The 57,671-nt window shown below is 44.0% G+C and carries 57 protein-coding genes and 1 other annotated feature (2 of these 58 cut by a window edge); of the genes, 52 read left to right on the top strand and 5 right to left on the bottom strand.

What is annotated here, in order from left to right:
* From GKZ87_12365 to GKZ87_12305, 13 genes are all read left to right on the top strand, one after another.
* On the top strand, window positions 1–994 hold the 3' portion of the coding sequence (locus GKZ87_12365) for a CapA family protein (protein ID QSI26227.1). The gene continues 182 nt to the left of window position 1, outside the view; the window shows 994 of its 1,176 coding nt (coding positions 183–1,176); the start codon falls outside the window, past its left edge; it ends in the stop codon at window positions 992–994.
* Window positions 995–1,046: 52 nt separating this feature from the next.
* Window positions 1,047–1,466: an FMN-binding protein gene (locus tag GKZ87_12360; GenBank protein QSI26226.1), complete on the top strand. Its 420-nt coding sequence runs from the start codon at window positions 1,047–1,049 to the stop codon at window positions 1,464–1,466.
* A 438-nt stretch (window positions 1,467–1,904) separates the two neighbouring features.
* Entirely contained in the window at window positions 1,905–2,285 is a 381-nt protein-coding gene (locus GKZ87_12355) for a NusG domain II-containing protein (GenBank protein ID QSI26225.1), read from the top strand.
* Window positions 2,285–2,776, top strand: coding sequence for a heptaprenyl diphosphate synthase (locus GKZ87_12350; protein QSI27953.1), 492 nt, complete (start codon window positions 2,285–2,287; stop codon window positions 2,774–2,776). Before GKZ87_12355 ends, GKZ87_12350 begins: the two co-directional genes overlap by 1 nt.
* Before the next feature lie 29 nt (window positions 2,777–2,805).
* Window positions 2,806–3,063, top strand: coding sequence for a TIGR03905 family TSCPD domain-containing protein (locus GKZ87_12345; protein ID QSI26224.1), 258 nt, complete (start codon window positions 2,806–2,808; stop codon window positions 3,061–3,063).
* Between the two features lie 185 nt (window positions 3,064–3,248).
* Window positions 3,249–5,063: an ATP-binding cassette domain-containing protein gene (locus GKZ87_12340; protein QSI26223.1), complete on the top strand. Its 1,815-nt coding sequence runs from the start codon at window positions 3,249–3,251 to the stop codon at window positions 5,061–5,063.
* Window positions 5,029–6,864, top strand: coding sequence for an ATP-binding cassette domain-containing protein (locus tag GKZ87_12335; GenBank protein ID QSI26222.1), 1,836 nt, complete (start codon window positions 5,029–5,031; stop codon window positions 6,862–6,864). The genes GKZ87_12340 and GKZ87_12335 overlap by 35 nt, the downstream gene beginning before the upstream one ends.
* Window positions 6,865–7,195: 331 nt before the next feature.
* Window positions 7,196–7,708, top strand: coding sequence for a deoxyuridine 5'-triphosphate nucleotidohydrolase (locus GKZ87_12330; protein QSI26221.1), 513 nt, complete (start codon window positions 7,196–7,198; stop codon window positions 7,706–7,708).
* 217 nt (window positions 7,709–7,925) lie between these two features.
* On the top strand, window positions 7,926–9,494 hold the full coding sequence (locus tag GKZ87_12325; protein QSI26220.1) for a diguanylate cyclase: 1,569 nt from the start codon (window positions 7,926–7,928) through the stop codon (window positions 9,492–9,494).
* Between the two features lies 1 nt (window position 9,495).
* Window positions 9,496–10,836, top strand: a complete 1,341-nt coding sequence (locus GKZ87_12320) for a diguanylate cyclase (protein ID QSI26219.1) — start codon at window positions 9,496–9,498, stop codon at window positions 10,834–10,836.
* Between the two features lie 119 nt (window positions 10,837–10,955).
* Window positions 10,956–11,285, top strand: a complete 330-nt coding sequence (locus GKZ87_12315; protein QSI26218.1) for a PadR family transcriptional regulator — start codon at window positions 10,956–10,958, stop codon at window positions 11,283–11,285.
* Entirely contained in the window at window positions 11,272–12,321 is a 1,050-nt protein-coding gene (locus GKZ87_12310; protein ID QSI26217.1) for a DUF1700 domain-containing protein, read from the top strand. The genes GKZ87_12315 and GKZ87_12310 overlap by 14 nt, the downstream gene beginning before the upstream one ends.
* Before the next feature lie 4 nt (window positions 12,322–12,325).
* The gene (locus GKZ87_12305; protein ID QSI26216.1) at window positions 12,326–12,793 is read left to right on the top strand and encodes a hypothetical protein; all 468 of its coding nucleotides are present in this window, start codon (window positions 12,326–12,328) and stop codon (window positions 12,791–12,793) included.
* A gap of 173 nt (window positions 12,794–12,966) precedes the next feature.
* Here the strand turns inward: GKZ87_12305 and GKZ87_12300 are convergent, their stop codons facing one another.
* From GKZ87_12300 to GKZ87_12290, 3 genes are all read right to left on the bottom strand, one after another.
* Complete coding sequence (locus GKZ87_12300) at window positions 12,967–13,611, bottom strand: acetyltransferase (protein ID QSI26215.1); 645 nt, start codon at window positions 13,609–13,611, stop codon at window positions 12,967–12,969.
* Between the two features lie 112 nt (window positions 13,612–13,723).
* Complete coding sequence (locus tag GKZ87_12295; GenBank protein QSI26214.1) at window positions 13,724–13,984, bottom strand: hypothetical protein; 261 nt, start codon at window positions 13,982–13,984, stop codon at window positions 13,724–13,726.
* A 182-nt stretch (window positions 13,985–14,166) separates the two neighbouring features.
* Window positions 14,167–14,466: a hypothetical protein gene (locus GKZ87_12290; GenBank protein ID QSI26213.1), complete on the bottom strand. Its 300-nt coding sequence runs from the start codon at window positions 14,464–14,466 to the stop codon at window positions 14,167–14,169.
* Between the two features lie 310 nt (window positions 14,467–14,776).
* On the opposite strand from GKZ87_12290, the gene GKZ87_12285 reads away from it, so the two are divergent.
* The 8 genes from GKZ87_12285 to GKZ87_12250 all read left to right on the top strand — a co-directional run bounded on the left by GKZ87_12285 (window position 14,777) and on the right by GKZ87_12250 (window position 20,950).
* Window positions 14,777–15,109, top strand: coding sequence for a PadR family transcriptional regulator (locus GKZ87_12285; GenBank protein QSI26212.1), 333 nt, complete (start codon window positions 14,777–14,779; stop codon window positions 15,107–15,109).
* Window positions 15,106–16,356, top strand: a complete 1,251-nt coding sequence (locus tag GKZ87_12280; GenBank protein ID QSI26211.1) for a DUF2812 domain-containing protein — start codon at window positions 15,106–15,108, stop codon at window positions 16,354–16,356. Before GKZ87_12285 ends, GKZ87_12280 begins: the two co-directional genes overlap by 4 nt.
* 300 nt (window positions 16,357–16,656) lie before the next feature.
* Window positions 16,657–17,133, top strand: a complete 477-nt coding sequence (gene lspA / locus GKZ87_12275) for a signal peptidase II (GenBank protein ID QSI26210.1) — start codon at window positions 16,657–16,659, stop codon at window positions 17,131–17,133.
* The gene (locus GKZ87_12270) at window positions 17,121–18,035 is read left to right on the top strand and encodes an RluA family pseudouridine synthase (GenBank protein ID QSI26209.1); all 915 of its coding nucleotides are present in this window, start codon (window positions 17,121–17,123) and stop codon (window positions 18,033–18,035) included. Before lspA ends, GKZ87_12270 begins: the two co-directional genes overlap by 13 nt.
* Window positions 18,036–18,039: 4 nt before the next feature.
* Window positions 18,040–19,293, top strand: coding sequence for a rhomboid family intramembrane serine protease (locus tag GKZ87_12265; protein QSI26208.1), 1,254 nt, complete (start codon window positions 18,040–18,042; stop codon window positions 19,291–19,293).
* Entirely contained in the window at window positions 19,294–19,788 is a 495-nt protein-coding gene (locus GKZ87_12260; protein QSI26207.1) for a cytidine deaminase, read from the top strand.
* A 252-nt stretch (window positions 19,789–20,040) separates the two neighbouring features.
* Window positions 20,041–20,553, top strand: a complete 513-nt coding sequence (locus tag GKZ87_12255; GenBank protein ID QSI26206.1) for a hypothetical protein — start codon at window positions 20,041–20,043, stop codon at window positions 20,551–20,553.
* Between the two features lies 1 nt (window position 20,554).
* Entirely contained in the window at window positions 20,555–20,950 is a 396-nt protein-coding gene (locus GKZ87_12250) for a hypothetical protein (GenBank protein ID QSI26205.1), read from the top strand.
* Window positions 20,951–21,187: 237 nt separating this feature from the next.
* Here the strand turns inward: GKZ87_12250 and rnhC are convergent, their stop codons facing one another.
* A complete protein-coding gene (rnhC, locus tag GKZ87_12245) occupies window positions 21,188–22,087 on the bottom strand; it encodes a ribonuclease HIII (protein QSI26204.1) in 900 nt (299 codons plus the stop codon).
* Window positions 22,088–22,223: 136 nt separating this feature from the next.
* Between rnhC and GKZ87_12240 the strand changes: the two genes are divergently transcribed.
* From GKZ87_12240 to GKZ87_12200, 9 genes are all read left to right on the top strand, one after another.
* The gene (locus tag GKZ87_12240; protein QSI26203.1) at window positions 22,224–22,883 is read left to right on the top strand and encodes a CvpA family protein; all 660 of its coding nucleotides are present in this window, start codon (window positions 22,224–22,226) and stop codon (window positions 22,881–22,883) included.
* A gap of 10 nt (window positions 22,884–22,893) precedes the next feature.
* On the top strand, window positions 22,894–25,233 hold the full coding sequence (locus GKZ87_12235) for an endonuclease MutS2 (protein QSI26202.1): 2,340 nt from the start codon (window positions 22,894–22,896) through the stop codon (window positions 25,231–25,233).
* Window positions 25,233–27,011: an excinuclease ABC subunit UvrC gene (gene uvrC, locus GKZ87_12230; GenBank protein QSI26201.1), complete on the top strand. Its 1,779-nt coding sequence runs from the start codon at window positions 25,233–25,235 to the stop codon at window positions 27,009–27,011. The genes GKZ87_12235 and uvrC overlap by 1 nt, the downstream gene beginning before the upstream one ends.
* Window positions 27,012–27,059: 48 nt before the next feature.
* Window positions 27,060–27,254, top strand: coding sequence for a helix-turn-helix transcriptional regulator (locus GKZ87_12225; protein QSI27952.1), 195 nt, complete (start codon window positions 27,060–27,062; stop codon window positions 27,252–27,254).
* Window positions 27,255–27,851: 597 nt separating this feature from the next.
* Complete coding sequence (locus tag GKZ87_12220; GenBank protein ID QSI26200.1) at window positions 27,852–28,433, top strand: resolvase; 582 nt, start codon at window positions 27,852–27,854, stop codon at window positions 28,431–28,433.
* A 77-nt stretch (window positions 28,434–28,510) separates the two neighbouring features.
* Entirely contained in the window at window positions 28,511–29,632 is a 1,122-nt protein-coding gene (locus tag GKZ87_12215; GenBank protein QSI26199.1) for a D-alanyl-D-alanine carboxypeptidase, read from the top strand.
* A gap of 68 nt (window positions 29,633–29,700) precedes the next feature.
* On the top strand, window positions 29,701–30,681 hold the full coding sequence (locus tag GKZ87_12210) for a spore gernimation protein GerM (protein ID QSI26198.1): 981 nt from the start codon (window positions 29,701–29,703) through the stop codon (window positions 30,679–30,681).
* A gap of 63 nt (window positions 30,682–30,744) precedes the next feature.
* Window positions 30,745–31,236, top strand: coding sequence for a YfcE family phosphodiesterase (locus GKZ87_12205; protein ID QSI26197.1), 492 nt, complete (start codon window positions 30,745–30,747; stop codon window positions 31,234–31,236).
* Window positions 31,237–31,344: 108 nt separating this feature from the next.
* Window positions 31,345–32,535 (top strand): F420-0--gamma-glutamyl ligase, encoded by a 1,191-nt coding sequence (locus GKZ87_12200; protein ID QSI26196.1) that lies wholly within the window; start codon window positions 31,345–31,347, stop codon window positions 32,533–32,535.
* Between the two features lie 276 nt (window positions 32,536–32,811).
* On the opposite strand, the gene GKZ87_12195 is transcribed toward GKZ87_12200, so the two are convergent.
* Window positions 32,812–33,747, bottom strand: coding sequence for an Rpn family recombination-promoting nuclease/putative transposase (locus tag GKZ87_12195; GenBank protein ID QSI26195.1), 936 nt, complete (start codon window positions 33,745–33,747; stop codon window positions 32,812–32,814).
* Window positions 33,748–34,464: 717 nt separating this feature from the next.
* Between GKZ87_12195 and GKZ87_12190 the strand changes: the two genes are divergently transcribed.
* The 22 genes from GKZ87_12190 to pheT all read left to right on the top strand — a co-directional run.
* The gene (locus tag GKZ87_12190; protein QSI26194.1) at window positions 34,465–35,202 is read left to right on the top strand and encodes a hypothetical protein; all 738 of its coding nucleotides are present in this window, start codon (window positions 34,465–34,467) and stop codon (window positions 35,200–35,202) included.
* A 5-nt stretch (window positions 35,203–35,207) separates the two neighbouring features.
* A complete protein-coding gene (locus GKZ87_12185) occupies window positions 35,208–35,906 on the top strand; it encodes a sigma-70 family RNA polymerase sigma factor (protein QSI27951.1) in 699 nt (232 codons plus the stop codon).
* A 203-nt stretch (window positions 35,907–36,109) separates the two neighbouring features.
* The gene (locus tag GKZ87_12180; protein QSI26193.1) at window positions 36,110–36,889 is read left to right on the top strand and encodes a SigB/SigF/SigG family RNA polymerase sigma factor; all 780 of its coding nucleotides are present in this window, start codon (window positions 36,110–36,112) and stop codon (window positions 36,887–36,889) included.
* Between the two features lie 47 nt (window positions 36,890–36,936).
* Window positions 36,937–37,182, top strand: a complete 246-nt coding sequence (locus tag GKZ87_12175; GenBank protein QSI26192.1) for a sporulation protein — start codon at window positions 36,937–36,939, stop codon at window positions 37,180–37,182.
* Window positions 37,183–37,309: 127 nt separating this feature from the next.
* Window positions 37,310–37,711, top strand: coding sequence for a DUF552 domain-containing protein (locus tag GKZ87_12170; protein QSI26191.1), 402 nt, complete (start codon window positions 37,310–37,312; stop codon window positions 37,709–37,711).
* A gap of 3 nt (window positions 37,712–37,714) precedes the next feature.
* Entirely contained in the window at window positions 37,715–38,467 is a 753-nt protein-coding gene (locus GKZ87_12165) for a hypothetical protein (GenBank protein ID QSI26190.1), read from the top strand.
* A 14-nt stretch (window positions 38,468–38,481) separates the two neighbouring features.
* The gene (locus tag GKZ87_12160) at window positions 38,482–38,946 is read left to right on the top strand and encodes a cell division protein DivIVA (GenBank protein QSI26189.1); all 465 of its coding nucleotides are present in this window, start codon (window positions 38,482–38,484) and stop codon (window positions 38,944–38,946) included.
* Window positions 38,944–39,152 (top strand) — a binding site (T-box leader). (Overlaps the previous gene by 3 nt.)
* Window positions 39,153–39,190: 38 nt before the next feature.
* Window positions 39,191–41,917 (top strand): isoleucine--tRNA ligase, encoded by a 2,727-nt coding sequence (gene ileS, locus GKZ87_12155; protein QSI26188.1) that lies wholly within the window; start codon window positions 39,191–39,193, stop codon window positions 41,915–41,917.
* A gap of 200 nt (window positions 41,918–42,117) precedes the next feature.
* Window positions 42,118–42,852, top strand: coding sequence for an RNA methyltransferase (locus GKZ87_12150; GenBank protein QSI26187.1), 735 nt, complete (start codon window positions 42,118–42,120; stop codon window positions 42,850–42,852).
* A gap of 401 nt (window positions 42,853–43,253) precedes the next feature.
* Window positions 43,254–43,679 carry a prepilin-type N-terminal cleavage/methylation domain-containing protein gene (locus tag GKZ87_12145; GenBank protein ID QSI26186.1) on the top strand — a complete coding sequence of 142 codons (426 nt, stop codon included), beginning with the start codon at window positions 43,254–43,256 and terminating at the stop codon, window positions 43,677–43,679.
* Window positions 43,680–43,749: 70 nt separating this feature from the next.
* Window positions 43,750–44,517, top strand: a complete 768-nt coding sequence (locus GKZ87_12140) for a prepilin peptidase (GenBank protein ID QSI26185.1) — start codon at window positions 43,750–43,752, stop codon at window positions 44,515–44,517.
* 21 nt (window positions 44,518–44,538) lie between these two features.
* The gene (locus GKZ87_12135) at window positions 44,539–45,741 is read left to right on the top strand and encodes a type II secretion system F family protein (GenBank protein QSI26184.1); all 1,203 of its coding nucleotides are present in this window, start codon (window positions 44,539–44,541) and stop codon (window positions 45,739–45,741) included.
* 14 nt (window positions 45,742–45,755) lie between these two features.
* Window positions 45,756–46,667, top strand: coding sequence for a hypothetical protein (locus GKZ87_12130; protein ID QSI26183.1), 912 nt, complete (start codon window positions 45,756–45,758; stop codon window positions 46,665–46,667).
* A 10-nt stretch (window positions 46,668–46,677) separates the two neighbouring features.
* Window positions 46,678–47,415 (top strand): hypothetical protein, encoded by a 738-nt coding sequence (locus GKZ87_12125; GenBank protein ID QSI26182.1) that lies wholly within the window; start codon window positions 46,678–46,680, stop codon window positions 47,413–47,415.
* 8 nt (window positions 47,416–47,423) lie between these two features.
* The gene (locus tag GKZ87_12120) at window positions 47,424–48,008 is read left to right on the top strand and encodes a hypothetical protein (protein QSI26181.1); all 585 of its coding nucleotides are present in this window, start codon (window positions 47,424–47,426) and stop codon (window positions 48,006–48,008) included.
* Window positions 48,009–48,024: 16 nt separating this feature from the next.
* Window positions 48,025–49,068: a hypothetical protein gene (locus GKZ87_12115; GenBank protein QSI26180.1), complete on the top strand. Its 1,044-nt coding sequence runs from the start codon at window positions 48,025–48,027 to the stop codon at window positions 49,066–49,068.
* Between the two features lie 17 nt (window positions 49,069–49,085).
* A complete protein-coding gene (locus tag GKZ87_12110) occupies window positions 49,086–50,018 on the top strand; it encodes a prepilin-type N-terminal cleavage/methylation domain-containing protein (protein ID QSI26179.1) in 933 nt (310 codons plus the stop codon).
* Between the two features lie 23 nt (window positions 50,019–50,041).
* Window positions 50,042–51,532, top strand: coding sequence for a prepilin-type N-terminal cleavage/methylation domain-containing protein (locus tag GKZ87_12105; GenBank protein QSI26178.1), 1,491 nt, complete (start codon window positions 50,042–50,044; stop codon window positions 51,530–51,532).
* A gap of 20 nt (window positions 51,533–51,552) precedes the next feature.
* Window positions 51,553–53,226 carry a type II secretion system protein GspE gene (locus GKZ87_12100; GenBank protein QSI26177.1) on the top strand — a complete coding sequence of 558 codons (1,674 nt, stop codon included), beginning with the start codon at window positions 51,553–51,555 and terminating at the stop codon, window positions 53,224–53,226.
* Window positions 53,227–53,237: 11 nt separating this feature from the next.
* Window positions 53,238–54,293 carry a PilT/PilU family type 4a pilus ATPase gene (locus tag GKZ87_12095; GenBank protein ID QSI27950.1) on the top strand — a complete coding sequence of 352 codons (1,056 nt, stop codon included), beginning with the start codon at window positions 53,238–53,240 and terminating at the stop codon, window positions 54,291–54,293.
* Window positions 54,294–54,610: 317 nt separating this feature from the next.
* Window positions 54,611–55,651 (top strand): phenylalanine--tRNA ligase subunit alpha, encoded by a 1,041-nt coding sequence (pheS, locus tag GKZ87_12090; GenBank protein QSI26176.1) that lies wholly within the window; start codon window positions 54,611–54,613, stop codon window positions 55,649–55,651.
* Between the two features lie 12 nt (window positions 55,652–55,663).
* Window positions 55,664–57,671 carry the 5' portion of a phenylalanine--tRNA ligase subunit beta gene (gene pheT / locus GKZ87_12085; protein ID QSI26175.1) on the top strand. Its footprint extends 395 nt past the window's final position, so 2,008 of the gene's 2,403 nt are visible here — the first part of the coding sequence; its start codon is at window positions 55,664–55,666; its stop codon lies off the right edge, out of view.

The raw sequence follows: 57,671 nt of genomic DNA, 5'->3' as shown, positions 1-57,671 counted from the left end.
TGATGTAAGGGATTATTTTGATAAGGTGAAGCCCTATCTGGATGCTGATCTTGTCATTGGCAATCAGGAGGTGGTGCTGGGAGGAAAAGAGCTGGGGATCACAGGCAGTGATTATACCTTTAATGCACCCGAGGAAATTGCAGCACAGCTGCCTGAAATCGGCTTTGATGTATTGACGTTTGCGAACAATCACAGCTATGACCGTGGTATGCAGGGAATTGGTAATACCAGAAAAAATCTGGAGAAAAACGGTATCCGAACAACGGGAGCATATGATAATCAACAGCAGCGTGAGGATACGCTTGTAGTAGAGCGAAACGGTGTACGCTTTGCGATTCTTGCTTATACCTATGATACCAATCAGCCGGTGGAGGAGAAGTACAGCTATGCTGTGAATCATTTTCTGAATGAAAATCATGAATTTGATAAGGCGCATCAAAAGCAGCTGAAGGATGATATCCGGCAGGCAAAAAAGAAGGCGGATGTTGTCATTGCGGCTATGCACTGGGGCACGGAATTCACCTATGAGCTGGATGCACAGCAACGATCAGCGGCACAATTTCTGAATGAGCAGGGAGTTGATATCATAGTCGGCAATCATCCCCACTGCCTGCAGAAGGTGGAGACCTTAAAAAACAAGGATGGCAGGGAAACGTTTGTAATGTATTCCCTTGGAAACTTCGTATCGGCAGCCATGGGCGTAGATCGTGCCAGTGAGCAGTTTACGAATATGTATGAGCTGGGTGGTATCGTTCAGTGTGATGTGGAATTTAACAGGGATACAAAGAAGGTCGCTGTCCGCAATAAAAAACTGATTCCGATTGTCAATCAGTTTGACAGCTCCTATGATCATTTCCAGCTGCTGCCGTTTTCCTCCTACAGCGAGGAGCTGGCCTCGGCGCATGGGCAGCGAACCATCAGCTCCAGCTTTACCTATGCCTGGCTGCAGGATCAGCTGAAGCAGCTGTATGATGGAGAAATTGACTGGCAGTAGTATAAAGCCACTGCATGCATAGCATACTAACAGCAGCGAAAGGATGATATGCATGAAAAAGCAGGTAATGCTACTGGGTCTTTCCGTACTGCTGTGCGGCTGCGGCGGAAAGAGTGAGGAAAAGGAAGGCACAGGAACCTATACGAATGATAATGGGGAAAAAACAACCGCAAGGGTCAAATTGAAAAATGATAAAATTGCGGAGGTTGAAATTGACGAAACCGCAAAGGGCAAGGATAAAACGAAGAAGGAGCTTGGTGAAGCATATGGTATGAAGCAGGCAAGTCCGATCAAAAAGGAATGGAATGAACAGATTGCCTATTTTGAAAAATATGTAGAAAAGCATGGAATTGATAAAATCAAGCTGAACAAGGATGGAAAGGCGGAAAACAACGATGTGCGTACCGGCTGTACCATCAGTGTGAACGGCTTTATAAAAGCCATTCAGGATGCAGAGAAAAACGCAAAATAATATTGAGATATCTGCCCTACTGTGTGCAGATGTCTTTTTTTAATATGATAAACTCCTCAGATATGCAGGTGAATATTTCTGTAAAGCTTCCGAATTTATGCAGGTCAGTTTTTCGGGATATGGATATTTCTGCCTGTGAAATGGCAGCTGCTTTTGGTGAAAGCTGTAGGTGTGAGTATGGAAAAAAACAGACGCATATGAATGAGAGTATGAGAGCAGATACAGTAAAAAATAAACAGAGCCTTATGCTGGTGTGTTTTAAAAGAAGCTGGTAAACTAGGAAGGGCTGTATGGATGTAGGAACAGCTAATTTCTGTATCATTGCGTTAATGGATTTGGATGTATGAAGAATAAAAGCTGTATATGTCAGTGTTTCTTTGAGAAAAAGGTTTGCAAACCCTTTCCTCTCGGGTATAATATAATAATGTTGGAGGATCTATGAATAAAGCAGATAAAGTATTTATTTTGATCGTCGCAGTCTGTGCCTGCCTGCTGTATGTGCCGCTGCTGTGGAGCGCATATCAGGATGCCGGTAAGGAAAAGGAAGTTGTTGTCAGCTATAAGGATCAGGAAATTCTCAGAAAGGATCTGAAAATCAATGATGTGTATACCGTAAAGGGTACCCTTGGAGATGTTCAGGTGGAAGTGAAGGATAAGAGGGTTCGTGTGGAAAAGGAAAACAGTCCCTATCATTTATGCTCGATTCAGGGCTGGGTAGAGGATGCCAATCGGCCGATTGTGTGTCTGCCCAATAACATCGTCGTGCAGATAGAAGCAAATGATGCCGATGAGGATGCTGTGGATACGGTGATTCAATGATGAGCCGGACACAGAAAATGACAACGATTACCATGCTGACAGCGATCAGTATTCTCTTTCATATGATTGAGTCCATGATACCTGTACCCGTACCGGTACCGGGATTCAAGCTTGGTCTGGCAAATATCGTAGGACTGATTGCGTATTATCTGTTTGATGCAAAGGTGATGCTCTCTGTTAACATGATGCGTGTTATACTGGCCTCTCTGCTTCGTGGGATGCTGTTTGGTACGGGCTTCTGGCTGTCGATGTGTGGTGTATTGCTGTCCTCACTGGCCTGTATTCTTGCCAGAAAAACACCGATGAGTATCTATGGGGTTAGTGTTGCCGGAAGCAGTGCGCATGCGATTGGACAGGTGATTGCTGTAACACTCATTTATCAGCAGTTCTTTATGCAGGCAATCCTGCCGGTATTGATTTTGCTGGGGATACCGACCGGGCTGTTTGTGGCTCATGTTGCCAGAGCGGTTTTAAAGCGAATACATGTATAAATTTGTACAGGGATAAGGAGGAACAGGATATGGAAACATTTGTATATAAACCAAAGGGTGTCTGCTCAAGAGAAATGCGGTTTGAGATGGATGGCGATGTCATTCGCGATGTAACGATCGTAGGAGGCTGTGCAGGAAATCTGCTGGGCATTTCCAGAATTATAAAGGATAAAAAAATAAGTGAAGTACTGGATGCTTTTCAAGGGGTTCGCTGTGGAGCGAAGCCGACATCCTGTCCGGACCAGATTGCGTCTGCATTGCGTGAGTACGCGAAAAAGCTGGGATAAACAGGATTTCTGTATAGTCTTAACAGGCTGCATGGAAGCATTGCGGGAAATAGGCTTATTGCCTATTTTTTTGTTTACACAGGCTTTTTTATGTACAGCAAAAAAGAAAACATGAACGATACCGTCTGCGGATAGGGAGATACTGTATCTGCATTCGGTAACAGGATATAGAGAGGAAGGGGATTATGAAAAAAATACGATTTGTATGGAGGTATGTGCGGCCGTACCGGTATCAGTTTCTGCTGATTTTACTGGATGTGGCGATATACTCTTTGTTTATGCTGGCAGCACCGCTGATTATTTCCTGGATGATTGATAATATAATCAAGGGAGTGCCGTTTGATAATGTATTCCTGCAAAGGCTGGTTGCTATGGCAGGCGGTATGGAGGCGCTGCAGTCGCATCTGTGGGTCGGCTCCCTGCTGGTTGTAGGAAGCTATTTGATGGTTGCCTTTGCGATCAACCGCAGAAGCATGCATGCGGGAAATGTTGCCGAGACACTGGCACAAAATGTCCGCAACGATCTGTATGACCATCTGCAGAAGCTGCCGTTTTCTTATCACAAAAGCAAGGACAGCGGGGATTTGATTCAGCGAAGCACCTCGGATATTGAAACGGTGCGAAGATTTCTGGCTAACCAGTTTTCCGAAATGCTGTTTGCTATATTAAATGTTACCCTGGCATCCCTGATTTTGTTCAGCCGCAGTGTGAAGCTGACACTGGTATCCATTGCTCTGATTCCGCTGATTCTGATTGCAAGCTACGTATTCTTTTCCAAGGCGAAAAAGATTTTTCTGGAATGTGATCTTGCGGAAAGCTCCATGACCACCGTGCTGCAGGAAAATCTGAATGCGATGCGCGTCGTAAAGGCGTTTCATCAGGAGCAGCATGAAATTGATAAATTCGAGGCGGCAAATGATGCCTATCGCAAGAAATATTTTGATTTGATGCATGCGCTGGCACTGTTTTGGAGCGGGACTGATTTTCTTGGACAGATGCAGATTTTGCTCATGATCGTCTTTGGTATCGGTATGGCATTGCAGGGAGAGCTGAGCGTAGGAACCTTCTTCGTCTTTCTGATGTATGAAAGCACCATTGTCTGGCCACTGCGTCAGCTGGGAAGAATTTTGTCCGATCTGGGAAAGGTTAGTGTATCCATCACACGTATTGAGGAAGTGCTGCAGGAGGAGGCTGAGGATTTGGAGCGTGGTCTGCGTCCAAAAATCAGCGGCAATATCCGCTTTGATCATGTAAGCTTTCGTTATGAGGACGGAAGTGAGCATACGCTGCATGATCTTTCCTTCGAGCTTCATGAGGGAGAACGTATCGCCATCATGGGGCCGACCGGCAGTGGGAAGTCCAGTCTGGTACATTTGTTGAGCGGTATTTATGATTATGATGAGGGAAGCATAACAATCAACGGTGTGGAGCTGCGGGATATCGCGAAATCCTGGCTGCGGCGCCATGTTCAGATTGTTTTACAGGAGCCGTTTTTGTTTTCCAAGACCATTTATGAAAACATTCATCTCGCCGATCATCATTCCATGAAGGAGGATGTTGTGGAGGCAGCGCGTATGTCCTGTATTCATAACGATATCGAGGAGTTTGATCAGGGCTATGAAACCATGGTAGGAGAAAAGGGGGTAACCCTTTCCGGAGGACAGAAGCAGCGTGTGGCAATCGCCCGTTCCCTGCTTGCCAGAAGTCCGATCATCGTATTTGACGATTCCTTATCTGCTCTGGATATGAAAACAGATGCGATGATTCAGGAGGCGCTGCAGGATATTGCGTATCCGATGACGATGCTGATGATTACCCATCGTGTTGCCTCCGCACAGAATGCCGACCGGATTCTGGTGCTGGAGCATGGACGGCTTGTGCAGGCGGGAACCCACGAGGAGCTGATTGCACAAAAAGGATTGTATAAACGGATTTATGACATTCAGAAGGAGGGAGGTGAGGCATATGGCACAGCGCATCATGAAGGAACAGGAGTTTGAAAGTGATGTATTTGACCGCAAAACCTGGAGCAAGGTGTTTCAACTGCTGTGGGAGCATAAAAAAACAGTTATTCCATTGATTTTCTTTAATACGGTGTTAGCACTTACGGATGTAATCATGCCTCTGCTGAACCGGTATGCCTTAAATACCTATGTGGATGATCAAACAGGAGCGCAGACACTGCCGGTTTTTATCGGTGTGTACCTCGCAATGATCGTGGCACAATGCCTGCTGGTGTATTTGTTTTTCCGACTTGCCGCCAGGGTGGAAAGTGATTTCGGAAAAAATCTGCGAAAGAAGTGCTTTCGCAAGCTGCAGGAGCAGACCTTTTCCTATTTTGACCGGACTGCGAACGGCTGGCTGATGGCAAGGATCACCTCAGATACCGCACGTCTGGCAGAAACGCTTGCCTGGGCGTTTGTCGATGTAGTCTGGGGAATCTTCGTCATGCTGGGAATCAGTATCGTCATGCTGCTTGTCAACTGGCAGATGGCACTGTGCGTGCTGGTTGTCGTTCCCCTGCTCTGGTTCGTATCCCTGTATTTTCAACGCCGTATTCTTTCGGCACAGCGTAAATCAAGAAAGGCCAATTCCCGAATTACAGCTTCCTTTGCGGAAGGAATCAACGGTGCCAAGACGACGAAAACGCTGGGAATCGAACAGCAGAATTACGAGGAGTTTCAAAAGAAAACAGAGGATATGAAGCGCTACAGCATGCGTGCACTGCACATCAACGCTATTTTTCAGCCAATCGTCTATCTGCTGTCAGCGGTTGTGATCGCGTTGCTGCTGTATGTCGGAGGAGAACAGGTGCTTTTGAAAACGATTCAGTTTGGAACCCTTGCCATGTTTATCAATTATGCACAGCTGTTTTTCGACCCGCTGAAGCAGATTGCCCGTGTTCTGGCAGAGATTCAAATGGCGCAGGCAAGCGCAGAGCGTGTGGTTGCCCTGCTGGATGAGGAGATTGAAATCGTAGATCGTCCGGATGTGATTGAGCGCTATGGAACCCTGCTGGATGAGCATACGGAGGCATACGAATTCCTGCACGGCGATGTCGTATTCGATCATGTAGATTTCTATTATTATGAAAACGAGCCTGTCCTACGTGATTTCTGCCTGCGGGTTTCGCAGGGACAAACGGTGGCGCTCGTGGGAGAAACCGGCTCGGGTAAGAGTACGATAGTCAATCTGCTCTGTCGCTTCTATGAACCGTGCCGTGGCAAAATTATCATGGATGGCCGGGATTTGCGTGATCGTAGTGTTGGCTGGCTGCATTCCCACATCGGCTATGTGCTGCAGACACCGAATCTGTTCAGTGGAACCATACGGGATAATATTCGTTATGGAAGAGCGGATGCCACCGATGAGGAGGTGGAGCACGTTGCCCGTCTGATTCAGGCGCATGATTTCATCAGCCGCATGGAAAAGGGCTATGACAGCGAGGTAGGAGAGGGTGGAGACCGTCTGTCCACCGGACAGAAGCAGCTGATATCCTTTGCGCGGGCTATGCTCTCCAATCCTGCCATCGTCATTCTGGATGAGGCGACAAGCTCCATTGATACAGAAAGTGAGAAGGCGATTCAGTATGCAATGTCCAAGCTGCTGCATGGACGAACCAGCTTTGTTGTAGCTCATCGTCTGAGTACGATCGTGGATGCGGATATCATTGTCGTACTGCAGCATGGTGTCATCATGGAACAGGGAACGCATGAGGAGCTCATGGCCGCAAAGGGCTATTATTATGAGCTGTTTACTTCCCAGTACCGCCAGGAGCAGCATGCGGCCGCATGGAAATAACCGGATACAAAGCATACATGAATTCTGAAAAGGATGTTCCTGTATGCTTTTTCTGTATGCAGATCATTTCGATAAACGACAGATAAAGCCAAAGCAAGGCTTTCATACGAGCACCTGCAAATGGCTGGTAGCTTCAAAGGCAGTGCAGGCTTCCATGAGTTTTCATAGGAAGCAGGGAAAAGATACTCCATTTGATTGCAGATCGGTACAGCCGTTTAACGTTTTCCTGTTGTTTTCAGGCTGTAAATGGAAGGATACAGGTCAGACTGCACGGTTAAAAGGGACATACACACATTTGTATGGTAAAATAATAGCGCATAGGAGGATGTTTATGGAGAGAATGGCTAAATTTCACAAGGTGAGCTTTCAACGCTTTGAAAAGGACTGGAAGGAAACCTTTCCAAAGGAACCGGTACAGGAAATCCGTGTGTTATACGATAACCTGCGGCTGCCGAAACGGGCAACCAGAGGCTCTGCCGGCTATGATTTTTTTGCGCCTGCAGCGTTTACTCTGGCACCGCAGGAAACGATTAAGCTTCCAACCGGTATCCGCGCAGAAATCCGTGAGGGCTGGGTGCTGCAGCTGTTTCCCAGAAGCTCTCTGGGATTTCGCTACCGCTTACAGTGTAATAATACGGTGGGAATCATAGACAGTGATTATTTTGAAAGTGATAACGAGGGGCATATCTTTATCAAGCTGATGAATGATTCCAGGGAGAATAAAACCGTAACGGTACAAGCCGGAGAGGGATTCGCCCAGGGGATCTTTCTTCCCTTTGGTATCTGTGAGGACGATGATGCACAGGATATCCGTAACGGAGGCCTTGGCAGCACAAACAAATAGACGTGTGTTCTAGGTGAAATGAAAAGGCACAAGCAAAGGTAAAAATTCCTGTATGCATAGAGCTGATAAACCAGGCTGTGTACAGGTAATTTTTTTATGTGTATGGACTGTTGAACTTAAAAGTAAAGATTTATGAAAAATATAAAAAAATAATCTTTTCATGTGATAGATATGTTATACTCAATATATAATAAAGAAAGAAAACGGGGTGAACGGTTTGAAAAAGGTAATAAAAAACAATGCGAATACAAAACAGGAAAGCCGGATTCTTCCTTTTTCACCGGTACGCACATATTTCCTGGTTTTTTGTGTGCTTTGTATTTTCATCGTTATCCTCGGCGGTACACTGACGACAGTACGCACGATGCGTCATTCTGCAATAGCGGCTCAGCAAAGTGCATCGACACAGATATCCCAGCGCATTGATGAATCATTAAAGCTTTTACAATCACTGGCTGCGCTACCTGAATTTAATGATCCTGCGGTGAAATGGGAGGAAAAGGTCGCAAAGCTGGATCAAATCAATACGTATTTCGGATATATGTTTATCTGCTATGTGGATGAGGATATTCAGGTTTATACGCTCGGAGAGGAACCGGCAAGTCTGGCAAGCCGGGAGCATATGCAGAAGCTGTATTCTACAAAAAAGCCCGTGGTAACGGACAGCTTTGTCGCGGGAGCGGACGGGGTAACGTTGAACTATACCGTGGCAGTGCCATTGCTTCATGACGGCGTTATGACAGGCAGTTTGTTCTGTTCCATATATTTTGATGATACAGTGAAGCTGTTACAGCAGTCAGCTTCCGCAAACCGCAGTGAGGCTGTACTGATTGGTTCCAAGGGGCAGATCATGTCATCTACCAACGGACTGTCATACGGATCCTCATACGTAGATGTTCTGCAGGATACAAGGATGTTCAATATGACAACAGATCAGCTGGAAACAGTACTGCTGGCACGGAAAACAGGATCGTTTTACAGCATGAAGGATGGAAATCTGATGTATACAGAATACGGCCCGGTCAAAAACACCAATTGGGATATTCTGATTACCATCGATTTTCTCTCGCTGTTTACCGCTACATTGCCGTCCCTGCTGTTTATTGCCATTTGTACGATAGCAGTTACGCTGGGCTTGTTTATCCTGGTGAGAAAATACTGCCTGCACCAGCGGGAGAATATGGAGAAAATGGTTGCGGCTGTCCATAAAATGGAACGAAAGCTCTATCAGAACAGTATACCGGAAAGTGTTGATTATGACGATATCCTGCGCATGAGCAGTACTGGACTTCGCGATGGTTTAACCGGTGTGGTAACACGTACCGTTTTTCTGAGTCAGGCACAGAAGCTGCTGGAGACTGCGGCTGTGGAAAATATGATGACGCTTTGCTTTGTCGATTTGGACGATTTAAAAATTCTAAACGATACGCATGGGCATCAGGCCGGAGACAGTGCCTTGCGCAAAATTGGTTCCATCCTTCGCGAATATGAAAAAAAATATGAGGGTGTTGTCGGACGCTATGGCGGAGATGAGTTTATCCTTGTTTTAAAGGACATGGATGATACAGAAGAAATCCATGCGGTTCTGCAGAAGCTGGTCGGCAAGCTGAGCTTCTCAATCACGGTTAAGCAGGAAACGATTGATGTGCACTGCAGTCTTGGCGCCTGTATCTGGAATAAGAAGGATACGCTGGAGGCGCTGATTGCGAAGGCGGATAAGGCATTGTATGATGTGAAGCGTCATGGGAAAAAGGATTATTCCCTGTTCCTGCACGGAGAAGAATGATATGAGAACACTGAATTTCAAATACCGCATGCTGGGAATTGCATTTACGATTGCTGTGCTGCTTGTGAGCCTGTATACAAGAAATGGAATCCATGCATTTTTGATCCAGGAGCGGCGAAGGGATGCAGATACGGCTGTGCAGCTGTTTTGTGAAAATCTGAAAGCACAGCTGGATTCTATCAATTATGCATCCAAAATGACCTATACGCTGGATGCGGCAAAGTATTCAGATTTGAAGCTGTTTGAAAAAACAGCCAAAAAGCTTTTAAAGCAGCATTCGCATATCCGTTATCTGTCCTATTTTGAAGGGGACAGCCTAACGGCAATTTATCCAAAGGAAAAATATAAGGCTGCTTTGGGAAATGATATGCATGATCTGTCTTATAGCTATACATTGGCCAAGGTTGTAAAGGAAGGCGTAATCGCCGGGCCGGAACAGCTGTCGCTGACAAAGGAAAATGTATTTTTGTTTATTGAGCCGCTGCTTACCAATGGACAGTATAAAGGGGAGGTCGTTGCGGCGGTGGATAGTGACTATGTTCTTGATAAAATGCATCTGGACTTTCTCACAGACCGCAGGTATGACTATGAGTTGTGGCGCGTAAACGCGTTAGGAGAGAAAAAGACGATTATACAGGTTTCCGATGCGTCCATAGATTTCTCAGATGCCGCAAAGCTGGAATTCAGTCTGCCGGCTACCTGGAATCTCAGTATTCAGCCCAGTGACGGATGGCTGCCAGCGGATGTGAAGCTGTTGATTGATGGCTGCTGTGCTGTCGGCGCATTGCTTATTCTTGGATGTGCCTATCTTCTTGTCAAGGTTATCCGACAGAAAAAAGAGCTGCAGAAAGCAGCATATACCGACCCTGACAGCGGTTTATTAAACAGGGAGGGCTTCTGTTATTATGTGGATCGATCCAGATATATGCAAAGCAGTGCAGCGGTAACCCTGCTGTATATACAGCTTCACAACTTTCACAGACTATGCAGAAACGTAAGTCGACAGGAGGTTCTCATTTATCTTCATAGCATCAGGGACAGCCTGCAGGAGCGTTTTTCGCTGGATAGTATTGCTGCACGTTTGAGCGATGAAGAAATTGCAGTAGCGATTTTTGAGGACACACAGAATGAAAAGGCGATGGAACAGATTGAGGATTTCATATTGCAATTATTCTGGAAAAAGAAATTTCATGGAAAAAAGGAATTTGTAGAGCCTAAGAGCTGTATCATACGCAGTACGGCAAATCAAACAACGGCAGAGGAGCTTTTGAAAAATGCTGTTATGCGTTTGAACGAGCTGTATGATTTACAAACGGAAGAACGAGCAGAAGTAGATAAATAGAAAAGGCATGCCTTAAAAGGCAGCCTTTTTTGTCTTCTATGTTATATACAGTATTACTTTTATTTTAGTACTTGACAATACAAAGTACTGGATGTATTATAATAGTGGAGGTGATGCTGGTGAACACACAATTCAAGAAGGGTGTTCTGGAGCTGATCGTGCTGCTGTGCGTATATAAAAAAGATATGTACGGCTATGAGCTGGTATCTGAGGTGAGCAAGGTCATCAACGTAAATGAAGGAACGATCTATCCTTTATTAAAGCGATTGACCAATGAGCATTATTTTGAAACCTATCTCAGTGAATCCACGGAAGGCCCTCCGCGCAAATATTATCGCATTACCGGGAATGGAAAAATGAGGACAAAGGAGCTGCTGCAGGAATGGAATGAATTTCATGAACAGGTCAGCAGATTTATAAAGGAGAGTGAACTCGATGACGAAAGATGAATTTCTGCGATTGCTGGATCGCAAGCTGGATGTGATCAATGAAAGGGAACGAAGGGATATCATTGATGAATATCGCACACATATTGAAATGAAGATGAAGGAAGGAAAAACCGAGGAGGAGGCGATTGCGGATTTTGGTGATATTGATGAGCTGGTGGATGATATCCTGGATGCTTATAAGATCAATACAGATCGCGTGAACCGCTCCTTTGATACAAAGCTGAACCGGTTTATGGATGACCTATTTAACGGCTTCCAGCGGTTTTTAGGCTCCTTTACCTCCCTGCAGATGGATGATGTTGTGCGTCTGGTATTCGAGGTTTTGGTGATATTGCTGCTGCTGGCAGTCCTGCATATCCCCTTCCGTATGATTTCCTCCCTGGGAAGCAGTTTGCTGCATTCCGTAGCAGGCTATGGCATCGGCGGACTTCTGGCGGCCATCTGGAGATTTATAATCGGTGTGGCTTATGTGGCAATCTTTGTGGTGGTACTGGTTAATCTGTGTACAAAGCGGTTAAACCGTTACCGCAGCCATGCACGACACGATGATGGTGCCAGTGTGTTTGATGACTTCAAGGAAAGCTTTGATTTTGACCAGGCGAAGGAAACGGTGCATTCCTTTACGAACGGGAGAAACCGTACACGGCGGGATACCATCTATGATGACCGTGATGATGTGAATTACCAGGAAAGCAAACAAGACAGCATGAACACGGAGGAGACAGAGGATGCATATGCGGATGAAAGCACCTATGAGGAGCCGCGCAGAAAGGAATACCGCCGCTATCACGAGGACGACCATCTGGAGCGTGGAGTAACGAGTGTTGCGACCATTCTGATGCGTATCTTCTTCTGCCTGATGATGATTCCCTTTGTTGGTATCATCATTGGCTTGTGCTGTGCATTGGGAGCGATGATCGTACTAAGTGTTGAAGGCTTGACGTTGATCGGTGCGTATTTTATTGTGATTGGTGCACTCGTAGCAACTGGAGGCTTCCTGTCGCTGCTATACAGTGTTTTATGGAGAAGGGGGTAGTCATATGAAAAAATTTCTTATATCCCTGATTGTCGGCATCACGATGATGGCAATCGGTACCACCATGCTTGTGTTTGAAATCAAGGAGTTTGATTTTGTGGACGGCCGCGATGCTTATTATGGTTCCGATATCATAAAAACACAAACCTTCAGTGTTAAGGACAAGGATTTGAATATCGTATTCGATGATGATTATTACACATCCTATGACTGGAAATATGATGAAGATATGAAGGATGAGGTACGCATTGAATACAGCAGTACGGAAATTCATATGAGTGTAAGCGGACAAAATGTCTATTTGCAGGAGCGTTATCATAATGATCATGATATTAACGATGGCTTGAATTACCTCAATACCTTTCTGGATGGATTAAAGCATCGTAAGGTATACACTATGGAATATAATGATCGCGTCGTAATTGTATCCTCCGCAAAGGCCAAAGACAGGATACATGTCGAGTATCAGTAACAGCGATACAAGCATGGAAATGCAAGGTTGTTCCTACCCGTTTCGGGTACAGGTATACCGGATATAGAAAAAGAAGGAAGGCTCTTATGAAATTTTGGAGCCTTCTTTTTCTATTGTTTTACTGCTATAGTATACGCATTCTAAACTAAAACCACATCGCAAAACTTTATTTTCTAATCTGCTTCTCTGCAGTGCTGCAGGTGTTCAACAGCACCGCTTTGCAGCGCCGTTATATTGCGCTGAATGTCCGCAACCGGCCAGTCCCACCACTGTAATCGCAGCAGCTCTGTAATCGTGTCACTAGAAAACCGCAGACGTATATTCCGGGCAGGCATGCCGCCGACAATGGTGTAGGGAGCCACATCCTTTGTTACCAGGGCTCGTGTGCCGATGATGGCACCGTCTCCAATCGTAACACCGGATAAAATGACTGCTTCATAGCCAATCCACACATCGTTACCGATCACGATATCCCCCTTGTTATCCCAGGCGTCTGTAACATTTTCCGGCTGTAAGTCCCATTCCTCAAAAAATATCGGAAAGGGATAGGTGGACAGGGAATGCATTGCATGGTTCGCACTATTGAAAAGAAATTTCGCACCGCAGGCGATGGAACAGAATTTTCCAATGTATAAGTGGTCCTGATTTACAGGAAACTGATACAGGACATTGTTCTTTTCAAAATCACGCGGATCGTGGAGCATATCGTTGTACATCGTAAAATCACCGACTGTAATATGCGGATTTGTGATGACGTTTTTCAGATAGACTGTATGCGGATCCCTGCTTCGCGGATACACGGCGTTTACCGTCTTCATGCTCATCAGCTCCTTTCTTTACCTGTATTGTATCCGGCTTTCCTGTGCATCGCAAGCTACAATATCGTACAGAAGCATGTAGTAGAAAAAAGGATGCGCGAGGCATCCAAAATCATTTTTGATAGATTATTTTTTTTATGGCGTGTATCGATAATGCATACTGCTCAGCGAGAGAAGCCATGGAACGGCCCAGATGGTATTGCAGTCGTATTTCTGTATTGCGTGCCTGCAATTCCCTTCGATATCCGCTCTTTTCTCCCCAGCGCTTTTTTTCTCCCGTTGCCGGGATGTATACATATCCTGCCTGAATATAGCCTTGCAGTTCCCTGATCAGAGATTCAGGCAATACGGCTTTTGCGTTAATATATTTCATGCTGACTCCCTCTTTAAATGTACTGGTTAACAAGCCGGCATGATACGCGACGCTTTTACTCCATGCAGGCGTTGCAGATCATCGGGCTTGCATGGAGCACTGCTTCATTTTTTTTCACAAAATCACTTCTTTCCTTTGGCTTCAGTATAGCATTCTCTTGCTTTGTATGCAATCCCTGCGTGTTATGCGATATAGCGTACTAGGTACAATATAAGCAGGCAGAATTCTACAATTCCAAAAGGGATGATCCAGAGATAGGCACTGCCAACGTGAACAGATTCCGGAGATACATAACTTCCACCGTTCGGCGTAAGGGTACCGGCTTCCTCCTGTGCCAGGATTTCCTGTTCCTTTTGTATGAGCTCCTCTTTGACTTCCATCAGATAGGCACGGCTGTTTATAACGAAATAGCAGGTAAGCAGGAAGATGGAAAGCATGAGACTCAGCAACCATTTTCCCGGTATTTGTTGTATTTTTTTCACAGTATCCTCCTTATCACGGTATGTTCTAAAATAAGTATAGCGCATGCTTGTGAAAGCGGCAAATGATTTTATTCATCCTGCTTTTTATGAGTTGAAAGGGAGCGGCAGCTTATGTCTGAAATAAAAAAACAGCTTCAGAGTCTGAAATAAAGGACAGCTTCATTTCTGAAATAAAGGACAGCTTCATATTCTGAAAAAAGGACAGCTTCAGAATGTCAAAAAAGGACAGCTTCATATTCTTGACAATATCGTTAAACGATATTATACTGTAAATGAAGATATATCGTTAAACGATATTGGAGGGGATGCCATGCCAAAGAAACAGTTGGAAACGTTGACGGAGCCCATGTATTATACACTGATTGCACTGTTAGAGCCGCGATGTGGAATGGAAATCACGGAATTTGTATTAACGCTGACAAGCGGCAGGGTGCATCTGGTACCAGGGACACTGTATACGATGCTGTCAAAATTTGAAACAGAGCAAATGATTCGTGAAATTGAGGCGGATGGCAGAAAACGGATTTATATGATAACAGAAAAGGGAAGGGGCATGCTTGTGATGGAATACAGACGGTTAAAGACGATGCTGCAGGATGGGGAAGACTGGATTAAATTAGAGGAAAGAGAGGCAGATGTATGAGAAAGCGAAAAAAACGCGTATGGATGATTATTTTTCCATTTGAATATCCTGCATTACAGACATATTTGAATGAAATGTCTCAAAAGGGCTGGAAGCTGATAAAAGCATATGGGGATCGTTCCTGCTGGCTCACCTTTGAAGCCGATGATACTAAAGGGCAGTATTATCTGGTAGATTATACGAAGGACTATTCCATGCTTTTGCCGGAGTCGGAAACACAGAACGCAAAGAAATATCGCAGCTTCATAGAAGAATATGGTTATGAATATGTGTGCTCAAACGGTCCGTTGCAGATTTATCGCTGTAGTGATCCGCATGCCCAGCTGCGGGAAGGAACTAAGGAAGACCGCCGTATTTTAAATATGAGTGTGCATAAGAATGCAATCCTGCTTCTGATTCTTTTGGGGATGTATCTGCTTCTGCTGAAACAGAATTTTGATAATATGAAGTGGACATTTTATGCAAGCGGTACGCAGATACAAAGCTTTATCATTATGGCGGCGTTAAATCTGGTGTGGCTGCTGCAGCTGCTGCCGTATCTGATCTGGCTGATACGAAGACGCAATGTAACCTCACCCAGAGTACTGAAGCTACAGGCGAATTTTACCAATGCCTCTATACTGATGCTTTTCTGTGCACTACTAGGGACAGCGGTTTCTACTGATCTTCGGTTTATGTTTCTAATCATTGCCGTATGTATCTGTTTCGGGCTTCTGATCCGCAAGCTTTGGCTGGGAAGCTGTAAACCATGGCTTAAATGGGCAGGAACCATTGTTTTGGTTTGGCTGATTTTCCTGGGGACAACACAGATAACGGTGAATAACATATGGAGGCATCTGGATGAGCCGATGGAGGAAACTGCGCTGTCAACGCTGGTGATGAAGTATATGGATACCAGCGATATGACGGTGGATAGCTTCTCGGATTCCTCCATGCTGAGTACGCATCAGATGTTTAATGCTTATACAGAGGAGGAAGCAGACACACAGCGGGATATCAATGTGCAGCTCTATCAAATTCAAAAGGGACTGCTGCAGGATTGGGTGAAAAGCCAGTATCAGAGTAAGGAAATCATGGATATGTTGTGCAGGGGGTATGGAAAGCCGGTCAAAACGCATGGATTCACCATGTATACGGGGGAGCTTGATTATCTGTTTATTCGGGGAAATACGTATGTGACCATCAGTAAGACGGTTTCCCTTGACGATACCTGCTGGAAGCTGCTGCAGGAAATATTTAATTTGTGAAAATATTTTCAGAAATAAAATGACAAAATATTGAAAAATATATTGAAAATATGTTTCTGCCGTGGTATACTATAAACAGATTTCATAAGAATCTGCCAATGGACTTTTTATTAGAATCCTTGTATGAACGTGTCGAGTTCATCCTCCTTATTTATAAACTTTCCTAATTACCGTGATTCGAAATAAAAAGTACACATAAAAATCGCCAATGGCGGTTTTTTTTGTTATAATATGATACGATGCATTTCTATCAGCATTCCAATACTGGCTGTATAGGGCATATAAAGAAAGGTGAATCGCATGAAAGCTAAGCATATCGTGCTGATGGCGGCAGTTCTTCTGCTGGATCAGCTGAGTAAATGGGGCGTACAGGCGTCCATGCAAATAGATGAAAGTATCCATGTAATACCGGGCTTTTTCAGGATTACATATCTGCATAATACAGGAGCGGCATGGAGCATGCTGGAGGGGAAGATGGTTTTCTTTTATCTGATTTCCATCGCATTTCTGATCGGCATGCTGATTTTTTACCGTTCTACAGATTCCAGCGATCGATTGACACGCATCGGCGTTGTCCTGATGATGGCGGGAACTCTTGGTAATTTCATAGACAGACTGGCTTTTCAATATGTACGTGATTTTCTGGATTTCATCATCCTCGGATATGATTTTCCGGTATTTAATGTTGCGGATATATCACTTTGTGTCGGTGTCGGACTCATTGTGCTGTCGATGGTTTTGGAGACATATGGAGGTCGTAAGCTATGCGCGAAATAGATATTATCGCTGCTGCAGAGGATGCAGGAGTACGAATTGATAAATATATCAGTGAGCAGGAGGAGCTGTCCCGCAGCCGTGTGCAGTCATTGCTGCAGGAAGGCTTGATTCTGGTAAATGAAAAGCCTGCCAAGGCAAATTACAAGGTGAAGGCGCAGGATCATATCACTGCCTGCTTTGATGATGAAATGGAGCTTGAGGCACGTCCGGAGCCGATGGAGCTGGATGTGCGCTATGAGGATGAGGATGTCATCGTTATCAACAAGCCGAAAAACATCGTTGTTCATCCGGCGGCAGGCAATCAGACAGGAACACTGGTTAACGGTCTGCTGTATCACTGCAAGGATCTTTCCGGTATCAATGGTACGCTGCGTCCCGGCATCGTTCATCGTATCGACAAGGATACAACAGGTCTGCTCATCGTTGCCAAAAACGATCTTGCTCACGCGTCCTTATCCAAGCAGCTGCAGAGCAAAACAGTGAATCGTTTATACTATGCACTTGTTCATGGTGTGATTCAGCATGATTTCGGAACGATAGACGCACCGATTGGACGGGATGTGAAGGATCGTCAGAAAATGGCTGTCACATCTACTAATTCCAAGGATGCCCGTACGCATTTTCAGGTGATAGAGCGCTTTGAAAATTATACGCTTGTGGAATGCCGTCTTGAAACCGGACGCACCCATCAGATTCGCGTACATATGCAGTATATCGGACATCCGGTAGTCGGAGATGAGAAATACAGCTATCGCAAAACCATGCAGACAAACGGTCAGCTTCTACATGCCCATCAGCTTACCTTCCAGCATCCAAGAACAGGGGAAATGATTACCGTGGAAGCAGAGCTGCCAAAGCAGTTTGCGGATATTCTGGAAGAACTGCGTCAGGAATCGAGGTGACTGGATGCAGGTCAGCGAATATGATTTGTATGCCTATCAGCTGCTGCATTATCTGGTAGTCCAGCAGCAGTACCGAGTTGTCCGTGTTCAGCAGCATAAGGATGATCTATGGCTCATGAACGAACAGAATTCGGCCTATCCGGTGATCCGGATTTCATCCAGCGGCAATGCGGGAACCTTTGCGGATACGGACTATGTGCGCAATGTTCATCGCGTAATTCTCAATTTGATGCACAGAGAGGGGCCGATGCTGATTCTGAATACAAATCCGGGGTCCAGTCCGGTACACAATGCCTTTCTGACACAAATCTGCATTGCACCACAAAAGATCAGTGAGCCTCAGCTCATCCGTGTGTTTCGCGGTATCGATCAGGTTGTACACCTGGTCAGTGATCCGGATAAGGAAACAAGCACACTGCTCGCCCAGGTTGAGGAAGCAGAATTGAAGCAGCAGCAGGATTTTATTAAAAAAGTGCGGAAGAAAAGTATACCGCGGGTGACACTTGCTATTATGGCTGTCTGTACGATAGTTCTCGTACTGGAGTATATACTGGCCTATACTGGTGGTAATATGGATAGTGCTGTTGTAGCAGTTGGTGGATTTTATAAAATGAATATTGTTGCGGCACATGAATACTGGCGGTTACTCAGCGGCGGCTTTGTACAGAACGGTGTGATACCGTTTGTCATCAGCATGTATGCTCTTTATGCGACAGGAAAGCTGTGTGAGCATCGTTTAGGCAGAGGCTGGTATACGGCTGTCTTTCTAGCCTCCGTAATATTGGGGAATATGGCTCAGCTGATTGCCGCACCCAATGCCATTGCGACTGGAATGAGTGCCGGCATATTCGGTGTTGCCGCTGCCTTTTTGACCAGCCAACTGCTCTCACATACACTGCGTCATCCGCTGCTGCGGATTCCGTTGTATAACTGCATGGTCATTCTGCTGTTGCTGGCACTGGTACCGTCGGTATCCTTTGTGGCTGATCTAGCAGGAATCCTGTGCGGGATTCTGTTTGGCTTATGGATCTATGGTAAGCAGAATGATTCCCTCATGAGGCATCATGCGAAAATGGCACTGGCTTTGTATGCGGTAAGCATGCTTGTCTACGGCGTGGCAGTGGATACTGTAACACCGGTTGATCGGCATGTGGATGCTGCACTGATTCGTATTTACCGGCATACACCACTGAATGCCTATGCAGACTATCTGCAGGAGCATTTTAGCAGACAATATGAAAAAACAGGAGGTATGTAAATGAAACGGGAAGATGTATTGACATGGGATGAGTATTTCATGGGATTGGCGCATCTGAGCGCAAAACGCAGCAAGGATCCTTCCACACAGGTGGGAGCGGTCATCGTTAGTGATGAACACCGCGTCGTCAGCATCGGCTATAACGGCTTTCCAAACGGCTGCAGCGATGACGAATTTCCATGGGATCGGGAAGGGGAATTTGGAAATACCAAATATCCGTACGTGGTACATGCAGAGCTGAATGCGATTTTGAACAGTAAGCATGATCTGAAGGGCTGCAGCATTTATGTATCCCTGTTTCCCTGCAATGAGTGTGCCAAGGCGATTATTCAAAGCGGCATCAGCCGGATCGTATATGAGTCAGATAAATACGGACACACGGAGGGAACGATTGCCAGCAAGCGGATGCTGCGCAGTGCCGGAGTGGAGCTGGTACAGCTGCCGTATGCGATTGAGCTGGAGGTTACCAGAAAGGTGAATCCTACTGTTATATGAGAAATTGAAGCTGTCAGAAATGGCAGCTTTTTAAGTGTGAAGGGCATATATAGTACACCTGAGAGGAAGAAGGCCAGGAGGCGTAATCACAAGCAAAAAATCAAATTGAATGCGTCTTAATCATCAGATTGTTTAAGAAAACTGAGCGAAATGCAAGAGGAAGGTTGAAAACCTATTGATTTATAATTTTAAATGTGATATAAATTGAGTATTGGGATAATACCGTTAATATAAAAACAGAGGAGGACCGATATGCATTTATTAAACATAAAAAGTAATTGGAAACATGCAACCTTGGAATATCTAATCAAAAAGGAAGATCCATCTCAGGATATGTCAAGAGCAGCTGTTTTTGAAAGAGAAGTAAATGCAGCTGAGAATGTAGGGGATTGGAGAGAAATACAAGTTTTGCTTTCTAAATTGAAAAGAGTTGAAAAAGTACCAGTATTTACCAACTTGCAGGCAAAATATAGTGATACTGTGGAAGAAAAATTAAATAAGATTAGAAAAAAAATGCTGATGGATTTAAAAAAGCATGGTCTGAAAGTACTTCAAGCTCAGTATATGGTGTTGCTTCTTCAGACAAACTATCTGCAGAGCCTTAAACGCGAAAAGTTGATGATTAGTTCAGAAAAGCAACTAGAGGAAGACACCATGTCTCTACCTTCGATGGCCGCATGCTTAGTAGAAATAATGCTTCAAGATAAGGATTCAGAAGCATTGGCTGAGATAAAAAGAATCTTAGTAGAATGGAGGAAGGGGTAATATGAACCTACAAGAAGGAAGAAAAGCTTTACAGCTGATTGCCAAACATCCGGAAACAATAGCATGGGAGGATTTTACAGATTACTCAACAACGTCTTGTATTGATTGGAAGAATCTTTCGGTAAGTGATAACTTAAAGTATCTTAACAGTCGAACAGTTGTTGAACAACTCCTATCAAGACAAAGTCCTTTGTATAAAATGATAGCAGAAAAAGTAGCTGATCTTCAGGGGAATAAATACGTATGCTATGATTGGCTTATGAAAGCTCTTGCTCGCAGTATAGCTTATTGCACTTTTAGTGAATTTCAAGCAATGATCGAATTATCCATTTCCATTCAGCAAGCTATGCGAAAAAAAGGAGTCGATACCATTCATAGTATTGAGGATCTTTTATGATGATGGCAGATTAGATAGAGGTATTAGAATAATGAAAAACGTCTATTTTAAAGTCAATAGACGTTTTTGTTTGTGGCTATTTACAAAAAAATATAATTCTGAAAATGAATGAAGCAGCATGAATTTTAAAGAATGCAAAGCCTATCCTTCTGCTTGTGTGCCTTATGGATAAGGCTTTTCTACCTCTTATTTCAGAGGTTGAGTTCATATTGTAGAATACAAAATTGTTAAGCTATTTCAACCAAGGGCCTTTTTTGTATTGGCAAAATGCAGCTTGGCTACCTGAAACAGCGCTTCTTTTCCATGAATTGCCACAAAGTCACGGATGTTTGCATCCACCTTGCTTCCGGCACCCTTTAAAAAGGTGAAATCATATCGCTCACACATGGCATCGAAGGATTTCAGAAATGCATAGCGAGCAATGATCGAGCCCGCTGCAACGGAAAGATATTTATTCTCCGCCTTTGTTTCAAAATGTATGTCATATACGACATCGCGTTCCTTCTGCAAATAGCGGTAGTAGGAGCTTTTTTGTACAAACTGGTCTATGATGCAGAACTCGGGGAGTGCTCCCAGCTTTTTACGTAAATGCACGTATGCCTGATTATGCATGCGGGATTTGATTGCCACCATATTATTCTCACCATGGATGCGGTTGTAGGTCGCATTATCCAGAATCAGCAGACTATGAGGAAGCCGTTCTATCAGCTTTGGTGCCATGCGCCGTATCGCGGCATCATCAATCGCCTTGGAATCCTGAATACCCTGCTCTCTCAGAAATTCCACATCCTGTGCTGTAACACAGGTTGCACAAACGGTAACCGGGCCAAAATAATCACCGGTACCCACCTCATCACTGCCGGCCTGCGGGTAAATTTCCTTACTGTAGGCAGGTCTGCTTCTGCCCGCCGTCTTTTTTTCCTGCGGCTTTGCGGATGGTGAAAGCAGTGCGGCACATTCCTCGGCCCCGTTTCCCTGGAAGACGACCTTTCCAGATTCATAAGCGGTAATCACGCAGTCGCTCGTCTTGATCTGATAAAGTGCATAGGGAGGTGTTTTACGTATCTCGGCGTTTTTCAGCCGCTGCTTCAGCTCCATCATTTTTGCCGTACTGGCCTGTATTGTACATGTACCCATGGTATCTCCTCCTCATAACTTTTCCATTTTAGCATAAAATGTGACAGCAGGATATAGAAATCGGGTGTTCCCATTCATTTTTTTCTGTGTTCATGGTAAAATAATGAGACGGACGAAAGAAAGCAGGTGGTTGATCGTGTCCATAATTTTGATTGTGAATATCGTAATCGTATGTGTGTTATGTGCCTGCATCCTTGGCGGATACCGTGATGGCTTTCTGCTGAAGCTGCTCAGTATCCTTGGTTTCTTCGTATGCGGCTTTCTGGCATGGTGGGCATCGGGAATCCTTGGCGGCTTCCTGCATCTGTATCCGCAAAGTGCCGTTCCCATGCAGGATACACCGCTGGAGGGGCTGCTGTATGAGCATCTGAATCATCTGCTGCTGTTTGTACTTCTATTTGTCTTGCTGCAGCTGGCAATTCTTATATTGAAGCCTTTTACAAAGGCGGCGAATCATGTGCCAATCGTATCCGGAATCAACCGTATGCTGGGGGCAGCACTGGGCGCTTTGCAGGCTGTTCTGCTCATGGTGCTGGCAGCATTGATTTGTCAGCTGCCCTTCTGGAAAACAGGAAATGAAATCGCATCGGCATCCCTTTTACGCTATGGTGAGCCATTGCTGAAAACGATCACGTTTTATGCAAGGGAGCCTTTGCAGGAGCTGTCCAAGCTAACCTCTGCCCTGGAGGAAAAGCAGACACTCAGCACAGCAGAAAAAGAGACTGTCCGTGATTGGCTGCTGCAACAAAATATGAAAAAGGAAGACGTGGACACCGTGCTGTCTGCGCTGCAATAGAGGTAAGAATATGAAAGATACGTATGAACCATTAGAGCTGGATCTCGTAAAGGAGCAGGTCGCAAGGCATGCCTCCTTTTCCCTGGGAAAACAGCTGATTCGACAAATGACGCCACGCTTTGATGCCCTCTGGGTAAAGCGGGAGCTGACACGCGTAAAAGAGGCCTATGCTCTTGTCGTGCGCTTTGGAAACATGCCCTTTGGCGGTATTCATGACACGAAGGACAGCATTGAGGCGGCAATGAAGGACATGACGCTGACACCGTCTGAGCTGCGCGAAATTGCGGACAGTACCCGTGCGGTGGAGCAAATGCGCAAATATATGAAGGCGAGTGATCTGGAAACACCGCTGATCCGGGAGCTGACGGATTCCTTTGCCCAGCATCAGCAGCTGGCAGCTTCTGTTGAACACTGCATTTCCATGAACAGTGAGGTGCTGGATAATGCCAGTGCCAAGCTGAAAAGTATACGGAAATCCATCCTGTCCTGCAACGGAGACATCAGCAGTGAGGTACAGCGGTTTATCTCACGGAATGCAAATAAGCTGATGGATACGATTACGACCGTACGCAATGAGCGCACCTGCGTATTGGTGAAAATCAGTGAGAAAAACAGTGTGGACGGCTTTGTACATGGAGAGAGTGCTTCCGGACAAACGGCCTATGTGGAGCCGCGCAGTCTGCTGGTGCTCAACAACCGTCTGCAGGCGCTGAAAAGCCAGGAGCAGGAGGAAATCACGAGAATTTTATTTGAGCTGAGTCAGCAGGTAAAGGCAGTCGGCCATGAGCTGCTTGGAAATCTGGAAACCTTTGCTCTGCTGGACAGCATCTTTGCCCGCGGTCTGTGGACAAAGGCACAGGACGGCTGTATCGCAGAGCTGAACACGCGGGATGATCATTTATTTCTGAAGGCAGCCCGTCATCCGTTGATCGATCCGCAAAGGGTTGTGGCAAATACATATGAAATACGCAAGCCGCATCACAGCCTGCTCATAACCGGAAGCAATACCGGAGGAAAGACGGTTACCTTAAAAACCATTGGTCTGTTTGTCGCCCTGACGATGTCCGGTATGCCGCTGAGTGCAGAAGAGGCAGTCGTACCGCTGTTTGATGCCCTGTATGTCGATATCGGTGATGATCAGTCCATTCAGGAATCCCTATCCACCTTTTCCTCCCATATTTCCAAGCTGGCAGATATATGCGACCATGCATCTGCGCGCTCCCTGGTACTGCTGGATGAGCTGGGAAGTGGGACAGACCCGAAGGAGGGAGAACCGCTGGCAGTTGCCGTACTCGATCATCTGCGTGCAATCGGTGCAATGGTGATTGCCACGACCCATTACTCTGCATTGAAAACCTACGGTGCCGATAATGAGGATATCCTGTTATCCAGTGTGGAATTTGATATGGAGCTGATGAAGCCGACGTACAGATATATTGAAGGAATCAGCGGACAGTCAAATGCATTTGAAATTGCCCGCCGCTATGGATTAAAGGACAGCATCATTCAGTTTGCGAAAAGCCGCAAGGAGGCAGATCGTAGCAAGGCGGATATTGCGATGGAAAAGCTGGAGCAGTCTCTGATGGAAAATCATGAGCTAAAAGAAAAGCTGTCTGTCCGGCTGCAGGATGTTAAACAGCTGCAGGAGGATCTGGAACGGGAAAAGAAGCAACTGGAGAACCGTCGAAAGGAAATTCTGGAAACCGTGAAGGAGGACGCCAGAAAGCAGCTCGAAGCCTCCTTAGAGGAAGCACAGGACATTATTGAGGAGCTGAAGCAGATGCAAAGTGATGCCAAGCCGCATGAAATCAGCGACCGCAAGGCGAAGCTGAACAAGCTGTCACAGCTGGAGGATGAAGCCGGACAGAGCGAGCATACAGAGCGTGAAAAAACGTCGTATCAGGTCGGCGATTATGTAAAAATCAGCAAGCTGAGCTATTATGGGGAAATCGTGTCCATGAACAAGGAAAAGGTATGCGTGCTGGCAAACGGTATGAAAATGAATACTACGATACATGATATAGAACCGGCTGTCCGTCAAGTGCAGAAAACAAAGAAAAAGGGCTATTCCAAAGCCTCTGTGCGTGCTTTCTCCATGGAATGCAATGTTATCGGTATGCGGGTGGCAGAGGCACTGCCGATCATTGATAAATATTTAGATAATGCCATGCTGGCAAAGGCAAACAATGTCCGTATCATTCACGGTATGGGAACCGGTGCATTACGCAAGGGTGTCCATGACTTCCTGAAGCGCAACCCGCGGGTGGAAAGCTTTCACATGGGCGGCCAGGGAGAAGGCGGACTTGGAGCGACGGTTGTTGCTTTGAAGCAGAAGGGAAGCGCTAAATAATGGCAAATATGGCAAAAATAGAGGATAAGCTGAAAATCCTTCCTGCCCTGCCTGGCTGCTATCTGATGAAAAATAAGGATGGCGATATCATTTATGTCGGAAAGGCGAAAAAGCTAAAGCAGCGTGTACGGCAGTACTTTGTCGGCGCCCATGATTTCAAGACGACGCGTCTTGTCAGTCATATCGATGATTTTGAATATATCGTGACATCCAGTGAGAAAGAGGCACTGCTGCTGGAAATCAATCTGATTAAAAAGCATACACCTCCCTACAATATCATGTTTATGGATGATAAATCCTATCCATATCTGAAGCTGACCAAGGAAGCAGCACCGGTGCTGAAGGTGGTACGCAATACAAAGGATCGCAAGGCGTATTACTTCGGGCCGTTCCCGGACTCCGGAGCGGCCTGGGAAACGGCCAAGCTGTTAAACCGGATCTATCCGCTGCGCAAATGCCGGCGGATGCAGAAAAAGGAATGCCTGTATTATCATATGGGACAGTGTCTGGCACCCTGCATTCAGGAGATCGACGAACATGTGTATGCGGAAATGGTCAGCGGTATTCAGAAGTTTATGCGCGGGGATGTAAAAGATATGCTGGATTCGCTGCGCAAGGAAATGGAGCAGGCAAGTGCAGAGCTGGCCTTTGAAAAAGCACAGGAAAAGCTGAGTCTGATCCAGGCAATCGAGCATGTGACATCCAAGCAGCAGATTGACTTCAAGGATCGTAAGGACAGGGATGTATTCGGCTATTATGTTGACAAGGGCTATATCTCCATTCAGGGCTTTTTTCTGCGCGGTGGCAAGCTGCTGGAGCGTACGCTGTCCATTGAGCCGTTGTATGAGCAGGCAGAGGATGCGTTTGTATCCTTTATTCTTCAGTATTATGCGAACAATCCGCTGCCGCAGGAAATTCTCATACCAAAGGAATACGATATCACACATCTGGAGGAAATTCTGGATACGAAGCTGCTGCAGCCCATGCGCGGAGATAAGCTGAAGCTGGTGGACATGGTGCTTGCGAATGCGAAAAATGCCCATGAACAGAAATTTGAGCTGGTGGAGCGTAAGGAAAGCCGGCGCTATGAGGGAATGCAGCAGCTAAGCAATCTATTACAAAAGGAAATTCACCGGATCGAGCTGTTTGACAACTCGCATATTTCTGGAACACATAATGTCAGCGGAATGGTGGTTTACCGGGATGGGGAGCCGAGTAAAAAGGATTACCGCACCTTCCGTCTGGGAGAATATGTCAGTGACCTTGACTCCATGAAGGAGGTCATCTACCGGCGCTATTTCCGGCTGTTGAAGGAAGGCGGCCGCTTTCCGGATTTGCTCATAGTCGATGGAGGCTATCTGCAGATTGAGGCGGCCAAGGAAATTATAGATGCATTGGATATCCCGCTAACCCTGTGCGGTCTGGTGAAGGATGATAATCATCGAACCAGCAATCTGATGGATGTTCACGGAAACATCCTTCCGGTAAAGCGCGACAGCTCCCTGTTCTTTCTGTTGACACAGATGCAGGATGAGGTGCACCGTTTTGCAATCAGCTATCATCGCAGACTGCGCGGAAAAGCCATGACGAAGTCCATTCTGGATGAGGTGGAAGGAATCGGAGAGGTTCGTAAAAAGGAAATATGGAAGCATTTCAAGTCCTTAAAACGGCTGAAGGAGGCCACTGTTGCGGACATCAGTGCTGTTGTTCCTGAGAAAGTAGCACAAAATATTTACAATATCCTGCATAACACAGACCAAAAACCGGAAGATGCATAAGATAAAGGTAGGTAGGAACGTTAGGGGGTAAGTGCTACGCAAAAAATACTGACGCAACGAGAAAAAGAGGTTTTTGAATTACTGATTGCCAATTACAGCACAAAGGAAATAGCGAAGCTGATGAACATATCCGATAAAACGGTTAGGAACCATATATCCAATGTTATGTTGAAGCTTGGGGTTAAAGGAAGAGCCCAGGCGGTCGTTGAGCTGCTGAAATTGGAGGAATTAACACTTGATTAGGCAGGACGCTTTTGCGTTCTGCTTTTCTGGTGTGTGATTATCTGCTTATCTGTAACATGTCCTTACAGCTATTGTGAAGCAGTCCGGTTGTGATAACGGTATGGATAGTGTCGTTTGTACCACTAATGGAATTTTTTTGTAATATGACAGTAGGAGTCTGTATTCTGTATATTTCAGGAAGTGCCAGGCAGTATGAGAACATAGGATTGCAAAGTATACAGGGTATCCTTCATACAGAAACAGCCTTCAATCCCTGTGCTTATTGTATATCTATGAAACAATTCAGAGGTTGCATTAGCGGATATGGGAAGAATATCATTCCATGTCATGCGCTTTCTGCTTTACACGTGCACCTGTTGTTTTATGAGGGAAATATGAAGCATTTTCTGCATGCAGACATACGGTTATCTATCTTCACGGACGATGCTTGAAAATTTCCAAATATTGTAAAAAACTATAGTTTTTTAGATTCTTTCCACAGAAGGATTGATTCTGGTAAAGGTATAGTGTAGAATGACCTTGGGATTGTGGTCAGGGTGTTTCTGGGAGCCGCAGCTACCCGCTGTTATTTATAATATACAAATGAGGTGATGATCAATGAATTATTTTTATGCCTATGTGGAGGATGAGCGGGAAGAACAGGAAATGCGGCAGCTGCAGAAAAAGCTGCAGGACGCACAGGAGGCGGTCTGCTTTCTGGATCATGGGGGTGCTGCACAGTGGGAGTATTTGCAGTCCGTATGGAAAAAAGGGGATACGCTGATTATCTGTGATATTGCACATCTTGCTAGTGAGGTCATAGAACTTAAGCGAAGACTAGGCCTGCTGCAGGAACACGGTTTACATACCAAATTGCCGGATGGACGTATTGTGGATCTGGAACAAATGCAGCTAATGATTGAATTTGTGACGGGGACAATCCGCAAACGCAACTACGCTAAGCAGATTGCAGGCATTCACAAGGCACTGGAAAAGAAACGAAACGGGGAGGGAAGCTACGGACGTCCGAAAATGGTGCTTCCTGACGATTTTGAAGATAATATACGAAAAATCATGCGCAAGGAGATGAAGCATGAGGATTATCAACAGCAGCTGGGCTTTAAACGCTCCACCTATTTCAAGATGGTAAAGGAGCTGCGGGACGGCTGGAAAGAGGAGGAAGAAAAGAGGAAACCCTGAGCAGTATGTGAAGAGTGCGAACGCTTCCTCTTTTTTTCATGCGGAAACTCGTGTATAATAAAGGACGAGGTGAGCCTATGCTACTGAAACGAAGCATTTTTGTCATCCTGCTGATTGCCCTTTTCAGCGGATGCTTTTATATTATGAATCAGCATTACGACGAGCTGGCACGCTATCCGCATGCATTAAGCGATGAGGAGCGCAAGCTGGTGCTGTCCCATCTTAGCACAGAGCAGATCAATTATCTGGTTTCTCAGAAAGTGGAACCGGATCAGTTTCTGCCCTTTATCGATATCAAGGATTTCGATTTGAATAATACCTTATGGTATGATGCCGCTTATCGCACACAGAAGCCATCGCATACCGACCAGGATCAGGCGGTAAAGGAATACATCGTCAGCTTTATTAACCGCTATCGCAGCCGCATGGAATACGGAGAGCTTCACGATCTGCTATCCAATTATACCTATAATGTACTGACCCGCTTTTTTGATGAGGGAGATCCCTATATTGAAAATGCGCAGCTCATAGCAAAGCCCAATGAAATGTATCTTGTGCTTACTGGTAAACGGACGCTGTATACCTATGAACCGGATGATCTTGTCTCTATCAATGATCTTCCGCATGCCTCTCTTGTGCCGCAGGCCAACGATATCACAATCAAAAAAGAGGTTGTGAAGCCGCTCAAGGAGCTTCTGGCTGCTGCAAAGGAGGTCAATCAGAAGGAAAACGGGGATATGAAGGTGATTGCTGGATATATCTCCTACGAGGATCAGATCAAGCTGTTTGATAAAGCAAAGCTTGTGTATGGAGACGATGTACTGAAGTACTGGGACTATCCCGGACAGAGTGAATTTCAGCTCGGCTATACGGTGCGGCTGCTGCCAAATGGTATGACGAGCGAATTTGATACAAAAAAAGAAAGTGATAAGAAAACAGAAGCCAAGGAAACTGACAAGACCGATGATAAGGAAGAAAAAAAGAGTCCCAGTGAGGAAGAACGCGATCAGGAAATCTGGCTGAAGGACAATGCATATAAATTCGGCTTTATCATCCGCTATCCGAAGCAGAAGGAGGATACGACAGGCAAACGTTATCAGCCGTATACTCTGCGCTATGTCGGTAAGGATATCGCGAAAAGGCTGCATGATGAGGGCTATGTACTCGATGAAGTAAATGTCAGCGATTGGAAGGATTAGGAAAGAACAGTGCGTGCTGTTCTTTTTTTTCGATTTGTCACATACATTGAACTAGAGGTGAACAATGTATGAAGAAAACCTTCAAGAAGCAGATGGCAGTGGTGTTTGGCGCCATTGCCATGATCGGCTATCTGTCCGTGCGCTTTTTTCCACAGCAGGAGCAGCTGGCAACCCCGGTGATTTCCACAAAGGATGAAACAAAGCATATGCAGATTTATATGATGGACAGCGATCAGACACTGGTTCCTTTATCTATTCCGGTCAGTGAGGAAATGAGTGAGGAGGATAAGCTGGCGCTTATGTTTTCCTATATGAGTGGCAAGCAGGAAATCAAGGGCTTTCAGCCGCTGTTTGAAAAGGAATGCACATTGCAGTCCGCATCGATAAAAAACGGAATTGTATCCCTGTACTTTGATGCTTCCTTAAAAAATTATAACAAGGACAATGAGCTGCGTATTTTAGAGGCAATTACATGGGGGGCTACCCAGTTTCATGATATAGAACAGGTAAAGCTGTATCTGAATGACAAGCAGCTGACTGCCATGCCAAATGCACAGACACCGATTCCGGAAATCCTCAACCGCAGTATCGGAATCAATCACTTTGAAACGTCCACGGCTTCCCTGCATGATTCCACCTCGTTAACTGTATTCTGTACAAAAAAGGTCGAAGGGAATGAATACATGGTTCCAAAAAGCAAGCGGGTAGCGCAAAATAAAGGGGATACGCTGAAAGCAAGCGTGGAGGACATTCTTTCGGATATCAGTGTGTCCAGCAGACTTGACCAGCCGCTGTATGCGGATGATATTCGGGTAAGCAGCTTTGATGTTTACGACGGCTCCCTGGTTGTGAATCTGAATAAGAATATCCTTGGCAGTAACCGCAGTGTGAAGCAGGATGTTTATAATGCGCTGGTGCTTTCCCTGGCGGCATTGCCGGGTATTGAAAAGGTGGAGGTACGTGTGGATGGGGTCACCGTATCACCAAGGGATCAGAAGGAGGATATGGTATCGGTATATGCTTTGACGTATAATGAGGTGCAGTTCTAGCGTATTTGAAAAAAACACTTCTAAATGTCAGCGTTTTTTGGTATGATAATAGCGGTGGTAAAAATGAAGATAGTAGTGGTCAGTGACAGTCATGGACGTGATGATGCGCTGGAATATGTTCTGCAGCAGCATAGTGACGCCTATGCTTATATCCATTGCGGAGATATTGATGCGGATCCGGGGGCCTTTCCCCAGTTTGTGACCGTCGGCGGTAACAATGATATATTTTATGATTATCCGGATGAACAGATTCTTTGTATCGGGGCTCATCGTATCTTTATCGTACATTCCCATCAGTTTATGTATTCACGCAGAAGCCAGCAGATGGCAGCGGCCGCAAAGGATCGAAGCTGTGATATTGTCTGTTACGGACACACGCATATAGCGGCGGATGAAACAGTGGACGGCATTCGTCTGCTCAATCCGGGATCGCTGTGGCGAAGCCGTGATGGAAGAGGGCCGAGCTATGCGCTTCTGTATATTGAAGACGATGCTGTGGATGTGCAGTTTGAGTTTCTGCCGCAGAAGCAGAAGAAAAGCAAGTTTTTCTGGTAGGATAAACCGTACATGATGCGGTTTTTCTTGCGTTATCAGGGTTTCAAATCACAAGGGTGATTGAAATAGATGAAAAGATACACAAAGTAAAGAAAGGTGTTAGAGATTATGGAAAGAAAAATAGGAACGGTATCCAGAGGCGTACGCTGTCCGATTATCCGCGAAGGAGACGATCTGGCGGCAATCGTTACAGAAAGCGTACTGTCTGCGGCGCAGGCGGAGGGCTTTGCACTGCGTGATCGTGATGTCATAGCGGTAACGGAGTCCATTGTCGCAAGAGCACAGGGCAATTATGCTTCCGTGGCGGCAATCGCAGCAGATGTAAAGGAAAAGCTGGGAGGGGAAACCATCGGTGTTATGTTCCCAATCCTGAGCCGGAACCGTTTTGCGATCTGTCTGAAGGGGATTGCGATGGGTGCGAAGAAGGTTGTTTTGATGCTGAGCTATCCAAGCGATGAGGTTGGAAACGAGCTGGTATCCATCGAGCAGCTGGATGAGGCTGGTGTGAATCCGTACAGCGATGTACTGAGCCTTGAAAAGTATCGCAAGCTTTTTGGTGAGAACCGTCACGAATTCACGGGTGTGGATTATGTGAGCTATTATGGTGATTTGATCCGCTCCTGCGGTGCAGAGGTGGAAATTATTTTTGCCAACCATCCTAAGGAAATTCTTAATTATACAAAAAATGTTTTAACCTGTGATATTCATACGCGTGCAAGAACAAAACGTATTCTGAAGGCAAACGGGGCAGAGCGAGTATGCGGATTGGATGATATTATGACGGCTGCTGTAGACGGCTCTGGATATAATGAGGCATTCGGTCTGCTTGGCTCCAATAAATCCACTGAGGATATGGTGAAGCTGTTTCCAAGAGATTGTCAGCCGCTGGTTCAGGATATTCAGAAGCAGATATTAAGCAAGACAGGAAAGCATGTCGAGGTTATGGTGTATGGAGACGGAGCCTTTAAGGATCCTGTCGGGAAAATCTGGGAGCTTGCGGACCCGTGTGTTTCTCCGGCATATACCCCGGGTCTTGAGGGAACACCGAATGAGCTGAAGCTGAAATATCTGGCAGATAATGATTTTGCACAGCTGCAGGGAGAGGAATTGCAGAAGGCGATTGAGGAAAAAATCCGTGAGAAGGAGGAAAATCTGGTAGGGAATATGGCTTCCCAGGGAACGACGCCAAGACGTCTGACTGATTTGATTGGTTCTCTATGTGATTTGACCAGTGGCTCCGGAGATAAGGGGACACCAATCGTTCTGGTACAGGGCTATTTCGATAACTTTACCAATTAGGCGGTTGAGATAAGGCATCGTTTTAAATATGGAAATGCTCTAAGTAGCATGTGACCAAAGAATTTGTTTTTACGAGGATGCACTGTTTACGAAACAGTGAGAAGTATTATAGAAATGCAACTCTAAGACAGGCTGCATTTTTCACATACTATAGCGTTTACGAACCTGTAATCATTTTGCTTATTCCTGGTATGAGATTTAAGGAAGGAAGCTATCGTCAAAAAAGCTGCTTTTGAAATATTGAAAGCAGCTTTTTACATGCATCTCATGATTCTGTTATGCATTCTTTATTTGTTGTTTTAAATCCTCCAGCGTTTCACAGGTGAATAACAAATCAGAAATAGCTGTGATCTGTTTTGCCGTGAGCGTTTGTAACCACGCTGTGGCATCTTCATGATATTTCTTTTCAATCAGCTGATTGAGAAGCAGCTGGATTTTTTTCTCGCCTTCCTTTAATCCTTTTTCAATTCCTTGCTCAAGACCTTCTTTAAAGCTGTCATTTAAACCGTTTCGATAACGAGCCTCTCCCATCTGAATTGCCATCGCCGTTGACCATAGCTTTTCATTTTTCTGCATTTCCTTGTACTTTTCCACGAACACTTTCACCAGCCTTTCCTTCGTTTTTAGTATAGCATCATTTTCATTATTTTCAAACAGATAACACAACTGCTCAAAGTCATTCAACTTCAAAATCCCCTGCTTCCTTACCAGCTCATTGATCACCGGCAGATGTATGTAGCTGCGTTTTATCAGTGCCTTTTTATTCTCCACCTCTCCCTTTTTGGTACGCATTTGGTAATGATTCATCAGATTTCGATTATTCCATGGATATTCATCGATGAAAATTATCTGATGTACAGGCTTCAATAGCTCATACTTCTCTCCGCTGTTTAACTGATCATTCAGCGCTCTTGCCCCATAAAATTCAAAGCGCTTCAATTCTGTTTCAGTAAACGTCGTTTGCATTTCGATGCAAAACAGCTGATTGTTTTCATCCTTTACGTGGACATCTAAAATAATCTTTTTCTTTCCGATGGTCTTGGGATCCAGATTAGGATTCATAACCGTACTTTCCTTAACCCGTATCCTGGTCACACGTTCGATAATGGTGTTGCGTGCAAAGATGGAGCCTTCATCCTCACGAGAGAGGGTGTACTTGAAGAACAAATCATTGCGGTAATTCAATACATCTTCTGGTTGTTTTCTTGTCATTTGACATTTCCTCGTTTCTGCAAGGTTATTCCTTACACTCTTATATACGAAAGGAAATGTTGAAATTCCTAAAAAAATCAAAATTTTATATTATTGATATTAAAAAAGGTCATGCTGACAGAATATGCCTATAAAAATACGAAGCTTTATGTAAAATCAGGGGAAAGAGCTATAAATCAACTAACAGAAGATGTCTTCAGAAAGCACAGGCAGGATTGTCTTCATATATGAATAAAACGAGGATGCTTGTTGAATTATAAAGACAGATATGGATGAACAATACAAGCTATCACGCAACAAAAAAAGTCAGACAAATCATTACTATCATCAACTGTGTTACAGCACCGGTATTCCTTATGGATCATAAAACAATGAAAAATGTCCGGATAAGTGTTCTACCTCCATTGAGATATGCATAGCATGTAGATAGAGGTGATACTATGTCGTTTTTATCGTTTCAGGAATTTCTGAAGTATTTTTCCATGGAGTTATCTATGCTTCAGCAAAAAGAGCAGTTGGAGCAGTACCTGCAGCAATATATGGAATTTTGCACAAAGCACCATATGCTACCTAATTTATTTGATCTGCATAAGGAACTGGCGCCTATGCAGGTCTGAATGTCGAAGCCTGCCGGAATTTATCAATTAGCGTTTGGCGAATATCGACAGATTCATAACAAAGACCGGCGTATACTGTGGCTGTTGGAGGGATATACGTATGGAAAGCTTTGTAGAAATCAGCATCATACACAATGTCGTTACCATACTTCTGTCGTTTCTGATGGCGTCCTATGCCTGTGTACAGCCGCTGCCTGTACAAAAAATCCTGCTATATGCAATCGGTATCAGCGTTCCCGGCTGTCTGCTGTTTTTTACAGGCTCATGGGTGCTCATGCTCCTTCTGGAGACCGTCTTTTTTTTCTGGCAGTTTCGCCTATGCGCAAAAAGCTGGATGATGATGCTGGTAATCCGTATGCTCTGGTATATGAGTGCCTTTGCATTTTATCAGGGCGGCTTTCATAACCTTCTCTGGTTTGTACCTGTCCATGCCTCCATCCTATGGCTGTGGCTGCTTTATGCCGGTATATTTCTTTTGCTTCATATGAAATGGAAGGATATGCTGGCCAGGATAAACTACTGCTATCGTTTGCATATTGAATTGGCAGACACAACACTTCATCTCAGGGGATGGCTGGACAGTGGAAATCTTTTGAGCTATGAGGGAATACCGGTCTTATTTGTTTCTTCGTCCTATGAGGTATATTTTAAAAAACAGGACATAGAATTGGTAGTAATGAATACCGTTGACGATACCTCAGTCATACGCTGCTATGCATGCATGGCAGCTATTGAGGGATGCCATAGGCACAAGGTGCTGATCTGCTGCAGAAATCATGTAAGCCTACCGCTGAACTGCGAAGTATTGCTGAACATGAATATGATGACACTGGGGTGATGATGATGAAAAAACTGCTGCAACTCATTCGCTTTTTATTTATCAAACAGGATGTCATGGAGGTTTATTACATCCAGGGAAATGATGTACTTCCCAAACCGCTGGACAAGGAGGAGGAGCTGGCGGCGCTGATTGCTCTGGAAAACGGAGATGAGGAAGCGCGCAATACGTTGATTGAACACAATCTACGCCTTGTCGTATACATCGCGAAACGCTATGAAACAAATCCGATTTTTATGGAGGATCTGATCAGCATCGGCAGCATCGGTCTGATTAAGGCAGTCAATACATTTAAACGGGATAAAAACATTAAGCTGGTAACCTATGCCTCCCGCTGCATAGAAAATGAAATTCTGATGTTCCTGCGCAAGAAAAGCCGTCGTAAGGTGGAGGTCAGCTTCGATGAGCCGCTGAATATCGACTATGACGGCAATGAACTGCTGCTTTCGGATATATTGGGAACGGATGATGATGTCGTTACCAAGGAATTTGAAAAAAAGGAAAACAAGCGGGAGCTGCTGGAGGCAATGTCCACACTGAAGGAGAGGGAACGCCAGATTTTGCAGATGCGCTACGGTATTCAGCACGAGGAGCTGACACAGAAGGATATCGCCAAGCGTCTCGGCATTTCCCAGTCGTATATATCCCGTCTGGAAAAACGTATTATCGCAAAGCTGAAGGTGCAGATGAAAAATTCCCAGTAGCCGCATAAGCATCGGATAAAAAATGAACAATCTGCAGTATCTTTGAAGCAGTCTGTCTAAGCATGACACAGACTGCTTTTATTTTACATTTGTCAAGGCTGATTTCCTTCCAATTACTTACAGGAAAAGCTGAAGCGACGCACGCATAACAAAGAAAGTGCTCGGGCACACTGCTAGTACAGACACTAGGAGGCAAAGAGCATATGAGTCGTTATAAAGTAGAAATAAGCGGTATCAACACCGCGCAGCTAAAGGTTTTGACAAATGCGGAAATGAAAGAGCTGTTTGTACAATTACAGCAGGGTGATGAGCAGGCAAAGGAAACGCTGATCAACGGCAATCTGAAGCTTGTTCTGTCCATCGTACAGCGCTTTTCCAACCGCTGTGAAAATATGGACGATTTGTTTCAGGTAGGCTGTATCGGTCTGGTGAAATCTATCGACAACTTTGATCTGAAGCATGAAGTGCGCTTTTCCACCTATGCGGTTCCGATGATCATGGGTGAGATCAAACGCTATCTGCGGGATAATCAGGTTATACGGGTATCCCGTCATTTAAAGGATCTGGCCTATCGTGCATTCAAGCTGAAGGAGGAATATGTACATAAGAATCAGAAGGAGCCAACAATAGCCTGGCTAGCTGAGCAGCTGGAGGTCAAGGAAAAGGATGTTGTGGATGCGCTGGATTCCACACAAAGTGTATTATCTATATTTGAACCGGTATACAATTCTGATGGTGATGAATTGTTTCTGCTAGATCAGATCAAGGATGATAAGGATGAAATCGAGCATCTCAATAACATTATGGCACTCAAGCGCAGCCTGAAAAGACTGAAGGGAAAGGAGCTGGACATTATTCAGAAGCGCTACTATCAGGATATGACACAGACAGAAATTGCCGGAGAACTAGGTATCTCACAGGCACAAGTGTCACGGCTGGAAAAAAATGCCATCGCTGTATTGAAAAAAGAATTTGATTCCTAAGGTTCACATTTATTCCTGAAATACATATACTGAAACAGGTGATAGAAGTGAAATATACGGATATATGCGGCAGACAGGTTATCAATGTAATGGATGGCAGCATGATCGGTCTTGTGAATGATGTGGAATTTGATCCCTGTACCTATGTTATACATTCCATATTTGTACATCCCACACAGCCGATCGTCAAAAAGCTGTTTCCCTGGTTCTTTCCCTGTGATGAAATCGAGATACCAACCCAGGAAATTGAAAATATTTCCGGAGATGTGATTCTTGTGAAATTTCGGTGCTGATAAAATTGTTACAAATATGCAGCCTTTTGAAACAGATTGTGTGACTTGTATAAATTTCATGAAAAATCCCTTTTTATAAAGGGGTTTTTGTGCTAGAATATACGTAATGTATAGGAGGGACGCGTACATGAGCATCAGTCAGAAATTCAAAGAATTTATAGCGCCAATGGATGAAGATGACGTTTTAGAAGTAGAACAGGAAGAAGATACGCCTTCTATTTCCGAATATGAAAGACCGAAATCAAAAGTGAATCACTTGCCAACCGATACGAAAATGGTTCTTTTTGAGCCTCGTTCCTTTGATGAGTCAGAAGAAATCGCCAAACGGCTGAAAGAAAATAAGGCGGCTGTCGTCAATCTGCATAAACTGCAGCGTGATTATGCACAGCGTACCATTGATTTTTTAACCGGTGTAATCTTCGCTCTGGATGGAAGTATTCAGAAAATCGGACATAATGTGATTCTGTGTACACCGCGCAGCGTGGCGGTACATGGAGAAATCAGCCTTGACGCAAGCGAGGAAGACTAAACGTTGACTGTCGCAATTGAGCATTACCGGGGTAACGAGGAATTCGTTCGGCGGCTTCAGGATCAGATTGATCGCATGGAGCGCTGGAATCGGATTGTTGTTACACCCTTTTTTTCGCCTGATCAGATACAGATTGCAGAACGCTTTTGCGGACACCGGATTCTGTATCGCAAACAGGGCGGTTATGCGCAGGCTGAACGCTGCCGGCTTGCGTTTCTTCCCTGGGAGGAGGATGTGGAAATTCCTATCCTGCATGTCAAAGCAAATATTTCCTCCAGCTTTGGACAGATCACGCACCGCGATGTGCTGGGCGCCCTGATGCATCTTGGCATCGAGCGTGAGAAAACCGGAGATCTCATCGTGGATCAGAATACGGTGCATATGTTTGTAGATCCAGATATCGGTAATTATTTGTGTGCGAATCTGACAAAGATACGCAGATGTAAGATTCAACTGGAGGAAAGCGATGAGGTGATCAGCTATGAGCCGGATATCGCATATAAAACGCTGATTGTCTCCTCCCTGCGTTTGGATACACTGGTGTCCGCTCTTTCCAACATGAGCCGTGCAAAGGCAGCGGCATGCATCCGTGCAGGACAGGTAAAAGTTAATCATGTAGTACTTGAACAAACATCTCATTTGTGCGATAATACTTGTGTTATTTCCATTCGCGGACATGGAAGATTCCAGCTGAAAGAGGTTGTGAAGGAAACAAAAAAGGGAAATCTTGTCATTGAGGTTGGCATGTATCAGTGAATAGGAGAGGGATTATGGACAGATACGCATTTGATACAATGAAAAATGGATATAATCGCTATCAGGTGGAGGATTACATTCAGACACAGAAGCTGCAGATGGAAAGCCTCCAGAAAAAACTGGAAAAAGCTAACTTACTGAAAGAGGAGCTGACAAGAGAATATCAGGAGCTGGAGTCACGGTATCGTGATGTCAGTGAAAATCTCGAGGTTAAGGAAAAAGCCGCTGATGAAATGACACGCATGGCGATGAAGGAAGCAAACATGATTGTCGATACGGCACACCGCAACGCTGATGCCATTGTGAAGGAAGCGCTGATGATGGCACGCGGAATTCTTATGGAGGTGGCACGTCTTGGGGACGAGGCGAACGATCTGAAGGGAAGCATGCGTAAGGAGCTGCAAAAAATCACACAGGCTTTGGACGATTTTGAGACGCCGGAAATACCGGATCTTGATTTATTAAAAAAAGAAATTTGAAATGCGATGATAAAGACACGTTTTCGTACAGGGAGTTACAGAGAGCCGGCGGCTGGTGGAAGCCGGTACGAGAGGTATGGAAAATATCACTTTGGAGCAGATTTCCTGAATACAGTAGGGAAATACGATACACTTGTCGTTATAAGCAGAGGGCACATGGAATCCGTGTGAACTAAGGTGGTACCGCGTTATAAGACGTCCTTAGATAGAAGGCGTCTTTTTTTCATAAAAGGAGGATATGGATATGGAATACAAGGATACACTGTTAATGCCGAAAACAAAATTTGAGATGCGTGGAAAATTACCGACGAAGGAGCCGAGCTTTCAGAAACGCTGGAAGGAAAGCGATATCTATGAGAAAATGCTGGAAAACCGTGAGGGCTGTGAAGCATTTGTTTTACATGATGGGCCTCCCTATGCAAATGGGGATATCCATTTAGGTCATGCCCTGAATAAAATCCTGAAGGATGTCATTGTGCGAAACCGTTATATGGCTGGCTATAAGGTACCGTATATCCCTGGTTGGGATACACACGGCTTACCGATTGAAACAGCAATTCAGAAGCTGGGGCATAACCGCAAGGAAATGGAATTATCTGATTTCCGCAAGCTGTGCTATGATTATGCACTGGAACAGGTAGAGCGTCAAAAGAAGGGATTCTTATCCCTGGGTGTTGTTGGTGATTACGATCATCCATATATTACACTGACAAAGGATTTTGAAGCCCATCAGATTGAAATCTTTGCTTCCATGGCTTTGGATGGTCTGATTTACAAGGGACTGAAGCCGGTATACTGGAGTCCTTCCAGTGAGACAGCACTTGCAGAGGCTGAGATTGAGTATAAGGATATCAAGAGTCCGACAATTTTCGTAAAATTCCCGGTCAAGGATGGCAAGGGTGTTCTTGACAGTGATACCTCATTTGTGATTTGGACGACGACTCCGTGGACGATTCCTGCCAACCTGGGTATCTGTCTGAATAAGGATTACACCTATGCGCTTGTGGAAAGCGAAAAGGGTAAGCTGATCGTTCTGGAAGAGCTGGTCAATGCGTTATGGGAAAAGTTCGGATTAGAACGTAAAGAAAAGCTGGCAACCTTCAAGGGAAGCGAGCTGGAAATGATTACGTGTCAGCATCCGCTGTATGATCGGGAATCCCTGGTTATGCTGGGGGATCATGTAACGGCAGATGCCGGTACCGGCTGTGTACATACTGCACCTGGCTTTGGTGCGGATGACTTCTTCATTGGACAGAAGTACGGTCTGCCTGCATATTGCAATGTGGATGAGCACGGCTGTATGATGGAGGATGCCGGAGACTGGCTGAAGGGACAGTATGTCGATGACGCCAACAAGACGGTTACACAGAGACTGGATGAGCTGGGCGCATTGTTAAAGCTGGAGTTTATCACCCATTCCTACCCGCATGACTGGAGAACCAAGAAACCGATCATTTTCCGTGCAACGACACAGTGGTTTGCATCCATTGATAAAATCCGTGAACAGCTGCTTACGGAAATCGCAAACGTGGACTGGATTCCAAAGTGGGGACAGCAGCGTATGCACAATATGATTGCGGATCGCGGGGACTGGTGTATTTCCCGTCAGCGTGCGTGGGGTGTACCGATTCCGATTTTCTATGCGGAGGATGATACACCGATCATGGATAAAGCTGTATTTGCTCATGTGGCTGAGCTGTTCCGCGAGCATGGAAGCAATATTTGGTTTGAGAAGGAAGCAAAGGAGCTGCTGCCAGAAGGCTATACCCATACAGGCTCTCCAAACGGGGAATTCCGTAAGGAAACAGATACGATGGATGTATGGTTTGATTCCGGAAGCTCCCATACCGGTGCTATGATGGAACGCGGTTTAGGCTATCCTGCGGATCTGTATTTTGAGGGAAGCGATCAGTATCGCGGATGGTTCAACTCCTCCTTGATTATCGGTACAGCAGTACACGGACATTCTCCATACAAGCAGGTGCTGAGTCATGGCTTTGTTATGGATGGCAAGGGCGTGAAGATGAGCAAATCACAGTGGAATGCGGTTGCCCCGGGAGAAATCACAAAGAAGTACGGTGCGGATATTCTGCGTTTATGGGCAACAAGTGTGGATTATCAGGCAGATTGCAGTATGTCAGATGAAATCCTGAAGCAGATCAGTGAGCAGTATCGCAAGGTGCGCAACACCTTCCGTTTCATGCTTGCCAATGTAAATCCGGATGAGGATTTCACAAAGGACGATCTGGTCGATATCTATGAGCTGCCAGAGCTGGATCAGTATATTTTAGTACTGTTAAATGAAGTGAATGAAAAGGCAGTAAAGGCATATAAGGAGTACCGTTTTGCGGATATCACCAATATGCTGAGCAATCTGATGACAAATGAGCTGTCTGCATATTATATGGATTATACAAAGGATATCCTGTACATCGAAAAGAAGGATTCTTTAAGAAGACGTCAGGTACAGACCGTGCTGTGGCACGCCATCAATGTGCTGGTACGTCTGTGGGCACCGATTCTTGTTCATACCTGTGAGGAGGTCAATGACTTCTTCCATACTGAGGCAGACAGCATTCACCTGGGCCGCTTTGCAAAGGCTTTGGATATTGAGCATGCGGAGGAAATCAAAGCAGATATGGAGCGCATGATGGCACTGCGTCAGGATATTTTCAAGGCATTGGAGGAAGCACGTGCGGATAAGGTGATTGGAAAGTCCCTGGAGGCACATGTTATCGTAAATGTGAGTGATGAAGATCGTGCATTGATTGAAAAGCTGTGCGGTTCTCAATTCAACCAGTGGCTGATTGTATCAAAGGTCAGCTTCTCTGTGGATGAGCTGAAGCAGTATGAGGCTTGTCAGGTTGCGGTAGAGAAGTGCGAAGGTGTGCTTTGCCCAAGATGTTGGAATATTACAGATTCTGATGCGGAAGACGGTCTGTGTGCGCGTTGTGCAGACGTGTTGAAATAAGTGGTTTACCTACCATATTTGATATAAATATTTGACAGGCGAAATGCAAATTCGTCTGTCTTTTTTGTATTTTATGAAGTGACTGCTGTTTTCTATGGAAATGCGGTCAAAAATACAGTACAATAACAGAGGCTGTATAAGAAGAAATGACAGTAGGACAGTTTGTGTACATCATTTGGTTATAGAATAAGGAGAGCAGTATGGAAATTACATCATTGACAAATGCAAAGGTAAAGCAGTGGGCGAAATATAAGGAAAAGAAGCATCGGGAAAAGGATCAGAAATTTCTGGTCGAAGGTGAGCATCTGATTGAGGAGGCGGCAAGGGCCGGACTGGTAGAGGCAATCCTTGTGGAAGCCGGGCGAGGGCATGACTTTCTGCAGTATCCTGTATATGAGGTCACCCCAGAAATTCTGAAGAAGCTGCAAAGCAGTATCTCCGGTACATGGATTATGGCAGTTTGTCGCATGCCTCAGTACAATACTGCTGATTATGGAGAGCGTGTTATTGTGCTGGATAATGTGCAGGATCCCGGTAATGTCGGGACGATTATACGTTCTGCGCTTTCGTTTGGATATGATGCAGTGTTGTTATCCTCACATAGCTGTGATATTTACAATGAAAAGGTGATCCGCTCCACACAGGGGGCATTGTTTCATGTGCCGGTAATACGGGGAGAGGTCGTGGATATGCTGCAGGAGCTGAAGCGTAAGGGCATCCGTATTCTGGCAACATCCTTGCGAAACGCAACACCGCTTCATGATATCGCTGCATCTGAGCGATTTGCACTTGTGTTTGGAAATGAGGGAAGCGGAGTCAGCGATGCTGTTTTACATCTGGCGGATACCCATGTATATATTGAGATGGATACCTTTGAATCTCTGAATGTCGCAGTAGCGGCTGGTATTTGTATGTATACGCTAAAACGACGCTGATTTTATGACGGTTTTGAGATAAAAGAAAGGAAAGATGGTGCGCCTCATAGGACAAATATCACATTTGTATCACAAAAAGGGTGTGTTATATAGATTGCATGTGATTTTCTGCTGAAAAAGTGCACTAATCTTATTTTCTAACCATTTTTATGCTATAATATAAATGTTGATAATTAGGTAATGTTAAAGGGGCTTTTGTGAAGATATAGGCTGCATTTTCATACCTCGAATATCTATTAACCTATACTATTATGGACATAGGGAAATAGTTACATTCACAGGTGATGATGTATGTTTTTATGTTGAAAACGCATAAAAAAACGGCTGATTTCATTGAAAATCACCTGTTTCATAAATTATAACTTGTGAAACATTGCCTGCAAAAAAAGGAGAAGAGAAAAATGAATGTTAAGAAATTGAAGAAAAACAAGAAAGGGTTTACGCTGGTAGAAATCATCGTTGTTTTGGTTATTATCGGTATTTTGATGGCATTGGCTGTTCCAGCTGTGATGAAGTATATCAATGAAGCTGCGGAGACAAAAGTACAGTCTCAGGTAAGAGCAGGATATATTGCGGCACAGTCTTATACTACGAGCTATATAGGGGAGCATCCAGGTGCTGATGACGTTGCTTTAAATGGAATTACGAAAGATGAAGGTTTTGCTACTAAAGTTAATGAGGAACTTGGTCTGAAACCTAATGCTGACGGAGCGATGACTTCTATTTCATGTGAGGTTAGTAGTAAAAAAATAGATTCATGCACTATTAAGGTAGTCGGTTCTAATACGGAGTATACTGCAACACAAACAAAAATTGAAAAGAAATAATAACTAATTCGTATTTAATATAAAGCCTCTTACAGGAGGCTTTATTCATTAAGAAAGGAGTGGATGATTCTTGGATACAGTCTTATGGATACTATATATCTACTCTTTTCTTATTGGAATCTGTATTGCGAGCTTTCTGAATGTCGTGATTTGGAGACTACCACAGAGATTATCCTTTGTAAAGGGACGATCTTTCTGCCCAGCGTGTGAGCATCCGTTGAAATGGTATGACTTATTTCCGGTTTTTAGTTATCTGTTCCTAAAAGGAAAGTGTCGATACTGTGGAAGCAAGATACCAGTGCGTGATACCGTCTTGGAATTTCTTGGTGGCTGTATTGGGATGCTTTGTTTCTATCTATACGGATTTTCCTGGGATACCATAGTCGTATTTGCGATATTCATGATTTTATTGACTATTACGATGATAGATTTTGATACCATGACGATACCTAATGGTTTGCTTATAGCACTACTTGTTCCCGTTGGTATGTTCACAGCTTTACATACGGAAATGGATATTGTTACCAGATGTATTGGCTTCTTTATTGTCAGTCTTCCCATGTATTTGCTTACAGTGCTGATTCCGGATTGCTTTGGCGGAGGAGATATAAAACTGATAGCTGTTGCGGGCTTTTTATTGGGCTGGAAGCTGACACTGCTTGCGTTCTTTATATCTGTAATAATAGGAGGCTGCTATGCAATTTGTCTCCTTTTGTCCAAAAAAACGGAAAAAGGTGCACATATCGCGTTTGGCCCTTATTTATGCACAGGAATTATGATATCATTACTTTATGGTGAGAAACTGATACAGGTATATTTATCATTGTTTGGTTTATAATGCAGGTTTGGAGGAACATATATGGCGGTTTATAAATATATAGCGAAGGATATAAATTCCAAACGGATAACCGGAAAAATGGAGGCAAACAGCAGAAATGAGCTTTCTGCTTTTCTGCGTTCAAAGGAACAGTATTTAATTGATTGCAAGGATGTGACAAACACCCAGCAGAATACGTATAAGCTGACATTAAAAGAATTATCGGATTTTTCGCGTCAGCTGGGCGCTATGATTGGCTCCGGTGTCAGTCTGATTCGTGCAATGTCAATTCTCGTACAACGCGAGGATAAACCAAAAATAAAAGCAATTTATACAGATATGTATCGTAAGCTGCAGCAGGGACAAACATTGTCCATGGCAATGGAATCGGAAGGAAAAGCGTTTCCGGAGCTTATGATCAATATGTATCGGACAGGAGAAAGCAGCGGGCAGATGGAAAAGGTAGCTATGACCATGGCGCTGCAGTATGAGAAGGACGATCATATCAAAAGGAAGATTCGAAATGCGATGATTTATCCAATTATTTTATTGTGTGTAACCGTATTCGTTATTGTTGTTGTGTTTACATGGATCGTTCCAAGCTTTTCCGAATCCTTTAAGGGAATGGAGCTTCCCTTGATTACAAAAATCGTAAATGGCTTATCACAGATCATGATAGAATACTGGTATTGGCTGCTCATTGGTATCCTTTGCATATTCGGGCTGATTACAACATTGCTGCGGGTTGAAAAAATACGGTATCGCGTTGACAAAATGAAGCTGAAAATACCGAAGATTGGAAAACTTCTGCGAATTATTTATACAGCACGGTTTGCACGAAATATGTGCTCTCTGTATACGAGTGGAATTTCTATTATCAATGGCATCTTAATCATTCGCAATACGATTGGAAATAAATATATAGAAGCACAGTTTGACAGTGTCGTTGGAATGGTGAGAAATGGAACATCGTTATCTCAAAGCGTGCAGAAAATAGAAGGCTTTGACCCAAAGCTGGCAAGCTCTATCTATATCGGTGAGGAAAGCGGACGGCTGGAAAATATGCTGACATCACTTGCGGATGATTTCGACTATGAATCAGAAGCTGCTTCTCAGCGCATGGTGACATTGCTGGAACCGGTTATGATTATCATTCTGGCATTGATTGTATTATGCGTTATGCTGGCTGTACTGCTGCCAATTTATCAGATGTACCAGAATCCTTCAGGTATGACAGGCTATTAGTAAGGGAGAATCTTATGGCAAAAGAATATGTAATCTATATTTCATCACATGCAGTACAAATGATATACGGTTCATGTGATAAAAAGGATATGATAAAAATAGAAGCATTTCATGAATATCCTCTGGAAGAAGGCGCGATGATCAATGGTGTCATAACGGATGATTCTTCCATACTGGAAATATTGAAGGAGCTTCATGAAAATGGTGTAAAGGAAGCAAGGCTTGTTATTGACAGCGGGCAGATTTTGGTGAAAAATATCCAGGTTCCTCAGCTATCAAAAAAAGAATTGATGAAGGTTGCCAGGGATGAGTTATCCGATATTGACGGCAGCTATGAAGATCTTGTTTATGATTACAGTGTACTTCAATCGGCGTTTGCGGATGAGAATAAAAAGGGCGGAGAGATTCTGTGCTGTGCCGCTGAGAGAAAGCTCTTAACAAGCTATATAGAGCTGTTTGAAAGTGCAGAAATCAAATTGAAAAGCATGGATATCTCCATAAATGCACTGCATAAGCTGACACAGGAGCTGGCTGATCTGGATAACAAGACCTATATTGTTTCTGTGCTGGATGGCAATAATGTATCTTCATATCTGTTTGAAAAAAATCATTACACCTTCTCGAATAGGACGCGACTTTTTTCAGAGCGTGGGACACAGGCTTTCATATCTGAAATGAACAGTAATATATCACAGCTGATTCAGTTTAGTAAATCCAAGCAAAGTCCGTATCCGATTGAGATAGCTTACTTCTGTGGACTGGATGATGCGGAGGAACGCATGGTGTTTGAAAGTATACGGACAAATCTGTCCATGCAGGCAGAGCAATTCCCGGATTCAAAAATTGTCTATGTTACAGCACAGTCCTATAATGATTTCCATTTACATGATTATGTATTTCCGGTAGGCTGTTTGATTAGAAAGTGAGGTGTATGGGATGTTTCAAAACGGGTTGAAAAACAAAGATATTGATTTATTAAAAGTTTATAAACAGAAAAAAGAAGCTTCACCATATGCCAAAACGTTAAAATACCTGGCATTTCCAATTTGTGCTGCAGTTATTTTACTGACATGGTTTGGTAGTCTGACGTATCAGAATCATACACTTAATTCCGATATTGCTGCTGCAAAGGAGGAACTGAAGCAGGTGCAGAAGCAGATTGCGGAGGATCCGGATTTGGAAAAATACCAGTCCCTGCAGAAGGCGATGAATGATGTAGAAAAGTATAAGACACTGCACAAGGATATTCAGTCTTACCCGCAGCTTAGTCAAAATACCTTTGACCAGATTCTGATTGCTTCTGATTTGAGTACATCTGTCGTATCTTTATCCTATCAAAGGGATACACAGATCGTATCGCTTCAGGTGGAATCTCTGACAGCTGAGGATACCGAGCAGTTTGTTAGAAGATTAAAGAAAAGTAAGATATTTGAAGCGGTTGACTATTCCGGATATGCGCAGTCTGAAAAAGAGACACAGACTGCAGGGGCAACCGAACAGAATACGGATACACAGAAAACGGAAACGAATACTGATACAGAAAAGAAGGATGATGCAGAATCTGCCGCACAGCAGCTGCTGGATTTATTGAATAAGAATAACGAGACGAATACGCAAACGAATAAACAGACGACAACAGTATATTCAGCTACTGTTCTCTGTAAACTGAAGTAGGTGAATTTATGCAGACATTAACAAAACGGGAAAAATTTATGCTGTATGTATTGTTATGTATTATCATTTTTGCCGGAGGAGTGTTTTGGATGCTTATGCCGGCACTGGAAAAGCATAACAGTCTGAAAGCAGATTATGATACAGCACAGCTTGAATTGCAGTCAGCGAAGGCTTCCATCATCGATTATGGAGATTTGGATAAAAAGCTGAAGGAAACTTCTGAGGAATTGAAAAATATTAAGAATAAGTTTTATGAGGATATGAAGAAGGAAGATGTCGATAATCTAATTACCTCTATGACTATAGAGCATGGGCTTACTCCTGTCAGTCTTAGTATCGCAGATGCGGATGAAGAGCCTATTATGAGTTATACAGAATACGAGTTGCAGCAGAAAAAGTCTACAAATGCAAAGAGTAATACACAGATAAAGGTTTATAATGTGAATTTAAGTGTGTCAGGTGCTATTGCGGATGTTCAGACTCTGATCGATGATGTGCGAACAACAAAGTCATTAAAGGTTTCCGGAGTGACATATTCCCAGGAGAATGAGGATCAGACAACAACCATTACATTTAAACTGTTCATGATATAAAAAGAGAGGTGAGAATATGAAAAGAAATCAAAAAGGCTCTGCACTGCTTTGGGCAATTACGGTAATCATGGTGCTGATGATTACGGTGGCAGCTGCATTGGGTATTTCATATTCTTACTATAATCGAAGTGTACAAAACAATAATAGACGACAGGCTTATTTAACAGCAAAGGGTGTTATACAGAATATTGTAGAGAAAATAGAACTGGATAATGAGGATTATATTTCTATGATACCAGAGGAAGTTAACCAGTCAACGCCTCTGAATATAGATTTACCTGAAAATGCGAATCTGGGAACGGTAACAGAGGCTAAGATAGCCCGTGTTGAGGTTGATAAGGATAAAGATATACGAGGAAAGTTAACAGTAAGCATCACTGTTGATTATGCAGGTCAGACAGATACAGTAAATGCGGATATGCAGCTGGGAAGAACCGGAGATTTGAAAAAATGGCAGCTTTTAAAATACTATAAGGGGCAGGGAGCAGACGTTCAGGAGAATATCAATATCAAGAATGCGAAGATTATGATGTCTCATTTAACACCTCTTTATGAAGCAGCTTGTTCTGGAAATGCCATACTGAAAGAGTATTTGAAAAAGGATCCTGACATAACAAACAGATTGATAAATCAGTTTGGAGATAGTTGGGAAAAATATGCAAATATTGGTTACTATAATAATGATTGGATGCGTTCCTATCTTTACTATGGGATTTATCAAAGTCAAATACCTATGTTTGTTAATAGCGCTGCATCTCATTTACCAGAAAATTTTAAAGGCAAAACCTTCTATATGAAAACGTATTGTTCTGATGGAAAAAAATTATCTTTTGTATACGCAAATGATAGAAATAGTATGAATAATGGTGATTGGGAAGCCTATATGATATTTAATGTTGAAGATGGTCATTGGTATAATGTGACTGAAATGAATGGAAGTAAAATTGAAACATTGAAAATTATAGGTACGTTAGTTGATGGAAAAGTGCCAGAGAATGAATTACTCAATTGGGAAGCATTCAAAAAGAAATATTTTATACCAGAAAGATGTGTTGATTAAAGAAAGAGGTGATGGAAATGAATAAAAAAGGTATGACTTTAATTGAAATGATTGCGGCATTAACAATTCTTTCCATTGCCAGTCTTACGCTTTTTGGAGGCTTTTCTGCAGTATTAAGAATTATGGGTAATTCTAGTACGGTAAAAAATAACAGTGATAGACTACTGTCTTATGCTGAAAAAACAGAGAAGGAAGATATTATAGAGAATATCCAAATAAATACAGATAAGGTAATGTATACTGTTTCTTCGGATAAGGTAAGCATACCTGTTTCAAGGGATATATCTGTGCTAAATATAAAAGGGGATAATAAAGTACATTTAAGAGTAATGGAGGAACCGGGGAATCAGGAAAAAGTAAAAGATACATCTATATATAAAGCCTTCAAAACAGAGGTTGATAAATTTTATAACTTAATAAAAAAAGCAAAGGATGATTACGTAAATATGGAAGAAGGGAATTCCTATAATGCTTCATTGAAATCGGTTCAGATTGCAATGTCCTCAAAATGGATACCGTTCCCTAAGACACTTCTTCCTAATAGCTATCGCTCGAAGCTAGGAGCACAGGATGTCTATGTTTTTCCATACTATCCGTGGGAAATTGAAAAGGGAGATAATCAGCATGATCATGGTGGTCTCATAATCATGTTAAATCAAAGGAATGCGTTAGTTGATACAAATATCGATTTTGATGATTATCTCTATATTATTTATGATTATGATAATGATCTATGGTATTATTGTGATCAAGACTCTTATAGAATCAAGGTTGTTTTTTCTTCACTGGATGGAAAAGTGCTGTATGATGTGAAGAATAACGGCTATATCAAATCTTGGGCAGATATGAAAGACATTATAAAGAATCCTAAAAACAAGTGGAAAGTACTGGATATAAATGCAGAATATAACAAAAACAATACAGATTCAATGTGGAAGAATGTGAATTGATGATAAAAAAGGAGGCGGCGAGAATGCAATTAAATAAAAAAGGTATGACATTGATTGAAGTGATTGTAGTTCTATTGCTGTCTTCTATTTTAATGGTAATTGCAGGTGGTCTGCTTTTGAATAATATGGGGTATTTTAATCAGACAGCACAAAGTAATTATGAAAAGCAGGCCGTAGATGCTATTTCATCGTATGTGAGAGGACAATTGATTTATGCAAGTGAAGTACAAATAGCAACTCAGAAACCTGATACATCTGATGACTGGCATTGGATTTCGGTGAATGATAAAAATCAGCTTGTAAAGGATGATGCTTCTGTATATAATGAAGATTTTTATAGAGGAAGAAATTTGAAAATATCTGCGAAATGCTATATTGATAATTATCGTTTAGACTTAACCTTTGCTTTTGCTGATAATGAAAAGCAGGTTTATAAAACAGCTTCTACTCTGGAGCTGGTGAATATTAAAGCAAAGGATAAAAAAGGGGAAGCTATTGTTAATACTGGTATAAAGGGCAAACAAGTTGATATATCAGACCATGATAAGGCAGAAGCAGGCTATAAAATTTATTATAAGGTAAATGGCTCATTGCAAATCGTGGATGATCCTGATTATGAATATCCGGATATCGATTATGATGATCCTACGTTTGAGGGCACCGTATATGATGAGTTAAGGTGCAGAGATCAAGCTGTTACGAAACCAGATGAGACAGGTAATAATAAGGGAACATGGCTTGCAAATTATGATTATAAACAGGGAGATTTTGTTGATTATCTGGGGGTGACCTATCGTGCTGTTAAAGATGCTAAGAATGGGAAAGACCCTTTGAATAATGAGGGAAATGCATGGAAACCGGTAAATCCTCCTTATTGGGTGGAAGGGGCCAGCTATAAAAATGAGGATGTTGTTATTTACCGAATTACAAACACCTATTATCAAGCAAAAGAGGATATCAATAATAGTAATAATTCTCCTGATAATGATAAGAATAAATGGCATAAACTAAGTAGTACGGAATTGAAAGTGATTATAGAGGAACATAAGAGTAAAGATTTTTGTGAAGTAGATAATGACCAGGAAGGCAATTGGACTGTTGGTGGGGAAAAAGCAAGATGTTCAGGACCAGAAAAGCAATGGAATGCAGGACAGGTTATAGAGCCCGGAGATTATGTTGAGGATACAAAAACTCCAGGTCAGTGGTATCGCTATGTTTATACAACTCCTTTGCAACCTGATGCACAGGCTGATAACGGATGGGCGCCAGGAGGTACAGCTAGAAATTACTGGAAGAAAATTGATGAAGCTTGGAATACAAATGGAACGTATTTTAAAGGTGATATAATATCATATACAGTAAATGGTAAAAAATTATTTTATCAGGCACTTCAGCGAATAGATGGTATATGGGTTCCTTCAACTGCAAACTCAGGATGGTCTAAAGGGTATGAAAGTATAGAAGAATTATTACAAAATACAAAAGTCTCTGTAACATGTCAAAGTTACAGTTAAAATCAAAAGGATGTGAAGATATGAAAAACATACCAATAGGTGAAGTGCTGAAGGAATACGGCTATATCAATGAAGAACAGCTGCAGCGGGCACTGGCAGAACAGAAAAAGGATCGATCCAAACGCCTTGGTCAGCATTTGATTGATTTGGGATTCATCAGCGAAAACCAGATGCTGAAAGCACTCAGTGATAAGCTGAATGAGCCAATGGTCGATCTGAACGAAGAAAAAATAGAAGTAGATGCTGTCGCGAAAATACCAAAAACACTGGCACAGAAATATAACCTGATTGCAATCAGTGAAAACAATGGGCGGCTGACGATTGTCACAAGTGATCCGCTGAATTTCTACGGTATTGAGGATGTTCGTCTGGTAACCGGCATGAATATCTCCGTCTGCCTGTGTGAGAAAGCCGCAATAGATCGCGCCATTGACTATTACTATGCGGAAATCAAGGCCCGGGAAGCTGCCAGCGTTGCAAACGAGAATGTTGTTTCCTTTGAATTTAACGAAACGGAGCTATACAACTCAGAAGAGGATGATACGCCGGTAGTCAAGCTGTTTAACAGCCTTTTAACAAGAGGATACAATGCAAACGCCAGTGACATTCATATAGAACCATTTGAAGATAAAACGATGGTGCGTATGCGTATCGATGGGATGATCGTTGACTATGTGCAGCTTGCCAAGAATCTGCATCAGTCACTGATCGTGCGAATCAAAATTGTCAGTAATATGGACATTGCAGAAAAACGTGTTCCACAGGATGGCCACTTTCTGACTACCATCGAAGGAATCCGTATGAATCTTCGTGTTTCTGTAATTCCGACTGTATATGGTGAGAAAGCTGTTCTGCGTTTTCTGAACAGCAATACGCCGATATTAAACGAACGTCAGTATGGTATGAATGCGGATAATTATGCGAAAATGTGCCGTATGATGGAGATGCCCCATGGCATTATCTACATTACAGGGCCTACCGGAAGCGGAAAGACTACGACCCTGTATATGATTCTGGAGACCCTGGCAAAACGTCAGGTGAACATCTCCACGATTGAAGATCCGGTTGAGAAAAATATTGAACGCGTGAATCAGATGCAGATCAATACGATGGCTGGTTTGACCTTTGAACGTGGTCTGCGTGCCTTACTGCGACAGGATCCGGACATAATTTTAGTAGGAGAGACGCGTGATGCCGAAACAGCATCCATCTCTGTACGTGCTGCCATTACCGGGCATCTGGTATTAAGCTCTCTGCATACCAATGATGCCATCAGCTCTATTGTACGTCTGGAGGATATGGGAATCGAGCCATACATGATCGCCAACTCTCTGGTGGGAAGTGTATCGCAGCGTCTAGTGCGTACGATCTGCCCGCATTGCAGGGAAAAAATGAAAACAACAGAAATGGAACGCCAGGTACTGGGAAGCGATGTGGAATATGTATATCGCGGTGCAGGCTGCCACCATTGTAATCAGACAGGGTATAAAGGCAGAACGGCTGTGCATGAAATTATTCTGATTGATAAGGAAATGCGTAAAATGATTTCCGCTCACCGTGATATTGATGAAATTTATGCCTATGTAAAGAAATCACAGAACCTCCACACACTGAAGGATGAGGCTGTGGAACTTGTACTCAATGGACAGACAACCATGGATGAGCTATATAAAATCACAGCATACAGCGATTAGGAGGTGTGATGATGAATGAATTACTGGAACGGATGATTGCCTATGCCAGAGAGCACGGCTGCAGCGATATCCATCTGAATGTCGGAGGCCCCGCCATGATCCGGACAAATGGAAGGTTAAGCGAATATCCGGCTTTTATCAATGATACACAAACCACAGAAATGATTTTATCCATGGTCGATGAGCGGCTGATGGAGGAATTCAAGCAGGGAAGGGATCTGGACTTCACATATGTCAGCCGCGGAGAAAACCGCCAGAGGGTAAATGTGTACCGCCAGCAGGATAAGCTGTGTGCAGCCATACGTATTATCAACAATACCATTCTGACACTGGATGAGCTTATGATGCCGGATATTCTAAAGCAGCTGGCGATGGAGCCGCGTGGTCTTGTATTGGTAACAGGCCCTACCGGAAGCGGTAAATCAACAACCCTGGCTGCTGTTATGGATTATATCAATGAACGAAGAAACTGTCATATCTTAACCATTGAGGATCCGGTGGAATATGTGTATCAGCGCAAGCAGGCTCTCATCCATCAGCGGGAAATCGGCAGAGATGTGGATAGCTTTGATACGGCGCTGCGCAGTGCCATGCGTGAGGATCCCGATGTTATTCTGGTTGGCGAGATGCGCGATTATGAAACCATTGCGGCAGTAGTAACACTGGCAGAAACCGGTCATCTGGTATTCTCCACCCTGCATACGATTGGTGCTGCAAAAACGATAGACCGTATCATTGACGTATTCCCACCACACCGTCAGGAACAGATCCGCATGCAGGTATCCGGTATATTAAAAGCCGTCATTACCCAGCAGCTGCTTCCAAAAAGTGATGCCAGCGGGCGTGTTGCGGCTTTGGAGGTTATGATTGGGACCGATGCCATCAGCAGTATGATCCGTGAAAATAAGGTGCATCAAATCAATTCCATCATCCAGACAGGCATGCGGGAAGGGATGCAGTCCTTGAATTTTGCACTGGCACGCCTGGTGCGAAACGGTATGGTTTCCAGAGATACCGCGGAAAAATACAGCGATGATCCGCAGGAATTAAAGCAGTATCTGTTATAAAGCATACAACAGAAGAGGCAGAAAAAAGCCAAAATCAGGCTTGTAAACAATGCTTAATTTTTGTATAATAATAAAAGAAAACGTTGAGCAGGAGTAGTAATCTGGAAACCGCAGGACAGGGAGAGCTGATGACACACTGAGAGTCAGCATACTGCAGGGCCTTATGAATTCACCTGTGAGTGGGTTTAATACACCCCCGTTCCATGACGGTTATCCATGACAGAAAGTAAGTGTGTCGCAAGACGAAGCAGGATGGTACCGCCCGCCAGGGTTCCTGTGTCTTGTGGCTTTTTTTATAAGCAGAAAGGAAGTTGAATATGGAAAAGCTTACGAGCATTAAAGAAGAAGGTCTTACAAACATTGAAGCATGTGAAGATCTTGCTCAGCTGCAGCAGCTTCGGGTGCTGTATCTGGGGAAAAAGGGGCCGATTCAGGAAGTTATGAAATCCATGAAGGAATTGCCTAAGGAGGAACGTCCGGCATTTGGTCAGCAGGTGAATGAGGTAAAGGCCCTGCTTGCGAATGCTATTGAACAGCGTAAGACAGTATTGGAAGTTCTGGAGATGGATAAGAAAATTGAGGATGAAAAAATTGATATTACCTTATCCGGTCAGAAGCCGAAGCTGGGAAACGCGCATCCCCTGATGATTATCCAGCAGGAGATGGAGGATCTGTTTATCGGACTTGGCTATACCGTGGAGGAAGGCCCGGAAGTGGAAATGGATCTTTACAACTTTGAACGTGCAAATATACCAAAGGATCATCCTGCCCGTGACATGCAGGATACCTTCTACATAAACGCAGAGGAGCTACTGCGGACACATACAACGGCAATTCAGACCCGCCAGCTGGAGAAATTTGCGCAGGAGGGTAAGGAGCTAATCAAGGTTATCTGTCCGGGGAAGGTATATCGCCGCGATGATGATGATGCGACCCATTCCCATCAGTTTATGCAATGTGAGGGACTGGTTGTCGGAGAAAATATCACCCTGTCAGATTTAAAGGGAACTTTGCAGTTTCTGGCACAGAAAATGTTCGGAGAGGAACGTGTGATACGTTTCCGTCCAAGCTATTTCCAGTTTACAGAGCCAAGTGTTGAGGTTGATGTCAGCTGTCATGTGTGTGGCGGCAAGGGCTGTCCGGTTTGTAAGGGTACCGGATGGATTGAAATTCTGGGAGCCGGAATGGTACATCCAAATGTTCTCTCCATGGCAGGCTATGACGCCGATAAGCTGAGCGGCTTTGCGTTTGGTATCGGTATTGAGCGTGTGGCCATGCTGAAATACGGAATCACGGATATCCGTAATTTCTATACAAATGACATTCGGTTCCTGAAAACGTTCAACCGGTTCGAGTAGGAGGAAGCAGATATGAAGATAAGTAAAAAATGGCTGAGCCAGTATATGGATATATCCGATTTGAGTATTGAAGAAATCGCGGATAAAATCACTTCTGCCGGTCTTGAGGTGGAAGGAATAGAAAAAATGAGCCAGGGAAGCAATCTGGTAATCGGCAAGGTGCTGACCTGTGAGGATCATCCGGACTCTGACCATCTGCATGTATGCCAGGTGGATCTTGGTGAAAGGACAGAGCAGATCGTATGCGGAGCACCAAATGTTGCGGCAGGACAGAAGGTCATTGTAGCACGCGTTGGAGCTAAGCTTCCCGATGGGGAAATCAAGGCGGGTGTGATCCGCGGACAGGCATCCAATGGTATGATTTGTTCTTTACTGGAGCTGGGAGTAGATCCGCATCAGTTAAGCGAGGAAAGCAAAAACGGCATCGAGGTGCTGGATGAAGCTGCACCGGTTGGAAATGAAAATCCACTCGCGTATCTTGGCTTCGACGATGAAATTCTCGATGTCGGACTGACACCGAATCGTAACGACTGCATGGCAGCCTGGTCTATGGCATTGGAAACAGGGGCTATTCTGCATAAAGAGGTCAGTCTTCCTTACGTGGAAGGAAGTGCAAACACCGGAGGTAAAAGCAGACTGATCGTTCAGAGTGAAACAGAGAAATGTCCACTCTTTCTTGGTAAGGTGATCAATTCAGTAACAATCAAGCCTTCTCCGAAATGGATGCGTGAGCTGTTAATGGCTGCCGGGATGAAGTCAATCAACAATGTCGTCGATATTAGTAATATCGTAATGCTGGAAACCGGACAGCCGCTGCATTTCTATGACATCGACGCCATTCCGGCACAGGAAATCACGGTGAAGGATCAGCAGCACTTTAATTATACAGCACTGGATGGGGAAACCTATCACATCCTGGAGGATGATATTGTCATTACCACTGAGGGCAAGCCGATCGGTATTGCCGGCATTATGGGCGGGGATGATTCCAAAATCGAAGCTACAACAAAAGGCATCATCATCGAGGCAGCAATCTTCAACCATGTGGCAATCCGTAATACTAGCCGTCGTTTGAATCTGGGAACCGATGCCAGTGTCCGCTATCAGAAGGGCATTGAACCAATGGCTACCTACAAAGCGATGGATCGTGCCGTACAGCTGCTGGTGGAATACGCGGATGCGAACGGACTGGAAGAAACGAAGCAGTATGGCAGCAATTCCTATACACCGGTGGAATTCGATGTAAATCTGGAGCGGATCAATATCCTTTTGGGAACGGATTTTCAGGAGGATGAGGTCATAAAGGTGCTGGATGATTTACATCTGGAGCCGGTGAAAAACAATGCGGATATTCATGTGAAGATTCCAAGCTATCGTATGGATTTGGCGATAGAAGCAGACATTGCAGAGGAAATTATCCGTATCCTTGGATATGACCGTCTGCCAAGCACAATGCCGAAAATGCCTTCCACAGTCGGTGCGCTAAACCGCCGTCAGCAGCTGAGAAGAAAATACAGGAGTATGCTGTCCGACTTGGGATATAATGAAGCGGTTACCTATTCTCTAGTTTCTCAGAAGGAAATAGAGGATGCGGTAATGCCGCAGAAGGACATTGTTGAACTGGCTGCGCCAATGAGTGAGGATCATAAATATGTCCGCGATTCCATTCTGCCAAGCCTGCTGGAATGTGTTGCGTATAATCAGGCTCGTTCCATAAAGGATATTGCATTGTTTGAAATCAGCAATGTATACGGCAAGGGGCATGTCGAGGAGCGACTGGCTGTTGCGGCAAGCGGAGCATTACAGGAAAACCGGTGGCAGAATTATCGTGTAGAGGTTGATTTCTATACGATGAAGGGTCTTGTTGAAGCCCTTTTAGACAGCATCGGCTATCATGGCAGCCGTGTAGTATGCAAGGAAAATCATACCGATACAAAGCATTTCCATCCATACCGCAGTGCTGAGGTCTATCTGGGCAGAGAGCTGCTTGGACTCATCGGACAGATTCATCCAAAAATGG

The organism is Erysipelotrichaceae bacterium 66202529 (assembly GCA_017161075.1).
In the GTDB taxonomy this organism is placed as follows: Bacteria; Bacillota_I; Bacilli_A; order Erysipelotrichales; family Erysipelotrichaceae; genus Clostridium_AQ.
The sequence above is the reverse complement of the archived record's forward strand: the minus strand, read 5'-3'. Positions and strand labels throughout refer to the sequence as shown.

Coding starts and splice junctions, on each gene's coding strand:
- GKZ87_12360 (QSI26226.1), top strand. CDS start 1,047: ATGAAAAAGCAGGTAATGCTACTGGGTCTTTCCGTACTGCTGTGCGGC.
- GKZ87_12355 (QSI26225.1), top strand. CDS start 1,905: ATGAATAAAGCAGATAAAGTATTTATTTTGATCGTCGCAGTCTGTGCC.
- GKZ87_12350 (QSI27953.1), top strand. CDS start 2,285: ATGAGCCGGACACAGAAAATGACAACGATTACCATGCTGACAGCGATC.
- GKZ87_12345 (QSI26224.1), top strand. CDS start 2,806: ATGGAAACATTTGTATATAAACCAAAGGGTGTCTGCTCAAGAGAAATG.
- GKZ87_12340 (QSI26223.1), top strand. CDS start 3,249: ATGAAAAAAATACGATTTGTATGGAGGTATGTGCGGCCGTACCGGTAT.
- GKZ87_12335 (QSI26222.1), top strand. CDS start 5,029: ATGGCACAGCGCATCATGAAGGAACAGGAGTTTGAAAGTGATGTATTT.
- GKZ87_12330 (QSI26221.1), top strand. CDS start 7,196: ATGGAGAGAATGGCTAAATTTCACAAGGTGAGCTTTCAACGCTTTGAA.
- GKZ87_12320 (QSI26219.1), top strand. CDS start 9,496: ATGAGAACACTGAATTTCAAATACCGCATGCTGGGAATTGCATTTACG.
- GKZ87_12310 (QSI26217.1), top strand. CDS start 11,272: ATGACGAAAGATGAATTTCTGCGATTGCTGGATCGCAAGCTGGATGTG.
- GKZ87_12305 (QSI26216.1), top strand. CDS start 12,326: ATGAAAAAATTTCTTATATCCCTGATTGTCGGCATCACGATGATGGCA.
- GKZ87_12300 (QSI26215.1), bottom strand. CDS start 13,611: ATGAAGACGGTAAACGCCGTGTATCCGCGAAGCAGGGATCCGCATACA.
- GKZ87_12295 (QSI26214.1), bottom strand. CDS start 13,984: ATGAAATATATTAACGCAAAAGCCGTATTGCCTGAATCTCTGATCAGG.
- GKZ87_12285 (QSI26212.1), top strand. CDS start 14,777: ATGCCAAAGAAACAGTTGGAAACGTTGACGGAGCCCATGTATTATACA.
- GKZ87_12280 (QSI26211.1), top strand. CDS start 15,106: ATGAGAAAGCGAAAAAAACGCGTATGGATGATTATTTTTCCATTTGAA.
- lspA (QSI26210.1), top strand. CDS start 16,657: ATGAAAGCTAAGCATATCGTGCTGATGGCGGCAGTTCTTCTGCTGGAT.
- GKZ87_12270 (QSI26209.1), top strand. CDS start 17,121: ATGCGCGAAATAGATATTATCGCTGCTGCAGAGGATGCAGGAGTACGA.
- GKZ87_12265 (QSI26208.1), top strand. CDS start 18,040: ATGCAGGTCAGCGAATATGATTTGTATGCCTATCAGCTGCTGCATTAT.
- GKZ87_12260 (QSI26207.1), top strand. CDS start 19,294: ATGAAACGGGAAGATGTATTGACATGGGATGAGTATTTCATGGGATTG.
- GKZ87_12255 (QSI26206.1), top strand. CDS start 20,041: ATGCATTTATTAAACATAAAAAGTAATTGGAAACATGCAACCTTGGAA.
- GKZ87_12250 (QSI26205.1), top strand. CDS start 20,555: ATGAACCTACAAGAAGGAAGAAAAGCTTTACAGCTGATTGCCAAACAT.
- rnhC (QSI26204.1), bottom strand. CDS start 22,087: ATGGGTACATGTACAATACAGGCCAGTACGGCAAAAATGATGGAGCTG.
- GKZ87_12235 (QSI26202.1), top strand. CDS start 22,894: ATGAAAGATACGTATGAACCATTAGAGCTGGATCTCGTAAAGGAGCAG.
- uvrC (QSI26201.1), top strand. CDS start 25,233: ATGGCAAATATGGCAAAAATAGAGGATAAGCTGAAAATCCTTCCTGCC.
- GKZ87_12220 (QSI26200.1), top strand. CDS start 27,852: ATGAATTATTTTTATGCCTATGTGGAGGATGAGCGGGAAGAACAGGAA.
- GKZ87_12215 (QSI26199.1), top strand. CDS start 28,511: ATGCTACTGAAACGAAGCATTTTTGTCATCCTGCTGATTGCCCTTTTC.
- GKZ87_12210 (QSI26198.1), top strand. CDS start 29,701: ATGAAGAAAACCTTCAAGAAGCAGATGGCAGTGGTGTTTGGCGCCATT.
- GKZ87_12205 (QSI26197.1), top strand. CDS start 30,745: ATGAAGATAGTAGTGGTCAGTGACAGTCATGGACGTGATGATGCGCTG.
- GKZ87_12200 (QSI26196.1), top strand. CDS start 31,345: ATGGAAAGAAAAATAGGAACGGTATCCAGAGGCGTACGCTGTCCGATT.
- GKZ87_12195 (QSI26195.1), bottom strand. CDS start 33,747: ATGACAAGAAAACAACCAGAAGATGTATTGAATTACCGCAATGATTTG.
- GKZ87_12190 (QSI26194.1), top strand. CDS start 34,465: ATGGAAAGCTTTGTAGAAATCAGCATCATACACAATGTCGTTACCATA.
- GKZ87_12185 (QSI27951.1), top strand. CDS start 35,208: ATGAAAAAACTGCTGCAACTCATTCGCTTTTTATTTATCAAACAGGAT.
- GKZ87_12180 (QSI26193.1), top strand. CDS start 36,110: ATGAGTCGTTATAAAGTAGAAATAAGCGGTATCAACACCGCGCAGCTA.
- GKZ87_12170 (QSI26191.1), top strand. CDS start 37,310: ATGAGCATCAGTCAGAAATTCAAAGAATTTATAGCGCCAATGGATGAA.
- GKZ87_12160 (QSI26189.1), top strand. CDS start 38,482: ATGGACAGATACGCATTTGATACAATGAAAAATGGATATAATCGCTAT.
- ileS (QSI26188.1), top strand. CDS start 39,191: ATGGAATACAAGGATACACTGTTAATGCCGAAAACAAAATTTGAGATG.
- GKZ87_12150 (QSI26187.1), top strand. CDS start 42,118: ATGGAAATTACATCATTGACAAATGCAAAGGTAAAGCAGTGGGCGAAA.
- GKZ87_12145 (QSI26186.1), top strand. CDS start 43,254: ATGAATGTTAAGAAATTGAAGAAAAACAAGAAAGGGTTTACGCTGGTA.
- GKZ87_12135 (QSI26184.1), top strand. CDS start 44,539: ATGGCGGTTTATAAATATATAGCGAAGGATATAAATTCCAAACGGATA.
- GKZ87_12130 (QSI26183.1), top strand. CDS start 45,756: ATGGCAAAAGAATATGTAATCTATATTTCATCACATGCAGTACAAATG.
- GKZ87_12125 (QSI26182.1), top strand. CDS start 46,678: ATGTTTCAAAACGGGTTGAAAAACAAAGATATTGATTTATTAAAAGTT.
- GKZ87_12120 (QSI26181.1), top strand. CDS start 47,424: ATGCAGACATTAACAAAACGGGAAAAATTTATGCTGTATGTATTGTTA.
- GKZ87_12115 (QSI26180.1), top strand. CDS start 48,025: ATGAAAAGAAATCAAAAAGGCTCTGCACTGCTTTGGGCAATTACGGTA.
- GKZ87_12110 (QSI26179.1), top strand. CDS start 49,086: ATGAATAAAAAAGGTATGACTTTAATTGAAATGATTGCGGCATTAACA.
- GKZ87_12105 (QSI26178.1), top strand. CDS start 50,042: ATGCAATTAAATAAAAAAGGTATGACATTGATTGAAGTGATTGTAGTT.
- GKZ87_12100 (QSI26177.1), top strand. CDS start 51,553: ATGAAAAACATACCAATAGGTGAAGTGCTGAAGGAATACGGCTATATC.
- GKZ87_12095 (QSI27950.1), top strand. CDS start 53,238: ATGAATGAATTACTGGAACGGATGATTGCCTATGCCAGAGAGCACGGC.
- pheS (QSI26176.1), top strand. CDS start 54,611: ATGGAAAAGCTTACGAGCATTAAAGAAGAAGGTCTTACAAACATTGAA.